47 protein-coding genes, 1 pseudogene and 1 riboswitch are annotated in these 50,146 nt (G+C 66.7%); of the genes and pseudogenes, 26 read left to right on the top strand and 22 right to left on the bottom strand.

Translation table 11 applies throughout. The annotated features are described in order from the left end of the window. Both ACTIMF_RS11795 and typA read right to left on the bottom strand, forming a co-directional pair. On the bottom strand, window positions 1-985 hold a 985-nt coding region (locus ACTIMF_RS11795; RefSeq protein WP_442350484.1), incomplete at its 3' end, for an ABC transporter substrate-binding protein. Between the two features lie 139 nt (window positions 986-1,124). Beyond that, window positions 1,125-3,035 (bottom strand): translational GTPase TypA, encoded by a 1,911-nt coding sequence (typA, locus tag ACTIMF_RS11790; RefSeq protein WP_442350483.1) that lies wholly within the window; start codon window positions 3,033-3,035, stop codon window positions 1,125-1,127. Window positions 3,036-3,149: 114 nt separating this feature from the next. Between typA and ACTIMF_RS11785 the strand changes: the two genes are divergently transcribed. Beyond that, window positions 3,150-3,326: a hypothetical protein gene (locus tag ACTIMF_RS11785; RefSeq protein ID WP_442350477.1), complete on the top strand. Its 177-nt coding sequence runs from the start codon at window positions 3,150-3,152 to the stop codon at window positions 3,324-3,326. A gap of 9 nt (window positions 3,327-3,335) precedes the next feature. Here the strand turns inward: ACTIMF_RS11785 and ACTIMF_RS11780 are convergent, their stop codons facing one another. From ACTIMF_RS11780 to ACTIMF_RS11765, 4 genes are read right to left on the bottom strand one after another with little or no spacing between them, the layout of a single operon-like run. Continuing rightward, window positions 3,336-3,743: a (deoxy)nucleoside triphosphate pyrophosphohydrolase gene (locus ACTIMF_RS11780; RefSeq protein WP_442350476.1), complete on the bottom strand. Its 408-nt coding sequence runs from the start codon at window positions 3,741-3,743 to the stop codon at window positions 3,336-3,338. Beyond that, on the bottom strand, window positions 3,740-4,756 hold the full coding sequence (locus ACTIMF_RS11775; protein WP_442350475.1) for an ABC transporter ATP-binding protein: 1,017 nt from the start codon (window positions 4,754-4,756) through the stop codon (window positions 3,740-3,742). The genes ACTIMF_RS11780 and ACTIMF_RS11775 overlap by 4 nt, the downstream gene beginning before the upstream one ends. Next, window positions 4,740-6,353 carry an ABC transporter permease gene (locus tag ACTIMF_RS11770; protein ID WP_442350474.1) on the bottom strand — a complete coding sequence of 538 codons (1,614 nt, stop codon included), beginning with the start codon at window positions 6,351-6,353 and terminating at the stop codon, window positions 4,740-4,742. The genes ACTIMF_RS11775 and ACTIMF_RS11770 overlap by 17 nt, the downstream gene beginning before the upstream one ends. Before the next feature lie 17 nt (window positions 6,354-6,370). Beyond that, window positions 6,371-7,417, bottom strand: a complete 1,047-nt coding sequence (locus tag ACTIMF_RS11765) for a thiamine ABC transporter substrate-binding protein (protein ID WP_442350473.1) — start codon at window positions 7,415-7,417, stop codon at window positions 6,371-6,373. Between the two features lie 228 nt (window positions 7,418-7,645). On the opposite strand from ACTIMF_RS11765, the gene ACTIMF_RS11760 reads away from it, so the two are divergent. The 3 genes from ACTIMF_RS11760 to ACTIMF_RS11750 all read left to right on the top strand — a co-directional run bounded on the left by ACTIMF_RS11760 (window position 7,646) and on the right by ACTIMF_RS11750 (window position 11,129). Beyond that, window positions 7,646-8,533, top strand: coding sequence for an Rv1157c family protein (locus tag ACTIMF_RS11760; protein WP_442350472.1), 888 nt, complete (start codon window positions 7,646-7,648; stop codon window positions 8,531-8,533). 202 nt (window positions 8,534-8,735) lie between these two features. Beyond that, window positions 8,736-9,872, top strand: coding sequence for a hypothetical protein (locus tag ACTIMF_RS11755; RefSeq protein WP_442350471.1), 1,137 nt, complete (start codon window positions 8,736-8,738; stop codon window positions 9,870-9,872). A 45-nt stretch (window positions 9,873-9,917) separates the two neighbouring features. Beyond that, the gene (locus ACTIMF_RS11750) at window positions 9,918-11,129 is read left to right on the top strand and encodes an alpha/beta hydrolase (RefSeq protein WP_442350470.1); all 1,212 of its coding nucleotides are present in this window, start codon (window positions 9,918-9,920) and stop codon (window positions 11,127-11,129) included. Between the two features lie 42 nt (window positions 11,130-11,171). Here the strand turns inward: ACTIMF_RS11750 and ACTIMF_RS11745 are convergent, their stop codons facing one another. Next, the gene (locus ACTIMF_RS11745; protein ID WP_442350469.1) at window positions 11,172-11,684 is read right to left on the bottom strand and encodes a hypothetical protein; all 513 of its coding nucleotides are present in this window, start codon (window positions 11,682-11,684) and stop codon (window positions 11,172-11,174) included. Between the two features lie 65 nt (window positions 11,685-11,749). Between ACTIMF_RS11745 and ACTIMF_RS11740 the strand changes: the two genes are divergently transcribed. The 3 genes from ACTIMF_RS11740 (at window position 11,750) to ACTIMF_RS11730 (ending at window position 14,299) form a co-directional block, all read left to right on the top strand. Next, entirely contained in the window at window positions 11,750-12,313 is a 564-nt protein-coding gene (locus tag ACTIMF_RS11740) for an HhH-GPD-type base excision DNA repair protein (protein ID WP_442350468.1), read from the top strand. Window positions 12,314-12,347: 34 nt separating this feature from the next. After that, window positions 12,348-13,382, top strand: coding sequence for a hypothetical protein (locus tag ACTIMF_RS11735; RefSeq protein ID WP_442350467.1), 1,035 nt, complete (start codon window positions 12,348-12,350; stop codon window positions 13,380-13,382). 104 nt (window positions 13,383-13,486) lie between these two features. Beyond that, complete coding sequence (locus tag ACTIMF_RS11730) at window positions 13,487-14,299, top strand: mycofactocin-coupled SDR family oxidoreductase (protein WP_442350466.1); 813 nt, start codon at window positions 13,487-13,489, stop codon at window positions 14,297-14,299. Between the two features lie 7 nt (window positions 14,300-14,306). Here the strand turns inward: ACTIMF_RS11730 and ACTIMF_RS11725 are convergent, their stop codons facing one another. Continuing rightward, entirely contained in the window at window positions 14,307-15,608 is a 1,302-nt protein-coding gene (locus ACTIMF_RS11725) for a hypothetical protein (RefSeq protein ID WP_442350465.1), read from the bottom strand. 94 nt (window positions 15,609-15,702) lie between these two features. Between ACTIMF_RS11725 and ACTIMF_RS11720 the strand changes: the two genes are divergently transcribed. From ACTIMF_RS11720 to ACTIMF_RS11700, 5 genes are all read left to right on the top strand, one after another. Next, window positions 15,703-18,084: an acetyl-CoA acetyltransferase gene (locus tag ACTIMF_RS11720; protein WP_442350464.1), complete on the top strand. Its 2,382-nt coding sequence runs from the start codon at window positions 15,703-15,705 to the stop codon at window positions 18,082-18,084. A gap of 69 nt (window positions 18,085-18,153) precedes the next feature. Next, complete coding sequence (locus ACTIMF_RS11715) at window positions 18,154-19,329, top strand: acyl-CoA dehydrogenase family protein (RefSeq protein ID WP_442350463.1); 1,176 nt, start codon at window positions 18,154-18,156, stop codon at window positions 19,327-19,329. Continuing rightward, window positions 19,326-20,192, top strand: a complete 867-nt coding sequence (mmsB, locus tag ACTIMF_RS11710; protein WP_442350462.1) for a 3-hydroxyisobutyrate dehydrogenase — start codon at window positions 19,326-19,328, stop codon at window positions 20,190-20,192. The genes ACTIMF_RS11715 and mmsB overlap by 4 nt, the downstream gene beginning before the upstream one ends. 54 nt (window positions 20,193-20,246) lie before the next feature. Next, window positions 20,247-20,741 (top strand): MarR family winged helix-turn-helix transcriptional regulator, encoded by a 495-nt coding sequence (locus ACTIMF_RS11705; protein ID WP_442350461.1) that lies wholly within the window; start codon window positions 20,247-20,249, stop codon window positions 20,739-20,741. A 150-nt stretch (window positions 20,742-20,891) separates the two neighbouring features. Then, window positions 20,892-21,101, top strand: coding sequence for a CsbD family protein (locus ACTIMF_RS11700; RefSeq protein ID WP_442350460.1), 210 nt, complete (start codon window positions 20,892-20,894; stop codon window positions 21,099-21,101). A 56-nt stretch (window positions 21,102-21,157) separates the two neighbouring features. Here ACTIMF_RS11700 and ACTIMF_RS11695 read toward each other — a convergent pair whose 3' ends face one another. Beyond that, complete coding sequence (locus ACTIMF_RS11695) at window positions 21,158-21,472, bottom strand: DMT family transporter (protein WP_442350459.1); 315 nt, start codon at window positions 21,470-21,472, stop codon at window positions 21,158-21,160. Window positions 21,473-21,483: 11 nt separating this feature from the next. Further along, window positions 21,484-21,547, bottom strand: a riboswitch (guanidine-III (ykkC-III) riboswitch). An 89-nt stretch (window positions 21,548-21,636) separates the two neighbouring features. On the opposite strand from ACTIMF_RS11695, the gene ACTIMF_RS11690 reads away from it, so the two are divergent. Both ACTIMF_RS11690 and ACTIMF_RS11685 read left to right on the top strand, forming a co-directional pair. After that, a complete protein-coding gene (locus ACTIMF_RS11690) occupies window positions 21,637-21,987 on the top strand; it encodes a hypothetical protein (RefSeq protein WP_442350458.1) in 351 nt (116 codons plus the stop codon). 52 nt (window positions 21,988-22,039) lie between these two features. Continuing rightward, window positions 22,040-22,447: a DoxX family protein gene (locus ACTIMF_RS11685; protein ID WP_442350457.1), complete on the top strand. Its 408-nt coding sequence runs from the start codon at window positions 22,040-22,042 to the stop codon at window positions 22,445-22,447. Here the strand turns inward: ACTIMF_RS11685 and ACTIMF_RS11680 are convergent. After that, complete coding sequence (locus tag ACTIMF_RS11680) at window positions 22,429-23,076, bottom strand: response regulator (protein WP_442350456.1); 648 nt, start codon at window positions 23,074-23,076, stop codon at window positions 22,429-22,431. The two genes, ACTIMF_RS11685 and ACTIMF_RS11680, sit on opposite strands and share 19 nt — an antisense overlap. Next, window positions 23,069-24,172: a sensor histidine kinase gene (locus tag ACTIMF_RS11675; protein WP_442350455.1), complete on the bottom strand. Its 1,104-nt coding sequence runs from the start codon at window positions 24,170-24,172 to the stop codon at window positions 23,069-23,071. The genes ACTIMF_RS11680 and ACTIMF_RS11675 overlap by 8 nt, the downstream gene beginning before the upstream one ends. Window positions 24,173-24,309: 137 nt before the next feature. Between ACTIMF_RS11675 and ACTIMF_RS11670 the strand changes: the two genes are divergently transcribed. Beyond that, a complete protein-coding gene (locus tag ACTIMF_RS11670) occupies window positions 24,310-24,855 on the top strand; it encodes a hypothetical protein (protein ID WP_442350454.1) in 546 nt (181 codons plus the stop codon). 76 nt (window positions 24,856-24,931) lie between these two features. Here the strand turns inward: ACTIMF_RS11670 and ACTIMF_RS11665 are convergent, their stop codons facing one another. Further along, on the bottom strand, window positions 24,932-25,912 hold the full coding sequence (locus tag ACTIMF_RS11665) for a TauD/TfdA dioxygenase family protein (RefSeq protein ID WP_442350453.1): 981 nt from the start codon (window positions 25,910-25,912) through the stop codon (window positions 24,932-24,934). Between the two features lie 228 nt (window positions 25,913-26,140). Further along, a complete protein-coding gene (locus ACTIMF_RS11660; RefSeq protein ID WP_442350452.1) occupies window positions 26,141-28,489 on the bottom strand; it encodes a sulfatase-like hydrolase/transferase in 2,349 nt (782 codons plus the stop codon). Window positions 28,490-28,640: 151 nt separating this feature from the next. Here ACTIMF_RS11660 and ACTIMF_RS11655 point away from each other — a divergent pair, with 151 nt between their 5' ends. Genes ACTIMF_RS11655 through ACTIMF_RS11640 form a run of 4 tightly spaced genes read left to right on the top strand, consistent with a single transcriptional unit; the run spans window position 28,641 to window position 33,737 of the window. Beyond that, window positions 28,641-30,230 carry an ABC transporter substrate-binding protein gene (locus ACTIMF_RS11655; RefSeq protein ID WP_442350451.1) on the top strand — a complete coding sequence of 530 codons (1,590 nt, stop codon included), beginning with the start codon at window positions 28,641-28,643 and terminating at the stop codon, window positions 30,228-30,230. Between the two features lie 5 nt (window positions 30,231-30,235). Beyond that, complete coding sequence (locus ACTIMF_RS11650) at window positions 30,236-31,195, top strand: ABC transporter permease (RefSeq protein WP_442350450.1); 960 nt, start codon at window positions 30,236-30,238, stop codon at window positions 31,193-31,195. Beyond that, on the top strand, window positions 31,192-32,106 hold the full coding sequence (locus ACTIMF_RS11645) for an ABC transporter permease (RefSeq protein WP_442350449.1): 915 nt from the start codon (window positions 31,192-31,194) through the stop codon (window positions 32,104-32,106). Before ACTIMF_RS11650 ends, ACTIMF_RS11645 begins: the two co-directional genes overlap by 4 nt. Continuing rightward, a complete protein-coding gene (locus ACTIMF_RS11640; RefSeq protein ID WP_442350448.1) occupies window positions 32,103-33,737 on the top strand; it encodes a dipeptide ABC transporter ATP-binding protein in 1,635 nt (544 codons plus the stop codon). The genes ACTIMF_RS11645 and ACTIMF_RS11640 overlap by 4 nt, the downstream gene beginning before the upstream one ends. Window positions 33,738-33,753: 16 nt before the next feature. Here the strand turns inward: ACTIMF_RS11640 and ACTIMF_RS11635 are convergent, their stop codons facing one another. From ACTIMF_RS11635 to ACTIMF_RS11625, 3 genes are all read right to left on the bottom strand, one after another. Beyond that, window positions 33,754-34,209 carry a peroxiredoxin gene (locus ACTIMF_RS11635; RefSeq protein ID WP_442350447.1) on the bottom strand — a complete coding sequence of 152 codons (456 nt, stop codon included), beginning with the start codon at window positions 34,207-34,209 and terminating at the stop codon, window positions 33,754-33,756. A 67-nt stretch (window positions 34,210-34,276) separates the two neighbouring features. Then, window positions 34,277-34,915: a response regulator gene (locus ACTIMF_RS11630; protein WP_442350482.1), complete on the bottom strand. Its 639-nt coding sequence runs from the start codon at window positions 34,913-34,915 to the stop codon at window positions 34,277-34,279. Window positions 34,916-34,950: 35 nt separating this feature from the next. Further along, complete coding sequence (locus tag ACTIMF_RS11625) at window positions 34,951-36,114, bottom strand: sensor histidine kinase (RefSeq protein ID WP_442350446.1); 1,164 nt, start codon at window positions 36,112-36,114, stop codon at window positions 34,951-34,953. Window positions 36,115-36,246: 132 nt separating this feature from the next. Between ACTIMF_RS11625 and ACTIMF_RS11620 the strand changes: the two genes are divergently transcribed. Both ACTIMF_RS11620 and ACTIMF_RS11615 read left to right on the top strand, forming a co-directional pair. Next, window positions 36,247-37,170 carry an ABC transporter ATP-binding protein gene (locus ACTIMF_RS11620; RefSeq protein WP_442350445.1) on the top strand — a complete coding sequence of 308 codons (924 nt, stop codon included), beginning with the start codon at window positions 36,247-36,249 and terminating at the stop codon, window positions 37,168-37,170. Further along, the gene (locus ACTIMF_RS11615; protein ID WP_442350444.1) at window positions 37,167-37,958 is read left to right on the top strand and encodes an ABC transporter permease; all 792 of its coding nucleotides are present in this window, start codon (window positions 37,167-37,169) and stop codon (window positions 37,956-37,958) included. The genes ACTIMF_RS11620 and ACTIMF_RS11615 overlap by 4 nt, the downstream gene beginning before the upstream one ends. A gap of 121 nt (window positions 37,959-38,079) precedes the next feature. Here the strand turns inward: ACTIMF_RS11615 and ACTIMF_RS11610 are convergent, their stop codons facing one another. The 3 genes from ACTIMF_RS11610 to ACTIMF_RS11600 all read right to left on the bottom strand — a co-directional run bounded on the left by ACTIMF_RS11610 (window position 38,080) and on the right by ACTIMF_RS11600 (window position 42,090). Beyond that, a complete protein-coding gene (locus tag ACTIMF_RS11610) occupies window positions 38,080-39,564 on the bottom strand; it encodes a flavin-containing monooxygenase (protein ID WP_442350443.1) in 1,485 nt (494 codons plus the stop codon). 74 nt (window positions 39,565-39,638) lie between these two features. Continuing rightward, complete coding sequence (locus tag ACTIMF_RS11605) at window positions 39,639-40,655, bottom strand: AraC family transcriptional regulator (RefSeq protein ID WP_442350442.1); 1,017 nt, start codon at window positions 40,653-40,655, stop codon at window positions 39,639-39,641. 10 nt (window positions 40,656-40,665) lie between these two features. Continuing rightward, window positions 40,666-42,090: an amino acid permease gene (locus ACTIMF_RS11600; RefSeq protein ID WP_442350441.1), complete on the bottom strand. Its 1,425-nt coding sequence runs from the start codon at window positions 42,088-42,090 to the stop codon at window positions 40,666-40,668. A 137-nt stretch (window positions 42,091-42,227) separates the two neighbouring features. Between ACTIMF_RS11600 and ACTIMF_RS11595 the strand changes: the two genes are divergently transcribed. After that, window positions 42,228-43,037 carry a hypothetical protein gene (locus ACTIMF_RS11595; protein ID WP_442350440.1) on the top strand — a complete coding sequence of 270 codons (810 nt, stop codon included), beginning with the start codon at window positions 42,228-42,230 and terminating at the stop codon, window positions 43,035-43,037. Here ACTIMF_RS11595 and ACTIMF_RS11590 read toward each other — a convergent pair. Further along, window positions 43,036-44,328 (bottom strand): annotated as a pseudogene (locus tag ACTIMF_RS11590) (condensation domain-containing protein); the annotation flags it as partial. The gene ACTIMF_RS11595 and the pseudogene ACTIMF_RS11590 sit on opposite strands and share 2 nt — an antisense overlap. Before the next feature lie 50 nt (window positions 44,329-44,378). Here ACTIMF_RS11590 and ACTIMF_RS11585 point away from each other — a divergent pair. From ACTIMF_RS11585 to ACTIMF_RS11575, 3 genes are all read left to right on the top strand, one after another. After that, complete coding sequence (locus tag ACTIMF_RS11585) at window positions 44,379-45,161, top strand: alpha/beta fold hydrolase (RefSeq protein ID WP_442350439.1); 783 nt, start codon at window positions 44,379-44,381, stop codon at window positions 45,159-45,161. A gap of 97 nt (window positions 45,162-45,258) precedes the next feature. Then, window positions 45,259-45,888 (top strand): DUF2461 domain-containing protein, encoded by a 630-nt coding sequence (locus tag ACTIMF_RS11580; protein ID WP_442350438.1) that lies wholly within the window; start codon window positions 45,259-45,261, stop codon window positions 45,886-45,888. Further along, the gene (locus ACTIMF_RS11575) at window positions 45,885-46,688 is read left to right on the top strand and encodes an RCC1 domain-containing protein (protein WP_442350437.1); all 804 of its coding nucleotides are present in this window, start codon (window positions 45,885-45,887) and stop codon (window positions 46,686-46,688) included. Before ACTIMF_RS11580 ends, ACTIMF_RS11575 begins: the two co-directional genes overlap by 4 nt. Before the next feature lie 20 nt (window positions 46,689-46,708). Here ACTIMF_RS11575 and ACTIMF_RS11570 read toward each other — a convergent pair whose 3' ends face one another. Beyond that, entirely contained in the window at window positions 46,709-48,022 is a 1,314-nt protein-coding gene (locus ACTIMF_RS11570) for a cytochrome P450 (protein WP_442350436.1), read from the bottom strand. 89 nt (window positions 48,023-48,111) lie between these two features. On the opposite strand from ACTIMF_RS11570, the gene ACTIMF_RS11565 reads away from it, so the two are divergent. Then, window positions 48,112-48,726 (top strand): TetR/AcrR family transcriptional regulator, encoded by a 615-nt coding sequence (locus tag ACTIMF_RS11565; RefSeq protein WP_442350435.1) that lies wholly within the window; start codon window positions 48,112-48,114, stop codon window positions 48,724-48,726. Window positions 48,727-49,224: 498 nt separating this feature from the next. Here ACTIMF_RS11565 and ACTIMF_RS11560 read toward each other — a convergent pair whose 3' ends face one another. Beyond that, window positions 49,225-50,118 (bottom strand): SDR family NAD(P)-dependent oxidoreductase, encoded by an 894-nt coding sequence (locus ACTIMF_RS11560; protein ID WP_442350481.1) that lies wholly within the window; start codon window positions 50,116-50,118, stop codon window positions 49,225-49,227. Window positions 50,119-50,146: the final 28 nt, after the last annotated feature.

Raw genomic sequence — 50,146 nt, 5'->3', positions numbered from 1 at the left:
ATCCGTAGTTGGACGGCGCATAAACGGTGTTGGCGAACGGCGTCACCACGGTGTCACCGGCCGCCGCCGCCCGAATGAGATCCCCGTCGAGCATCCCGAGGATCGCGCGGCGCACGGGAAGTGACGCCATCGTCTGCGACCGCGTATTGGTGTTGACCGTCAGTCCGCGAGTCATCGGACGGCGGATCGTCGCCACTCCGGGGATCGCACCGACCTCGGCGGCCGACGCCGGCCCCGCTGTCAGCGACACCATCGTGGAGTCCCCGTTGCGGATGGTCTGTGCCATCTGCGGCGCGGTACCCGCGCGACGCAGTACCACCTGGTCGATCTCGGGCGGCTTCCGCCAGTAGCGGTCGTTGCGGATCAGGCGGACCTCGTCACGCGAACGGTCGATCGAATAGACGGCGAACGGTCCGGCGGTCACCGGTTTGCCCTTGTCCATGCCCGTTTGGAATCCGGTCGGCTCGGATTTGAGGCTGTGGCTCGGCAGCAGCGAGGTGAACAGTTCTCGCCACGCCGTGTACGGCTGAGCGAAGGTCGCGGTGACGACTTTGCCGCCACTCCCGGTCTCGACCTTCTTGATGGCGCGATAGCCCGCCGCGCCGACGACGTTCGGCTGCCGTGACATCTGCTGCCACAGGTAGGCGAAGTCGTCGCCAGTCACCGGGAGGCCGTCCGACCACTGCGCGTCGTCGACGATCGTGTAAGTCACCTCGAACGGATCGGTCGAGGTGACCTCCGCCGATGCGAGCAGGGCGTCGTTCCGCTGCCACTGGACGCCGTCGGGCGTCTGAATCGGCCGGAACGCGCTCGGGAGGGTGAGCGAGGCGACCGCCGTCGTCACCGAGCCGAGGTCCGATCCGATGTGCGGATTGAACCCCGACCCGATCGAGTCGGTCGCGACGTACACGGTGCGTTCGTCCGGGTACTCGTTCGGCGTCGTCGTCGGCAGCGTCTCCCTGACCGGCGGCGGCGGATCGGCCATGCACGCAGTCGAACCGAATCCGACGACGCCGACCAGGATCAGCGCGGCGACGCGGCGACGCTTCCCACGACCCCCAGAACGCGAACCTGCTGAACGCAGCACCGAACCTGCCGTGCCGGTCATCCACGCACCTTCCGATTTACGAGTTCTGGTCGCGTGACTTCGCGCGCGAACGCTCACGCGCGCGAGTCGATGCATCCAGATGCAGCTTACGCACGCGCACCACCTCGGGCGTCACCTCGACGCACTCGTCAGCCGCACAGAACTCCATCGCACCCTCGAGGTCGAGAACCATCGGCTTGGCGAGGGTCTCCATGACGTCGGCCGACGACTGGCGCATATTGGTCAGCTTCTTTTCGCGCGTGACGTTGATGTCGAGGTCCTCCGCGCGCGGGTTGATCCCGACGACGTGTCCCTCGTAGGTGTCGTCACCCGGGTCGACGAAGAACGTTCCTCGATCGGCGAGCTGGATCATCGCGAACGGGGTGACGCTGCCCGCGCGGTCGGAGACCAGCGAGCCGGTGTGACGGGCACGGATCTCCCCCGCCCACGGCCCGTAGTCGGCGAACACCGCGTTGGCGATGCCGGTGCCGCGCGTCTCGGTCATGAAGTCGGTGCGGAACCCGATGAGTCCACGCGAGGGCACCTCGAACTCCATGCGGACCCAGCCGCTGCCGTGGTTGTTCATCTGATCCATGCGGCCCTTACGCGCGGCCAGCAGCTGGGTGACGGCGCCCAGGTACTCCTCGGGCACGTCGATCGTCAGGTGCTCGAACGGCTCGTGGACCTTGCCATTGACCTGACGGGTGACGACCTGCGGCTTGCCGACGGTCAGCTCGAAGCCCTCACGGCGCATCTGCTCGACGAGGATCGCCAGCGCGAGCTCGCCACGAGCCTGGACCTCCCAGGCGTCCGGTCGTCCGATGTCCTGCACACGCAAGGAGACATTGCCGATGAGCTCGCTGTCGAGGCGGTCCTTGACCATGCGCGCGGTCAGCTTGTGCCCCTTCACGCGACCGGCGAGCGGCGCGGTGTTGGTGCCGACGATCGCTGAGATGGCGGGCTGGTCGACGCTGATGCGCGGCAGGGAGACCGGGTTCTCCGCGTCGGCGAGCGTGTCGCCGATCATGATCTCCGACATGCCTGCGACGGCGACGATGTCACCGGCGACAGCCACCTCGGCAGGCGCACGGTCGACGCCGAGCGTCACCAGGAGTTCGGTGATCTTCGCCTTCTCGATGACCGGCTCACCGTCGACCTCGCGGCACCACGACACCTGCTGGCCCTTGCGGAGCGTTCCGTTGTGGATGCGGACCAGACCGAGTCGGCCGAGGAACGGCGACGCGTCGAGGTTGGTGACGTGTGCCTGCAGCGGAGCCTCGGTGGTGCCCTTCGGCGCCGGGACGCTGTTGATCAGCACGTCGAACAACGGGTCGAGGTTCTCGCCTGCGGGCACTTCACCGTTGGCGGGCTGCTCGGTGCTGGCGACGCCTGCGCGGCCGGAGGCGAACAGCACCGGTAGCTCAAGCGCGAGTTCGGCGGCCTCGGAGGCCTCCTCGTCGTCGAGATCGGACGCGAGGTCGAGGAGAAGGTCCTGCGACTCGGTGACGATGTCGCCGATGCGGGCGTCGGGCCGGTCGGTCTTGTTGACCACCAGGATCACCGGCAGCGACGCGGCGAGAGCCTTGCGGAGCACGAACCGCGTCTGCGGAAGCGGCCCTTCGGAAGCGTCCACGAGGAGTACGACACCGTCGACCATCGACAGCGCACGCTCGACTTCACCGCCGAAATCGGCGTGACCCGGCGTATCGATGACATTGATGACGTACTCGGAGCCGTCTGGCTGACGGCGATGCACTGCGGTGTTCTTCGCGAGAATGGTGATGCCCTTCTCGCGCTCGAGGTCGCCGGAGTCCATGACGCGGTCGACGAGTTCGGCGCGCTCGCCGAACACACCGGACTGACGCAGCATCGCGTCGACCAAGGTGGTCTTGCCGTGGTCGACGTGCGCCACGATCGCGACGTTGCGGAAGTTGGGGACTGCGCTCACTAAGGTCTCTTTCATCGGGCCCGGACTTTTAACCTAGTAAGGATAGCGGCAGGGTCGCCTCTGGCGCGATTTCAGCGGTGGAACCATACGGTTAGGCTGAGCTAAACTCCGGCCATGGGGAAGAATGATCCCGCTCGAGTCGCGCGCATGAAGCCGAAGAAGAAGTGCTGCCGAAAATCGACACGCTGCCTACGGTGTCCGGTCGTCATCCACCGCATGGGCAAGCTCGACTGTGACTCGATGTCGAAGAAGCAGGCGAACAAGGCACTCAAGAAGGCGCGGGCGGCCTGACCGGCAACCTTATTCACGTCCGCGCAGGTCATCGAGTAGTTCGGGAATCCATTCCCGGTCGTTTGGGACGATCGATCCGAGTGAATCGAGCGCGAGGAGCCCGTCGGCGTCCACCCATCGGAGGTCGAGGTGCTCGGCCGCCCTCGGCGTTCCCGCGACGATCTGTGCCCGGATCGCGATCAGTTCCAGCCCCGGTTCGGGGCGCACAGCCGCGACGAGTCGCTCCGCTACACGGACGTGGACGTTTAATTCCTCACACAACTCCCGGACGAGCGCCCCATCGAGCGTTTCGCCCGGTTCGACCTTTCCGCCGGGCAGCTCCCACAGGCCCGCGAGTTCAGGTGGACGCGAGCGTTGCGCCAACAGCAGACGACCCTCCTCGGAGTAGATCGCACCGGCGACGACGACAACGCTCATCCGCGCACCACACCGATCCGTTCGATCATCGGAGTCAGTGACACTCTCTCGGCCACGGCGACGGCGACGTCGGAGACCGCGTCGACCGTCTGGCCGCCGACGTCCACCTGTATCCGCCACGTGCCGATCATCGGGACCGAACGGGTGACGACGGCCGAGCCGGTCGCGTCCGGCTCGGCCCGCAGCGAGTCCGGACGCAGCGCCACCCGGCACGGTCCGTCGGGGACATCGAAATCGGCGTCGAGAGGCACCACCCCGATGCCTGTGGTGAGCACCCGGGAGCGGACGTCGCCGTCGACGATGTCGGTGGCTCCGAGGAACCTCGCCACCCATTCGTCGGCCGGACGACGCCAGAGCCGTTGAGGCGCAGCGGTGTCGACGATCGATCCGGCACGCATCACACTGACCACGTCCGCCATGAGCGCAGCTTCGGTGTGGTCGTGCGTCACCACGACGGTCGGGGTACCCGCAGCCCGCACGATGTCGGCGATAGCGACGGCGAGATCGTCGCGAAGTCGGCGGTCCAGTGCCGCGAGCGGTTCGTCGAGCAGCAGCAGCCGAGGACTCGGCGCGAGTGCACGCGCCAACGCCACGCGCTGAGCCTGCCCGCCCGACAGCTCGGTGACCCGCCAGTTCTGCGCGCCGGGGAGTCGGACGAGTTCAAGAAGTTCGGCGACGCGGGCTTGCGACTGCGCTCGATCGACACCGCGCCGAGCCAGCCCGTAAGCGATGTTCTGCCCGACGGTCCGGCCCGGGAAGAGTTGACCGTCCTGGAATACGACGCCGAAGTCTCTGCGGTGCACTGGGATCCGGGTGAGGTCCTGGCCGTCGTATACGACGGTGCCCGACGCGACCGGTTCGAGGCCTGCGATCGCACGCAGGAGGGTCGACTTCCCACATCCGGACGGACCCAGTAATGCCGTCACCGGCGAGTCGCCGCCGACCTCCCAGTCGACCTCGTGCACCACTTCGCGGGAACCGTATCGGATCGACACGTCATGCAGCGTCAACAACCGTCCGCCTCCTTTTATTCGTTCTCGCGCTCGCTGCGACTTCTACGGCGGCGACGACCACCGCACTCACCGCGATGAGCAGAACGGACGCGGCCATCGCGGCCGCATAGTTGTCCGCGCCGGGTCTTCCCATCAACGAGCCGATGAGCACCGGCAACGTCATCGTGTCCGCTCGGGCGAGGAACGTCGTCGCGCCGAACTCACCGATCGCCATCACGAACGCGAACGCGGCGGCTGCGCTCAACGACCGTGCGGTGAGCCGCAGATCGATCGTGCAGAACACGCGCAGGTCGCGTGCGCCAAGCGTCGCCGCCGCATCCCGCAGACGAGGCGAGACCTGTTCGAGCGCAGGGACCATGACCCCGACCACCACCGGTATCGCGATCAGTGCCTGCACGCACGGCACGATCAGCGGTGACGCGGCCACCTCATACGGAAGATCGGCCAACGCCAGCGTGTATCCGAATCCGAGGGTCACCGCACTGACCCCCAACGGCAGAACCGACAGCACGGCTCCGGTTCGGACGAGGAAACCGCCGCCTCTGGTCAGCGCGGCAGCGGTGAGCAACCCGATGGCGACCGCGATCGCCATTGCCAGCAACGCGCTGGTCACCGAGTAACGAAGTGATGCGACGGCGGACTCTCCGTATGTGTCGTCGAACATCGCGGCGTACCCGGCCGTACCCCAGCGCCCGCCGGGGCGCAGCGACCGGACCACGAGGGTCACAATCGGCAGCACCAACCAGACACCGATCCACACGAGCACAGCACCTGCCGCGACGACGGTTCCGCCGCGCGGCCGCTGCGCATGCGACATCACCCCGCTGTGGGGCACCCGGCCTGACCCGAGCCCCCGCGCCACCGCCAGCGCTGCCAACACCATGACGATCTGCAGGACCGACAACGCGACCGCATCGGGCAGTCGCGCATATCCGATTCCCTGCAGGTAGATCTCCGTCTCCAGGGTCCGTGCGTTTCCCCCGCCCAGGATCACCACGACGCCGTAGCTGGTGGAGCAGAACAGGAAGGTCAGCCCGAAGGCCGCCGCTGCCGCAGGCAGCAGTCGCGGTGCGACGACGTCGACGAACGCCCGGAACGGGGACGCGCCGAGCGAGCGAGCCGCCGCCACTTGACGCGGATCCACCCGCTGCCAGGCGGCGCAGACCACGCGCACGACGACGGCGACGTTGAGAAAGGTGTGCGCGGCGATGACCGACGTCCAGCCCTGGCCGACGCCGAGGAACTCCAGTGGTCCGTCGAACAGCGCGCGGAACGCGACACCGACGACCACGGTCGGCAGCACGAACGGCAGGGTGACGATCACCCGTAGCAGCGCCGTTCCGGGAAGGGTGACCCGCGACAGCAGCCAGACGATCGGCGCAGCAACGACGAGCGCGGCCACCGCTGACACGGCGGCCTGTAACGCGGTGACTCCGAGCAGGCCGAATGCACCGGTCCGCGACCACGACTGGGTGAGAGTCGTCGAATCGCTGTCGTCGAGAGCACGCATCACCAGCACACCGAGCGGCCAGGCGAAGACGACCGCAGTGAAGATCAGGGGGACGAGAAGACCTAGCCTGCGTGCCAGACCTGACACGCCTCGCGGGCGGAAAGTCAGGGCTTCACCGTCTGACGCCACTGCGTGAGCCACTCCTCACGGTTCTTGTTGATGTAGTCGGGCGTCATGCGCACCGTCCACGCCGGTGTGGGCGCTCGTTGACGCCAGTCAGCGGGCAGGCGAACGTCCTTCTGGACCGGGTACACGTACATCGAGGTCGGCAACGCCGCCTGGACTTCCGGACTCAGAAGGAAGTCGACAGCCTTCTTCGCGCCCGCCACATTGCGCGCCCCCTTCAGCACGCCAACGTACTCGATCTGCGCGAAACAGCTGTCGAGGATCGCGTGGGTACCCGGCGTCGCGGCCGGACTCGACGCATACGAGACGACGATCGGCTTGTCACCGTGCCCCTCTCCTGCGCTGAAGCTCTGGTTGTAGGCGATCTCCCAGCCCGAGACGATCTGCGCGCCGTTTCCGCTCAACGCGCGCCAGTAGTCCGGGGCCTTCTTCCCGTACCGCCCGATGGTGGAGAGCAAAAAGCTCATCCCGGGCGAGGACGTCGCCGGGTCCATCAGCACGGTGAGATCGCGGTACTCGGGTTTCGTCAGATCGTCGATGCTGGTGGGCGCCGCGACGTTGTTGCTGTCGAACCAGGCATCGTCGACGTTGACGCACACGTCTCCGCGGTCGACCGCGGTCAACTGATCGGCATGAGAATCGATCGCGTATTCGGCGGCTCCACCTTTCGCCAACGGCGACGTGTAGGGCTCGAGCGCGCCCGCGTCGATCGGCCGTGCTGCGAAAGTGTTGTCGATGCCGAAGACCGCGTCGCCCTTGGGAGAGCCGGGGGTCAAGGAGACGACGGACGACAGTTGCCCCGCGTCGCCGGACCGCACGATGTTGAGCTTGAGTCCGGTCTTGTCCTGGAACGTGTCGACCAGTCGCTGCGGCAACTCGAACGAGTCGTGCGTCAGCAGGTTCACTTCGTTCGCGCTGTCGGCCGAGGCGCAGGCGAACGAGGTCGATGCGACGACGGCGACGATGCCGAAAGCCAACGTCCGGCGCACCGTCTGCGCTCTGACTCTCCCTGCGCGGTACTGCACTCCGTGCCTCCTGTGGACTGATATTTCGGTGCTGCCGCGTAACGACACACGTGTTCCTGACGAATCTAACCAGCAGACGATGGATATCGCCGAAGCCGCCGCGCCCGCCGACATCTACGTCGAATCATGTTTCACACAGGTAACAATATTCACACCAGCCTCAGTAGCTTCACAGTGTTCGCGTTACACTCGCGTCACCACCTGAGCCGTCTACCGATTGGATACGCCGTGCGATTCGCGCGCACCAGCCGCACCGCCACCCTCGTCGCCGCCCTCGCGGTGACCGGCGCTCTCGTCGCTCCGGCCACGGCCCACGCCGAGCCCAGCACCCCATCAAAGCCCAGCAGCACGAAGTCGAGTCCCGCTCCGCAATCCGAGCAGACGATCCCGCTCCCGGAGAAGACGCCCGACGTCGATCCCGAGATCCTCAAGTCGCTCGGCACGTTCGCCCCCGCCCTGATCGGCTCGGTCGCGACGCGCGGAGAGAACGGCAAGGTCGACACCGCCCTCCTCAAGCAGGCGCGATCGCTCGCTGACAACCCGGCAGTCCCCGTCCAGGCCGCTGACACATGGCGCAGCCTCATCGACTTCCTCGGCGAACCGGGCAAACAGGAGGCCGTCGCCGCCGGGGCGATCCCGGTGGCCAAGCGTGATGCCGCCAAGGACGACGACGCTCCGAATATCCCCAACGGCCCGAACAAGCCGCGGATTCAGCAGTTCCTGTACCCGACTCTCGGCTTCGGGTGCATGCCTGGCGGCGGAAACTCGGTCGGCATGGCGCTGGCCACCGCGGGCCCCCAGGACGCCCCGGCACCGGGCCCCAAGCGCGGCCAGGCCGGCTTCGTCTACACGAGCCTGGGCACCGGTCCGGCGAAGACCTCCAACCGCCGCCTCTACGTTTCCTGGCTGAACCTGGAGAACGGGCGCACCGGACAGACCCGACTCAAGCCGAACGCCAAGATCAACGCGGCCAAGGGTCCAGGCACTTTCACCGGTATCGCGAAGACCGGGCGTGGCCGTATCGTCTCGACCGTCTACGGCGAGGTGACCACCAAGACGAAGGGTCGCACCGTCTCGTGCATGATCGCGCCGACGATCGGCACCGCGATCATCTGACAGAGGACGACTGACGACAACTCAGTGCCCTCCGGGTTCTTCCCGGAGGGCACTGTCATGTCGCGGCGATGTCACAAGTCGGACTCACTCCTTGAATTTTCACCCCATTCGCACCACTATTAACTTCGATACCATCTGTCACATCAGTAACATGCCCGGCGGCGTGCTGGTGTGCCGAATCGTCAGTAGTGGGAGGAAGCCAATGGCAGTCGTCAGGAGTTCGGTCCGCGTCGGAATCGTCAGCGCCGCAGCAGCATTGGCCGTGACCTTCGGCGCGCACGGCTACGCGTCGGCCGAGCCGGAGACCACGCCGACGACACCCGGCACGTCGACGACACCCGAATCCTCGACTGCACCGGACTCCTCGACTGCACCCGGCTCGTCGACCACCCCGAGCACGCCCGCGCCCGACGGCGAAGCCCCGACCCTCGAGGGCATCCCCGGAGACGCCGAACTCACCGAACTATTGCGCGCCCTCAAGCAGTCCGGCGGCGCCGAAGAAGCAATCGGCGCACTCTCGTCCATCCTCGGCTCCGAAGGACAGGTCGACCCGTCCGGAATGCTGACCAGCCTCGGCATCAACCCCGATGCACTCGACTCGATCCTCCCGACGTCACCTCCGACGACGGATCAGAACTCGCAGACCCCGGCCGCTCCGGGTAGCAGCTCACCCGAGAGCGCGGCGCCTACCGGCGAACCCAGCACCAGCAATCCGGGCACCACCAATCCGGGCACCACCGACCCGGCAGCACCGAACCCCGTCGCAGGGTCGGCGACGACGCCAGCCGCAGGCGACGTAATCGGGACCCTGGAGAAGCTGACCGGCGCCAAGATGCTCTCCCCCGCGATCGCGCCCTTCTGCGCCGCCCCCACCGACGACAACCCGCTCGGCATCGTCACCGCACCCGCCGTCGCGGTGCCCGGTCCGTGGCCGGCCGGCGAGAGCTCCGCGATCGCGAAGCTGCTCAAAGGCAGCGGAGCCGACAGCCTGCTGAAGCTCACCGATCCGGCCCGATCCAAGTCGCTGAAGGCCGTCGACAACGGTGAGATCGCCTACGCCCTGGTCCCGCCGGCAAAGCCCGACTCGGACAATCTCCAGGTGGCATGGTTCAACACCTCGACGATGCAGGGCGGAATGGAAACACTCAAACCGCTCGAGCAGGACAAGACCGTTGGCCCGCTACTCAAGGCACTCGCCACCCGCGACGGCTTCCACGGGATCCGACTCGCGCGCGCATCCACCGGCGAGGGCACAGTCCTGTCCGCGGTGTTCGGCACCACCACGACCGGTCCGCGCACCTGCTACTTCCTTCCCGCTCTCGGCGCCGTCAACAACTGACGCTGCCGCACAACCACTCTCACATCTGAAGACTCGAGGATCACCATGCCCGCGCAGCCCCGTCGCATCCTGCCCGCACCGGATCACACACCGTCGAGGCTCCACGTGCTCACTTCGCGCCCGGCCAAGGCGGTGGGCACCGTCGTCGTCGCGGCCGGACTCGTCGGCAGCGCGTGTGTCACTCAGGCGTTCGCCGATCCCACTCCGTCCGCACAGGAGGCTCCCCGCGGCGGCCAGACGCCCGGCTCCGTGTTCGCGAACAGGTCCGTCGCCGACAACGACCTTGCAGCCGCCGCCGGCAGCGGCCAGCAGTACAGCTTCTGGACGCAGGGCAGCGATGGCCGAACGCACCTGACGACTGCCGTCGTCCTCACTCCGAAGGGCAAGAAGCCGGCAGGCGGCTGGCCGGTCGTCGCCTACACACACGACGCCGATGGAATTTCCGGCAAGTGCGGACCCACCAAGTCGAAGGTCGCGCGCGACACCGACACGGTTTCCGAACTGCTACGCAACGACTACGCGGTGATCGTCCCCGACTACTCGATGGTCGGCACCACCGGATCACCGCAGTACGTCGACTACTCGGCCGCTGCACAAGGCGTGGTAGACGCGGTGCGGGCCGGGCTAGACGTCGAGCCGGCACTGTCCCCGAAATGGGCCGCAGTCGGCGACGAGCAGGGCGCGGCAGTCGCGGTCGACCTCGCCCGATCGGCGTCGTCGTCCGAGCCGGCGAAGCTCGACTTCCGTGGCGCGACCGCGACCACTCTGCCCGTCGGCTACGCCGATGTCGTGACCGGGCTGAGCCCGCAATCGGCGAAGGTCACGCAGGCGACGGTCACCGATGTGGTCTACACCCTCGCGTCACTGCCGTCCGACGACGTGGCGACGCTGCTTTCCACGCGCGGACGCGAACTGGTCGCTAAGGCGAACGACACGTGCGGCCCCGCTCTGACGAAGGCCATCGGATCGTCGAACGTTGCCGACCTGGTGCGCGCCCCGATCTCGTCGAAGCGGTCGCTCGTCGCCGATCTCCGCAAGCAGCTCGCGCTGCCCTCCAGCGGTTTCAGCCGCCCGATCATGTTGAGCCAGAAGCTTGTCGACGACCATACGGACGTCGGGACCAACCTCCAGTACCTGACCACCGCGCAGCTTGCGAGCAACAAGGTGGCGGCCAAGACCTATCTGACGGGCGATGCGCGCGACGCCGACCGCCAGGAGAAGTCCGCGCTCACCGATTTCCTCAAGAAGCTCTTCTAGCCCCTGCCCGGCGGCTCAGCCCGCTCAATGAGGTTGTGCCACTCAGCCTGCGAAACTCGGTGCTGTGGTCGTGCACGTCCGGTACTGCGGGTTGACCATCGGGTTCCAGGCCATCGCACCGGCCTTCTGCTTGATCGTGAGGCGGACCGGGCCGATGCCCGGGTGCACCACGGTCTCCCACTGGTAGTGGGTGGTACGAGTCGGGACGGTGACGCGCCCACTGCGACCGGTATGGAGGTTCTTCCACTTCACGGTCGTGGAGATCGTGTACTCGGTGACGTTTCCCCACTGCCCACTCGAGCGAATATCGTTGGCGCGTAGTGAGATCGCCGGCCCGGGGAGGCCATCGGACGGATACTTGATCCCGGAGTAGACATCAACGGCGACCGGGATCCGGGGCCCCGGCCATGGATCGGCGATCGAGCATCGGACGGTCTTCACATAGTGTTCGCCCACCCACGGAGCCGCCGCCGCATTCGGCGCAGCGACGCCGAGTCCGACGGTCGCCAGAGCCGACGCTGCAAGCAGCCCGGCGCCTGCCCTGATCTTCGACATCTGTGTACGCCTCGTGAGCCCCAGTTCGCGCATGGCGACAGTCTGCCACCCCTTACGATGGGCTCATGGCGAATCTTCAGATTGCTCAGGACCCGGCCGCCGACGAGCTTCTGTCTACCGATGCGTTCGCTCTGCTAAGCGGGATGTTGTTGGACCAGCAGTTCCCGATGGAGCGGGCGTTCGCCGGTCCGGCGAAGATCGCCGAGCGTTTCGGCTCGCTCGACCCGGCGGCCATCGCCGCCGCCGACCCGGAGTCGTTCGCCGACCTGTGCGCCACTCCCCCGGCGATTCACCGGTACGGACGGTCGATGGCCGGCCGAATCCAAGAGCTGGCACGCATCGTCGTCGACGAGTACGAAGGCGACGCCGAGTCGATCTGGACTACCGCGAAGACTGGTCGGGAATTGTTCGACCGCATCCGCGCGCTGCCCGGTTTCGGCGAGCAGAAATCGAAGATCTTCACCGCGCTCCTCGCCAAACAGCTCGACGTGAAACCGGCGGGGTGGACGACGGTGACCGGCGACTACGGGAAGAAGGGCTTTCGTTCGGTCGCAGACGTCGTGGACGGCGATTCGCTGATCAAGGTCCGCGAGTTCAAGAAGGCAGCGAAAGCTGCTGCGAAGAAGTGATAAGTTTCTGCAACCGCCGGGTACACTTTCGCGCATGAGCAAGTCCCCCATCGACGCGCGCGGGCTCGTCAGCCTGCCGTTCCGCGTCGGCTTTGCGACGACCGGAGTATTGCTCGGCACCGTCGAATCGGTCGTCAACGTCGCACGATTGACAGCGGGAAGCATCGAGACCGAAGTGAACGAGGTCCTCGGAGTCAGCTCGGAAGCGAACACGACGTCGGTCCGGGCACCGCTGGCGATCCTGAGTCAAGTCGCCGACCTCCTGGGCCCGGATCGGCCGTTCGGCCGTCTCCTGGCAAACGGTGGCCCACTGGACCGACTGGTCCAACCAGGCGGCGTGATCGACCGCCTCACCGCACCGAACGGCCTACTCGAGAAGCTGACGGAGAACGGCGGCATCCTCGACCAGATGACGGACGAGAAGGGCATATTGATGCGCCTGGCCGCCAAGGACGGCCCCATCGACCGCCTGACACGTGACGGTGGCGTCGTCGACCAGTTCACCGAGAACGAAGGCGTCCTCGAGCGGCTCACCGCCGACGGCGGATTCCTGGATCTGATGACCGACGAGCACGGCATCCTGATGCGCCTCGCCGCGAAAGACGGCCCCCTCGACCGCCTGACCCGCGAGGGCGGCGTCGTCGACCAGTTCACCGAGAACGAAGGCATCCTTGAGCGACTGACCTCCGAGGGCGGCATCGTCGACAAACTGACCGCGCCGGACGGGGTCCTGGAGAAGCTCGCCAAACAGGACGGTCTGCTCGACCGCGCGGCCAGCGACGACGGGCTACTGGACCAACTGCTCGGCGAGGGCGGCGCACTCGATCGACTCATCGAGGAGAACGGCCCGCTCGACAAGTTCACCGAGTTGTCGGAGACGCTCGCATCGCTGCCGCCGAATCTCGCGGCGATGCAGGAGACCGTCGATCGCCTCAACGACATCGTCGAACTCCTCAACGCGTCGGTCGCCCCTATCGGCGGACTCGCCGAACGCCTCCCCAAGCGCCTCACACGCGGCAACGGCGGCGGCCGCGGATCGTACGACCAGCCGCTCCCCCCGCTGGGCTGAGCTGCACGGATTGCCGAACTGCACCGCGCGGGATCGCGTGTCTGATACCACCGAAGTGCCAGGAGAATCTCCTGGCGCACAGACACGATCGAGAGGCAGTCGACATGAGTAGGCTTTCCGGCCGAGTGGCTTTGGTGACCGGGGTGGCGCGGGGACAGGGACGGGCCCACGCCGTACGGCTGGCGCGCGAGGGCGCCCACATCGCGGGCTTGGACATCGCCGGTCCGATCGACGGAATACCGTACGAGCACGCAACTCCCGAGGATCTGGAAACGACTGCCCGATTGGTCGAGTCACAGGGCCGGGAGTCGATGCTGCGTCAAGGCGACGTGCGGGACCTCGACGCATTGACCGAGCTGGCGAACGATACCGTCGAGCGATGGGGACGCCTGGACGTGGTGGTCGCCAACGCAGGCATCTGCATCCCGGCCGCCTGGGCCGAGGCGACGCCGAAGGTCTTCCAGGACACTCTCGACATCAACGTGACCGGAACGTGGAATACGGTGATGGCGGCGGCTCCGCATCTCATCGCCACAGGCCGCGGATCGATCATTCTCATCAGCTCGTACGCAGGCAAGAAGATGCAGCCCTTCATGGTGCACTACACGACGAGCAAGCATGCGATCACCGGGATGACCCGAGCATTCGCCGCGGAACTCGGTGCTCACAACATCCGGGTCAACAGCGTGCACCCCGGCGCTGTGGACTCCCCGATGGGCTCAGGTCAGATGCAGTCGCGTATCGCCGAGACGAATGAAACCAACCAACGTCTCGCCCCGATGGGCACACCGTTCCTCAACGAGTACGCCGCGTCCACCGATCAGATCGCCGACGCCGTCGCCTTTCTGGCATCCGACGACGCGTCGTTCATCACCGCCGAACACCTGTCCGTCGACGGCGGCGCTCAGTACTTCTGAGCAGAGTTCACTTCTGAGCAGAGTTCAGGGCGTTCACAAGCACTGACAAGTAGTCGTCGACATCGGACGCGATCGGTCCGCCTGCGCATACCGAGATCGTGACGGCGTCGCCTATCCCGTGGACGCCGTGCGTCAACGAGTGCATCCGGGAGAGCGCTGGGAATCCAGCCGTCAACAACACGCGTCCTCCTGCCAGCGACAGGTCGGCCGCACCCCGATTCACCGACGACACGACGGTCCATCCGGAGACGGTCGCGGGCGGTGGAGCGTCGGCGCCGAGACGAACGGCGGCCGACGCGAGCGCCGCAGGTGCCGACGCCGCTGCTCGCCTCGCAGCGAGCCGACCGGGAGAATGGGCCCGACGGCGCGCGGCCGAGAGATCGTCGGCGATCAGACCGGCTCGCCGGGCCCGGTCGGCGACATCCGCGTGGAGCCCGATCCCCGCCGTTTGAAAACGATTGCGCGGCAGCACCTCCGCAGAAGGATCATCGTCGAAGGCAAGAGTCAGCTCGGCGCACGCATCGCCCGGACGGGCTGCGAGGTAGTCCGGAAGCACCTCGGCGAGGATGGCGAGAACGCCCGCGGTCACCGATCGCCCGCCGACCTTCACCGTCGCTGCGGGCACGGTGAGAGTTCTGAGCTCTCGGATGGGGCCGGGCGTAGCGTTGGCTCGCGTCGGGCTAACCGAGACCGGGGCGGGTTCCGTTTCGGCCCTCGACCACGCTATGAGTCCGCGCGCCGTCGCGCGAGCCAGATGCGGACCGATCATCGCCCCGCCGCGCAACGCCGCGATCCGGTCGTCGGCGGCGGCGACCGGCCCGTCGCGCGCTGGTTCGGGCGGCGCGCCGCCGAACAGCGCGCGGGCGATCGACGACACCCGTCTGCCGTCCCCGAGCGCGTGGGAGACCTGAAAGACGGCGACCCGGGCCCCACCGCCGGCACCGTGTACCCCGGCTACTCGATCGAAGACGTGAACACGCCACAGGGATCCGTGGTCGTGCAGTCGGGACATACCGGCGACCTCGGCCAGCACGCCGCTCCATTCGTACGGTCCGGCGCGGACGACGACCGCATCGTCGCGGACCGGCGCGGGTACCCAGCGTGGATAATCGAGGTCGCCCGGGACCGACTCGACGACCAGGTGCAGGTCGGCCAGCGCCGCCGCGCGACGTCGTACCTCACCGACCAGATCCGGCGCCGTCCGCCGCGACGACGTCGGTGCGTCGAATGCGAAGAGCACGAACTGGTCGTTGCCTGCGATCCGAGACGCCCAGTACATAGCCGCGTCAGCGTAGGCCAGCGCGCGCATACCCCTCCTTCGAGGTCGTCGATCTCGACCGGCTCCGCCCTGTCGGGCCGACCGGCGTGACGCTCGATGCAGCGGTGGATGAATAATGCCATTCATGGATGACAACATCGTCGCCGCCGGTGACATCGATCCGGCCACACCGATCATCGTAGGCGTCGGACAGGCGTCCGAACGTCTCGACGACCCCGACTATCACAGGCTCGGCGAGGCCGACCTCGCGGCGAGCTCCGTCCGTGCGGCCTTCGCCGACACCGGCGTCGATCCGGCGACGCTCGCCACGGTGATCGACGTGGCGGTCGCGGTCAGATCATTCGAGAAGTCGAGCCCGGCGTCGTCGTCGCCGCTCGGCCGCCCCGACAACATGCCTCGCGCCGTCGCCCAGCGGACCGGCATGGCGCCGCGCCGAGCCGTCGAAGAGGTGACCGGCGGTCAGAGCCCGCAGCACCTGGTGACCGAGTTCGGCACCGAGATCGCGAGCGGGCGCACCGACGCTGTCGTACTCTTCGGCGCCGAAGTGATGTCGACCGTCCGCGCCGCGTTGAAGTCCGATGACCGGCCGGACTACTCCGAAGAGATCGGCGGTCAACTGGAGGACCGTGGGTTCGGTATCGCGGGACTCACCTCGGCCGACGAGGTCCGGCACGGTGTCATGGCCCCGATCACGCAGTACTCGCTTCTCGAGAACGCGCGTCGCCACCGCCTCGGCCGATCGCGCGCCGAGTACGCGGCCCAGATGGGCGCGCTATTCGCTCCCATGTCACAGATCGCGTCGAAGAATCCGCATTCGTCGACCTCTCGCGCGTACTCGTCGGCCGACCTCGCCGTGCCGAGCGAGGACAACCGCCGCGTCTGCGTTCCCTACACGCGGCGTCTGATCTCCCGCGACCAGGTGAACCAGGCCGCAGCCGTCGTGATGATGTCCGTAGGGGCGGCTCAACGCGCAGGCATCGACCCGTCACGGTGGGTCTTCGTCCACGGACACGCCGATCTGCGCGAGCCACCGATGATGCGACGGCCCGACCTGTCGCGGGCGCCCTCGGCGGTCGCCGCCGTCCACACCGCGCTCGAGATGGCCGGGATCGGCATGGGCGATGTCGCAGTACTCGACCTGTACAGCTGTTTCCCGATCGCCGTGTCGAATGTGGCCGACGCCTTCGGCCTCGAACCGGACGACCCGCGCGGATTGACCGCGACCGGAGGGCTCCCCTACTTCGGCGGACCGGGCAACAACTATTCGATGCACGGCATCGCCGAGATCGTCGGGAGCGCCCGGCGATCGCCGGGATCGTTCGGCCTGGTCGGCGCGAACGGCGGGATCCTCAGCAAGTACTCGGTCGGCGTCTACTCGACGACCCCGACTCCGTGGCGGGCGTCGACGTCCGACGCCGTGCAACACGAACTCGACGCCGCGCCCCTGGTTCCGCTGACGCGGTACGCCGACGGCCGCGCTGTCATCGAATCGTTTACCGTGCTCAACCCCGACCGCGACGATCGAGCCGGCAGCGTGATCGGGCGTCTGTACGACGGCACGCGGTTCATTGCCACCGCAGAGGGCAGCGACCTCCTCGATCTACTCTGCGGGAACGAGGATCCCGTCGGGCGTACCGTGTACGCACGCTCGTCGGCCGACCGGAACGTGGTCGCGACGACTCGTGCCGCACTCGACCGAAGGCATCCGCGTCCGAACCCTGGCTTCGCCGACGAGTACGAGCACCTGATCGTTGAGCGAGACGGTCACGTGCTCGAGGTCACGATCAACCGTCCCGAATCGCGCAATGCGATCAGTCCGCAGACCAACGCCGAACTCGACGCCGTGTTCGACGCCTACTTCGCCGATCCCGACCTGTGGGTGGCGATCCTGACCGGTGCAGGCGAGAAGGCGTTCTCGTCGGGAAACGACCTCGCCGCCAGCGCAGGCGGCGGCGGACTGTCGATGCCGGAGAACGGCTTCGCCGGACTCACCGCGCGCCGTCGTTTGCCGAAGCCGGTGATCGCAGCGGTCAACGGTTTCGCGCTGGGCGGCGGCCTGGAGATCGCCTTGGCGTGCCACGTGATCGTGGCCGATGAGTCGGCGACTTTCGGGCTTCCCGAGGTCAAGGTCGGGCTCGTCGCGGCGGCGGGCGGACTTGTCCGGCTCCCACGGATGCTGCCGCCCGCCCTGGCCCGGGACATGATCCTGACCGGTCGGCGCCTGGATGCGAACGAGGCGCGCTCGCACGGACTCGTCTCGCGAGTGTCCGCTCCCGGCGAGGTGATGGAAGCCGCGCGCGGAGTCGCCCGGGAGATCCTGGCCGCATCACCCGCCGCGGTCCGTGCGTCGATCTCGACGATGGCCTCGACCGACGCGACGGCCGATACGGTGACCGCGGTGCGCGACAGCCTCACGGTGCTCGACGAGATCCTGGTCAGCCAGGACACGGCGGAGGGAATCATGGCCTTCGTACAGAAGCGGCCACCGAGATGGACAGGCCGCTGACACCCTCGTATCTAAACTTGGACGTCCAAGCTATTGATTTAGTTGGACTTCCAAGTTTATTCTTGCGGTATGCCCTATCCCGTTCTGAACGACGACGACCTGCTCGTCGTCGAGACCGCACGCGACTTCGCCCGCAAACGGTTGGCTCCTCATTCCCTCGAATGGGACCGAACCCAGTACTTCCCCGTCGAGGAGATGACCGAGGCCGCCTCGCTCGGAATGGCTGCCATTTACACCAGCGACGACGTGGGCGGTTCCGGTCTGCGCCGCCTCGACGGCGTCCGCATCTTCGAGGAGCTCGCCAAAGCCGATCCGGTGACCGCGGCGTTCCTGTCGATCCACAACATGTGCACGTGGATGGTCGATACGTACGGCACCGACGACCAGCGCAGCACCTGGGTGCCGCGCATGGCGTCGATGGAGGCAGTTGCCAGCTATTGCCTCACTGAGCCGGGCGCCGGGTCGGACGCGGCTGCCCTCTCGACCGCGGCACGACGCGACGGCGACGAGTTCGTCCTGCGCGGCAGCAAGCAATTCATCTCGGGCGGCGGCGTCAGCGACGTCTACATCGTGATGGCTCGGACCGGTGACGCCGGCGCCCGCGGAATCTCGACGTTCATCGTCGAGAAGGGAACATCCGGACTGTCGTTCGGGCCCGCCGAAGCGAAGATGGGCTGGCACAACCAGCCGACCGCACAGGTGATCTTCGACGACGTCCGTGTACCCGCTGATGCGATGCTCGGCGGCCCCGACGGGGAGGGCATCGGCTTCTCGATCGCCATGAACGGACTCAACGGCGGCCGCCTGAACATCGCCGCCTGCTCGCTGGGCGGCGCACAGGCGGCCTACGACATGGCTCTCGCCTATACGGCGGACCGCGAGGCATTCGGCGCACCGCTGATCACCGAGCCGACGATCCAAGCGACCATCGCCGACATGGCGATGAACCTCGAGGCGTCGCGCCTGATGCTCTGGCGCGCAGCACAAGCACTCGACGCGGGCGACTCCGACAAGGTGCAGCTGTGCGCGATGGCAAAGCGGTTCGTCACCGAAACGTGCTACACCGTCGCCGATCAGGCTCTGCAACTGCACGGCGGGTACGGGTACCTCCACGAGACCGGGGTGGAGAAGATCGTCCGCGATCTGCGCGTGAACCGCATTCTGGAAGGAACCAACGAGATCATGCGGATGGTGATCGGCCGTGCCGAAGCCGCCCGTGTCAGCAACGAAAGGAAATCGCGATGAGGATCGCATTCGTCGGACTCGGCAATATGGGCGGACCCATGGCCGCCAACCTGATCTCCGCCGGCCACGAGGTGGTCGGCTTCGACCTGTCGGCCGACGCCGTGTCCGCTGCCGCCACCCACGGCGTGAGCGCCGTCGACTCCGCCGAGGAGGCCGTCGTCGGCGCGGACGCAGTGATCACGATGCTGCCGAGCGGCGCAATCGTGAAGTCGGTCTACGCCTCGGTCCTCGAGCGCGCGACGAAGGGCTCGCTGTTCATCGACTCGTCGACCATCTCGGTCGACGACGCGCGCGAGGTGAACGCGCAGGCCGTCGCGGCGGGGATGCTGCAGGTGGACGCTCCGGTGTCCGGCGGAGTGAAGGGCGCGACGGCGGGCACGCTGGCCTTCATGGTCGGCGGCGACGACGCGTCGGTCGCCGCCGCGCACCCCGTCCTCGACCCGATGGCCGGAAAGATCGTGCCGTGCGGCGGCACCGGCAACGGCCAGGCAGCGAAGCTGTGCAACAACATGATTCTGGCCGTCCAGCAGATCGCCGTTGGCGAGGCATTCGTACTGGCGGACAAGCTCGGCCTGACCGATCAGGCACTGTACGACGTGGTGACCGGCGCGACCGGCAACTGCTGGGCGTTGCACACCAACTGTCCGGTCCCGGGCCCCGTTCCGACCGCACCGTCGGAGAACGACTTCAAGCCGGGGTTCGCCACTGCGTTGATGAACAAGGACCTCGGCCTCGCGATGGACGCGGTGTCGACGGCCGGTTCGTCCGCGCCGCTCGGCACTCACGCCGCCGAGCTGTACTCCGCGTTCGCCACAGAGCACGGACACCTCGACTTCAGTGCCATAATCGACACCTTGAAGTAGATCGACGGCCCCAGAACGTCGATCTACGAGCAGATCTTGTGAAGGAGTTGGCCCGTGCGTGACGAGAACGATCCGATCGCGCGGGCCCGCACCAATTGGGAGGACGCCGGGTGGGGCGGTGCCGTCGCGGACGGCATGGAGGCGGTCACCTCGGTGATGCGCGCCCACCAGATAATGCTCGCGCGCGTGGAGAACGAGCTCAAACCGTTCGGCTTGACCTTCGCACGTTTCGAATTGCTCCGCCTCCTCGCGTTCAGCAGTTCCGGCGCGTTGCCGATCTCGAAGACCAGCGACCTTCTCCAGGTCCACGTATCGTCGGCCACCAGCGCCGTAGCGCGACTCGTCGAGGCAGGCCTCGTGCGACGCCGCCCCCATCCGACCGACGGCCGGACCACTCTGGTCGCGATCACCGGGTCCGGCAACGAGGTCGTGGAGAAAGCGACCATCGCGTTGAACGTCGTGTTCGCCGATCTCGGACTCCCGGCCGATCAGTCGCGCGCACTGGTCGACGCGATACGCACACTACGACAGGCCAACGGCGACTTCTAGTGTCATGTCGGCCCTGCACATCGGCCCGACGTGAACCTAGCCCTGCCGTGTCCTGCGAATACCGGTACCGTGGAGCATGCCGCCCATACGGACGGCCCGGATCCGATTCGCACGATCCGGTCGTATTCGATTCGACGGAGGGGTACTTACATGGGAATCGCAGACGACGCTCAGAACAAGGCCGACGACCTCAAGGGTCGCGCCAAAGAGGCTGCAGGCGCGGCGACCGACAACGACGACCTCAAGCAGGAGGGTCAGGCCGACCAGGGCCTCGCGGGCGCCCGCGAGAAGGTCACCGAGGCAGCCGACAAGGCCAAGGACGGCATCAACTCCCTCAAAGACAAGCTGACGGGTCGCTGAACGAACCCGAGTGAAGGGCCGGAACCACATCGTGGTTACGGCCCTTTCGTCTGCGGTCAGGAGACCAACTTCAAGCCGATCACCCCGCCGACGATCATGAGGATGCACACGATCTTGAGGACGCTCGCGGCCTCCGCCCCCGTCGCCATCGCGTATACGACCGTCGCGGTGGCTCCGATGCCGACCCACACCGCATAGGCGGTGCCTGTCGGCAGATCGCGCATCGCGTAGGCGAGGCCACCCATACTGACGACGAGCGCGACGAAGAACACGATGGTCGGCGAGAGGCGGTGCAGGCCTTCGGACCTGCCGAGGGCCGTCGCCCACACCGCTTCGAAGAGACCCGAGATCACTAGAACGATCCATGCCATGACGATTCCCGTCTCCACCGTCTTGTCGCTGACCGGGTACGGCGGGCTCGTCCGGGGCCGCAGAAGCGACCACGAGGATGACGATACCCAGCATCAGGCGCTGGGTCGATGGCGAGGAATGGTGGATTCGGTCACCATGGAGCCACCGACGAAAGGCGATGATCATGACCGGCCCAGATAACAGCTCCGGCCCCGGTGGACGCGGACGATCCGGTCCCGACGACATGGACTGGTTCACGCGTGAGGCGAGTGACGGACTGCGCCGCGTGGTCGGGCAGTTCGTCGAGAGCCAGTTGCGGGACAAGCCGATTCGGGACAGGGGTCCCGCCCGCGAAGAACCTGTGGCTCCCGTGGACGTCGCGATCGACGGTGTGTGGGCGGTCGTCGTCGACGACGGCACCGTCCGCGTCGACCGTGTGTTCGCGAATGAACTCGATGCGCTCCGCGCCAACAAGGACAACGTCGACCCGCAACGGACCGTGCGGTTCCTGCCGTTCGGCGCGGCGATCGACTGACTCTGGCGTCTCACCCCTTGAACACGGTCACCCCCGGTCCTACTGTCGACGTATGAGCGCTCTGACGACATTGGCCCGCGACCCCCGCGTCTACCAGGCAGCCGCCGCAGGCCAAATCGCCGACGCCGCCGCCTGCATCGGCCCCATCCCCTACATCGCGCGCTGTCTCGACTCGGTTGAGTACCCGGCCGAGCACCGCTGGATCTTCCCGGTGGTCAAGACCGTGTCGGCTCTCGGTCTGGCCGCCGCACCCCGATATCCGGGGCTCGCGCGACTGACCGCGGCCGGTTTGACGTTCTACTTCGTCCTGGCCGTCGGCTCACACCTTCGCGTCCGCGACATCGGCGTGAACTGCGCAGCCGCGACGTCGATGCTCGCCTTCTATTCGACTCTCACCGTGGCCGGGCCGCCGGACGTGGAGTCAGCCTCGACTGCCCCGCCTCAAACCAGGCCCGCCTGAACCGCGACGACGGCGGCCTGGACTCGCGACGGCGCATCCAGTTTCATCAGGACACGTGAGACGTGCGTCTTGACCGTCGACTCCCCTATCCCGAGGCGACGCGCGATCTGGGCATTGGACAGTCCGCCGCCCACACCGGCGAGGACCTCGCGCTCACGATCGGTGAGCTCGGACAGATCTGCGGTGACCGCAGCGGGTCGTCCCCGCATCGCGTTGACGACCACGCGGGTCACCTCGGCGTCGAGGACGGCGTCGCCTGCCGCGACCCGCACCGTCCCGTCCACGAGCTCGGCGCCCGACGCCGTCTTCAGCAGGAAGCCGGACGCGCCCGCGGCGAGGGCCCCGAGCACGTAATCGTCGAGTCCGAACGTCGTCAGCACCAAGACGCGGACGTCGGTCGCCGCCCGGATGGCCTCCGTCGCCGCGATACCGTCCATCGCAGGCATGCGCACGTCCATCAGCACGACGTCCGGCCGCAACCGGGTCGCGGCGCCCACCGCGGCCTCACCGTCGGACGCCTCACCGATCACCGTGATCCGGCCCGACGCCTCCAACACCATGCGGAGTCCCTCGCGGACCGCTGAATGGTCGTCGGCGAGGACCACACGTACTCGTCGTTCGTCAGCCATGCGGCACCTCCGCGATCACGACCCACTCCCTCCCGTCGGGCCCCACATCGGCACGACCGCCGATGCTCTCGGCCCGCACCCGCATGTTCGCGACGCCCCGGCCGGCCACTGAAGGCTGCGAGGACATCTGGTTTCGGACGGTCAACCGCGCCGTCTCACCGAACGTCTCGACGACGACGCTCACCTCGTGTCCGGGCGCGTGCTTCGTCGCGTTCGCAAGCGCTTCCCCGGCGATCCGCGTGAAGACCGCTTCCACCGTGCGCGGCAGTCCGTCCGCGGCGCCGATCGCCGTGACCGTCGATCCGACGGCGTCGGCGGCTGCGATCAGCGGCTCGAGCGAGGTCCATCGGGCGGTGGTCTTCTCGTCGCCGTCGGCGGCGAGGACATCGATCATCGTCCGCAACTCCCGGAGCGCGGCGAGACTGTTCCCGCGTATCGAGTCCACGATCTGCGCCGGGTCGTCCGCGTCGCGGGCCGCCTCGGACAGGATCGCGATTGCTGAGACGTGCCCAGCGACCGTATCGTGCAGCTCGCGCGAGAGGCTGCGCCTCTCATCTGCCAGGGCCTCGGTCCGCTCGGCGTGCGCGCGTGAGACCGCGGCTGTCTTCTCGGCCTCGGATGCTCGCCTGGCCGCAGTCACCGCCTGCGCGTACGTGATCGGCGAGATGAGAAAGGCGATACCGATCAGGCCCGCGAGGACGCCGATCTGCACACCGCCCGCGACCGCTCCGACCACCGCGAGCCCCAGAGTGAACACCGCGCACACTGCGACCACGAAGTGCCGCATCGTCCGCGGGCCCCTCACCGCACACAGGAACACGATGTCCGACATGGCGATCCACAACGGCAGAGACGGTCCCCACACGGCGTCGATAGCCAGCAGCGCACAGATCGCCCCGAACGCGAGAGCCGGGCGAGCACGAGCCGTGAGTTGGATCCCGAACGCGGCCGCGAGCAACAGCAACTTCACATACCAGGGGTAAACGTCGTGGTCGGAGAAGAAGGTGAATGCGCCGCACACCCACAGTAGGAGTCCGACGGCCAACGTGCCGACGGCAAAGAAGTTCGCCGACCGCGACACGTCGGATTCGCTCATCGGAGAATCGCCCAACAGAGACTTCATCGTGCGTCCACTACAACACATGCCCGCCCCGGCCGGGTCCTCCGAAAGTCGGACCCCGGGTTCGCCTCTCGGTGGACGCACACGACGCGGTCGTCGCCGACGATTAGGACATGAACGAACTCCCCGACCCCGTACTCCTCACGATCGTCGCCTGCGAGATCGGCTTCTGGGTGTTCGTCCTCGGCGGGCTGGCCCTGCGGTACATCGCGCGGATGCCGCGGTCCTCGATGATCGTCCTCACGTGCGTCCCGCTCATCGACCTGGTCCTGCTCGTCGCGGTGGGGATCGACCTGTCGCAGGGTGGTGAGGTCGAGTTCGCGCACCGATTGGCGCCGATCTACCTCGGCTGCACCATCATGTTCGGGCACCGGATGATCGCGTGGGCAGACGCACGGTTCGCGCACCGATTCGCGAACGGTCCGAAGCCGCACAAGATCCCAGCGTCCGGCCCCGAACGACGACACTACGAGTGGGCCGATTTCGGACGATGGCTCGGCGCCGTCGCGATCGCCGTCGCGATCACCGGCCTCCTCGGCATCACCGTGGCAGACTCCGCGCAGCGCGACGCCATGTTCGCCGGGCTCGGAGTCCTCGGGACGATCACGGTGATCTGGTTGCTGACCGGCCCCATCTGGTATTCGTTCAGTCGCGATTGAGCCCGGCGAGTGCCCGAACCGAGCCGGCGCCGCTCGTGGCCCGAGGCGCGAGGCCGCCCCGGGGCGGGAGGGTGGTTCAGTCGGCGAACGGCGCCAACCGAGTCGGCTTCTCGATCACCGAGTAGTGGGAGGCGTCGCCGGTCAGGACCTCACCGGTGCGCCCCTGCGCATTCACCGGGACGTCGCCTGCAAGCGTGATGCGATGCAGCTTGCGGTTCTGCGCTCCGAAGTCGGCGACGCCGTAGTGCTGGGTTGCCCGGTTGTCCCAGATCGCCACGTCACCGAGGCTCCAGTTCCATCGGAACGTGTTGTCCAGTTTGATAATCCGGTTCTGCAGAAGCTGGTAGACGGCACTGAACTCTGCGGGCTTGAGCCCGATGAACTCCTTCACGAAGTGACCGAGGAGCAGGGTCTTCTCACCGGTCTCCGGGTGGACTCGGACCACTGGGTGAATGGTCTGGTACTCCTTGCTCGTGAACTCCTCGTAGTGGACGACGCGTCGCTCGACATCGGTGTCGTCAATGTCGACGTCGTTGGTCACGTAGTCGTAGAAGTTGGTGTGTTTGGCCCACAACCCGTCCACGAACGCCTTCAAGCTGTCGGGCAGTTGGTTGTATGCGGCGGTCGTCGACGCCCAGGTGGTGGCTCCGCCCCACGTCGGCAGATTCACGGCCCGCAGGATCGACGCCTTGGGAATCCGGTCGACGAACGATACATCGGTGTGCCAGCTGTTCGCGGCGCCCTCGATGGTCAGCAACTGATCGCCCCGCGAGGTCACGGTGGGGTGTGGAAGCGTCGGGTCGCCCAGCAACTGTGCGAATGCGTACTGACTGTCGTCGTCGAGGTGGTTCTGGCCGGTGAAGACGATCGCCTTGTTGACGGCGAGCGCGAGCCGGATGGCTTCGATCTTCTCGGCGGGTACGTCGCCGCCGAGTGTGACTCCACCGATGCGGGCGCCGATGTGTTCGCCGAGTTTATCGACGGTGATCCCGGCGTCGGCATAGATCGATTGAATTGCGAGATCGCGGTCGGTGGACGTGGATACGGTCGCGGTCATTTCAGATGCCTTTCAGAGAGTTACATCGGGACGATAAACCGAATCAAAGTGCGATCCGATGAAGGGGTGTATAGCTCACAGAATCGCGAAAGGGAGCCATCGCCTGACATTTCCTGTTCGAGATTCACCGATGAATGGACCGGTTTACCGATTCGGTGAATTCAGTGAATCACGCACCGATATAGATCGGCTAGTAATAGATTCATCGTGAATCGAAGTGGCGATCGGTCAGTCGGCCACGTCCTCAGCGAGCTGGTCGATCCACGTCCGTACCGCTGCGGGAACCTTGATCTCCCCGGGACGATACGCGACGGCGACCAGGCTCGACGGTGCGCGGAACACCCCTCGTCTCCCGCGCAGATCTGGGTCGACCGGTCCCCGCGCATCGAGTCCGATCGAGATGCCGGTCCACGGCGCCATGCCGACCAGCTGCACCGCGCGCGGAAGCTCCGCCACGACTGTCCCCTCATCTGCCTCGCCCTCACCCGTCGCGGTCACCACGAAGTTCCACCGCACGTCCGCCGTAGCCTCGGCGCGGACGACGATGGTCCCGGTTCCCGGCGGAAGGGTCCCGGACACCCGACTGATCCGGCCGTACGAGTTGAAGACGAACGTCAGCACTCCGTCTTCGACGGCGAGTAGATACCCGCCCTGCAGGTCGCCGTGTGCGACCAGGACGCCCTCGTCCTCGCGCGACCAGCCGTCGAGTTCGACGATCACCTCGAAGTCCCGGTAGGCGATGAGCCTGCTCGAGCGATAGCGTTCGAGCGTCGGCGCGCCGGCCAGGATCCGGACCGGCGACTCGAAGCGCTCGCGTTCGGCAGGCCGCCTGCGTTGGGCATCGCCCGGTGCGTCGAACAGCGGAAAGACGGTGTTGCGCCAGGCCGCCTCGTCCCACGCCGCCGCGAGTTCGGCGACGACGTCCGGGTTCTCGGCCGCGAGGTCGTGAGTCTCGGCCGGGTCGGTCCGCATGTCGTAGAGCTCCCATGCCGGCTGATCGACGTGCGCCGGATCGCCGTCGTGCAGCGACAACAACTTCCATCCGTCACGGTAGAAGCCGCGATGGCCACCGAACTCCGCGTACTGCTCGGTGTGCGGCGACGCCGCGGTGCTGTCGCGGAAGACGTCGACGACGCTGACACCGTCGCGGTCGGCGGCAGGCAGCCCGTGACGAGTGCTCGGTGTCTGGATCCCGGCGAGGTCGAGGAGCGTCGGTGCGAGATCGGTGACGTACGAGAACTGCCTGCGCACACCGTTGTCACCGGCATCACGCGCCAGCCCGCCCGGCCATGAGAGGAGGAACGGGACGCGGACTCCGCCCGCGAACGTCTGACCTTTGTAGAAGCGGAATGGAGTGTTCGAAGCCTGACCCCAACCGCGCGGATAATGGACGCCCAACTGCGGCGAACCGATCAGCGACTCGTCGTGGGGGACGTCGCGCTCCCAGTCCGGCGGCACGGGACCATGCACGAATTGGCTGAAGTACGACCGGGTCCCGACCGGCCCGCCCTCTGCGGTTCCACCGTTGTCGGAGGTGAACACGACGATGGTGTCGTCGAGTTCCTCCAGGTCCTCCAGCAGATCGAGAAGCCGTCCGACGCTCTGGTCGACGCTGTCGACGAGCGCCGCGTACACCTCCTGGTACCGCTGAAAGCGTTCCTTCTCCTCGCCCGACAGGGTGTCCCACAAGGGGGCGTCGTAGCCGGGCTCGGTGTTGCGTTCGGCGATCGGCGTCCCTGCATCGAACAGGCCCGACGCGACCTGCTCGGCGAACCTGCGTCGTCGGACCTCGTCCCACCCCTGCGCGTAGCGGCCACGATGTCTGGCGAGATCCTCCGCCTTGACCTGATGTGGCCCGTGCATCGCGATGTGAGCGAAGTACAGGAAGAAGGGTTTATCGGCGTCGTGGGCGCGTAGGGCCTTGACCTGTGCGATCGCGCGATCGGTCAGGTCGTCGGTCACGTAGTACCCTTCCGGGTACTCGTCGATGTCGACGACCGAGTTGTCGGCGATCAGTTGATTCGGGTGGAAGAACGAGTTGAGGCCCTCCAACGACCCGTAATAGCTGTCGAAACCGCGCTGCAACGGCCACGATCGCCGGGATCGGCCGGGGCTCATGTCCGCGTCGCGCACGAGATGCCACTTGCCGACCGCAAACGTCGCGTAGCCCGACTCGCGCAGGATCTCCGGAAGGGTCAACACATCGTCGGCCAACTCCAGCCGCAGACCGGGAAAGCCGGGATCCGAGTTGGCCACGCTGCCGTACCCGGCGCGATGCGGGTTGACTCCGGTGAGCAGGGCGGCGCGGGCAGGTGAGCAGACCGGAGTCGTGTGGTAGTTGCTCAATCGGTATCCGGTGTCCGCGATACGATCGATGTTCGGCGTGGGAATCTCCGATCCGAACGGGCCGATATCGGAGTACCCCATGTCGTCGATGAGGACGACGACGATGTTCGGCGACCGCCGTGGGGGCCCTTGTTCATCGGGCCACCACGGCGTGGACTGCGAACTGGTCCGCCCGACGGTTCCACCGAATTCTTCGTATCCGCGGGCGTATTCGGGAATGTGCTGACTCATGGTCAGAGAGTGCGCTTCGTGAAGCATTAGGGGCAAAGATTTAATTCGCGGTGAGCGCAAGTGATTACAAATACTGGTGGGTGACGAATCATTCGATGCCAGTCGTTCACACCCGGCGAACGACTGAATTCGAGAAAGCAGCCCTCTACTCATGTCCCGACATCCACGCCTGCGATCCGTATGCGCCCTCGTTCTGACTGTGGCGACCGTCGTCGGACTGACCGCGTGCCGCAGTGCCGTCGACGCTCAGCAGGCTTCGAGCACAGCGACCGGACCGGTCCGCAACGGCGGCGAGCTCCGCGTCGGCGTACTCGGCGACATCTCTCCGAGCAAGTTCCTACAGATCGGCACCGGCGGCCCGAACGGCCACGTGGTGGCCAACGTGTTCGACACTCTCGTCACGTACCCGCCCGAATCGTCGAAGCCGCGGCCGTCGCTGGCCACGTCGTGGACGACGGCGCCCGACGGGCGCTCGCTCACCCTCGACCTGCGCGAGGGCGTCACCTGTCACAACGGCAAGCCGTTCACCTCGCAGGACGTGAAGGAATCGATCCTCGCCTATCTCGGCGGTCCGTGGACCCCCCAGTTCAAACGGACCGCGGCGGCGATCACCGGGTACGACGTGTCCGACCCACACCGTGTGACGTTGCGATTCGCACATCCACTGAGCAATATCTTCGATCTTCTCGACTCCGCGCCGATCATCGACGGCGACACCCTCGACGAGTTGAAAGCCGGTAGGACGTTCAACGGGACCGGCCCGTTCCGGTTCGCCTCATGGACACCGAACTCGACGGTCCGCCTGGTCCGCAACGATCACTACTGGGCTGGCGCACCTCCACTCGACGCGGTGACCCTCGTCGAGTCCACCGACCCGAAATCGCTATACACACGCCTGCGGACCGGCCAACTCGACGTCGCCGAAGAGTTGACGCCTCAGGACCAGCAGTTGGCGACCGAGCGGTACGGATTCACCGACGTCGAGCTGACCGGAGCCGAGTCGCAGGTGTACGTCGGTGTGAACGTCGCCAATCCGGCGCTCGCCGATCCTCGGGTCCGCAGGGCGATCGCGCTCGCCGTCGACCGGGACCGCATAATCGGCGATGTGTACCGCGGCTCCGGGTACCCGGTGAATCTGCCGTGGCCGAAGACCTCGCCCGCCTACGACGAGTCGGCCAACCACACGTACCGGCGTGACGTCGAGAAAGCCAAGGCACTGCTGCGCGATGTCGGTCCGATCCCACCGATCGACCTCGACTACACCTCGACCGGAACCGCCTTCCGCGTGGTCGCCGAGATCGTGCAGTCCAATCTGCGCGACATCGGGATCACAGTGAACTTGGTGCCGAACGAGGAGACAGTCCAGGCCAAGAAGCTGATCGGCTCGCAGTTTCCCGGACTGTGGGTCCTGCAGCATGCGTTCGCTCAGTTCACGCCGTCGACACTGGCGGTCAGCGCCTACCCGTTCAACGCCGCGAAGAACTCGTCCAACTACGTGAGCGGCGAGTACGCGTCGGCGGCGCAGGCCGCGTGGACCGCGACCGATCCCACGTCACCCGAGGCGGTCGCGGCCTATCGGCGTCTCGACAAGGCGTGGCTCGACGATCTGTTCATCGTCGAGATCGGTGTCGTGCTGACGCGAATCACCGCCGCGCCCGACGTCCGAGACATCGGATGGGACCACCGCGTCCAACTCCATTTCGCCGACACCAGCCTCACCGACCCTGATCGGAGCACGTAGACATCATGACCGGCTATCTCTTGCGCAGGATCCCGACGGCGGTGATCGTCCTGCTCGCCGCATCCCTGCTCATCTTCGCCGTGCTACGGCTCATTCCAGGCGGTCCGGAGACCGCGCTCGCCGGCCCCGACGCCACCCCGGCGGATCTGGAGACGATCCGTCACGACCTCGGTCTGGATCGAGGATTCTTCGCCCAGTACTTCTCATGGCTCGCCAGTGTCCTGACCCTCAACCTCGGAACGAGTTATCAGGTGGGCGGCGACATCGTCGACCTCGTGTCGTCCGGCCTGACGAACACGCTCGTGCTGACGGTGACCGCAGGGCTCTTCGCGGTCGCGTTGGCGTTCGGGTTGGCGCTCGCCGCCACGATCCGCCCGAATCGGGTAGTGAATGCGCTTCTCACCGGCGTCAATGCGGTCGCCATCGCCCTCCCTACGTTCGTGGTCGGCACACTGTTGATCGCCGTGTTCGGCGTCGGCGGTGGCCTCCTTCCCGCAGGCGGGACTCCGCCCGACGGTCTGAGTGCGGACCTGTGGATCACCGCGCAGTACCTGGTGCTTCCGGCCCTCACACTGGGGCTCCCGGCGGGTGCGATGCTGGCGCGGTTCCTGACCGAGGCCCTACAGACCGAACTCGCACAGCCCTATGCGGTCACCGCCACGGCCACCGGCGCATCCCGTCGCGACGTCGTACTCAAACACGCGCTCCGCAACGCGCTGCCGTCGACGATCACCGCCTTCGGGCTGATCGTCGGTGCATTGCTCGGCGGAGCAGTCCTCGTCGAGGCGATCTTCGGCTGGCCGGGTCTGGGAATGCTCACCGAGGAGGGCATCTCGTCGCGCGACTACCCGCTCGTCCAGATCCTCATTCTTCTATCGGTGTCGGTGTTCGTGCTGATCCAGCTCGCCGCCGACGTCGTGCACGCCTGGCTCGACCCCCGAATCCGATTGGCAGGTTCCCGATGACCACCACAGACCTCTCGCACGACGATGTCCGCATCGACGGCATCGGCCCGGGGCTGGTACCCGAGTCGCCCGCCGACCGCGACGAGGCACGGGAGCGGACACCGCTGTACCGGAGCCTGGTCCGGGGCACCGGACTGCTCGGCACCGTCTTAGTTCTCGCCGTCGTCGCCGCCGGACTGATCGGCCCGCTGTTCACCTCATTCGGCGCCGAGCAGCAGATCGACGGTGCGTATCTCCTACCGCCGGGCGTCGATCACTGGTTCGGCACCGACGACGTGAACCGCGACGTCTTGACCCGCGTACTCGTCGGCATCCGCGTCGACCTGCTGATCGTCGCCGTGGCCGTTCCGATCGGCGCCGCGATCGGCACGCTCGTCGGTCTCGTCGCGGTCTCCGTCCGCGGACTGGACGCGCTCGCACAGCGTGTGTTCGACGTGATCCTCGCCTTCCCCGCGCTGATCCTCGGCATCGCGCTGACCGCGATCCTCGGTCCCGGCACCCTGACCGTCGGGATCATCATCGCGATCGCCGAGATCCCCGTCTTCGGCAGACTGGTCCGGACTGCGGTCCTGCGGATCCGCGAGCAGCCGTACGTCGAGGCCGCGTTGGTGAGCGGTGCGAGTACGCCGCGCATCCTGTTCAGACACGTCCTCCCCAACTCCGTCGAAGCGCTCGGTGTGCAATTCGCGCTCTCGCTCTCGCTCGGCGTGTTCATCGAAGGAGCGCTCAGCTACCTCGGTATCGGCGTCGTCCCACCGACCCCTTCGCTCGGCGGCGTCCTCGCCGCAGGAAACGGCTACCTGGAGACCAACCCGTGGTTCTCCATCGGACCGTTGATCGTCATCTCGGCCCTCGTCTTGGGTCTCTATCTGATCGCGCAGTCGATCTCGAACGACCGGAGAAGCCTGTGACACTCGCTCTCGAAGTATCCGACCTGCACGTCGGATTCGACTACCCCAGACCCGCCGTCGCAGGCATCAGCCTGTCGGTCGGACGCGGCGAGATCGTCGCACTCGTCGGCGAATCGGGTTCCGGCAAGACGATGACCGCCCGCGCCGCGATCGGCCTGCTCCCGGTGGGAGCCACCGCAACTGGTTCGGTGAAGGTCGACGGCGTCGAAGTCCTCGGCCGGTCGGAACGCGAGCTCACCGCCGTCCGCGGCGACCGGGTCGCCATGGTGTTCCAAGAACCCCAGACTGCGCTCAACCCGGTGCAGACCATCGGCTGGCAGTTGCGGCAGGCGCTCACCCGGCACCGCAGACTGTCACGCGCCGACGCTCGCCGACGTGCGATCGAGTTGCTGACTCTCGTCGAGATCCCCGATCCGCAGACACGGCTCGGCTACTACCCGCATCAGCTGTCCGGTGGTCAGAAGCAGCGCGTGGTGATCGCTCTCGCCGTCGCGAGCGACCCCGCTCTGCTACTCGCCGACGAGCCGACCACGGCGCTCGATGTGACCGTACAGCGAGAGATCCTCGAACTGCTCGTCCGGCTTCGCGACAAGACCGAGGCAGGCATCTTGCTCATCACCCACAACCTCGGTGTGGTCGCCGAGATCGCCGACCGCGTCGTCGTCGTTCAACTCGGCGAGGTGGTCGAGACCGCCGACGTGCACCAGATCTTCGCCGCCCCGAACCAGCCGTACACGCGTCAGCTGCTGGCTGCGGTTCCACGGCTGGACGTCGGGGGCACCGATACCGCCGCGGGCACCGCGCCGGATGCGCACGACGCGACTCCGGTGGTGTGCGTCGACTCGATCACCGTGACCCACCCCGGCCGATTCGGTGCGGCGGCGCATACCGCTCTGTCGGAGGTGTCACTCCAGGTGGCTCCCGGTGAAGTCCTCGGCATCGTCGGCGAGTCCGGATCCGGAAAGACCACGCTCGGCCGCACCGTCGGCGGAATCCTGCCGACCGCCGCCGGGAGAATCCTGGTGAACGGCGACGACATCGCCAGGCTGTCCGGCAAGCAACTCAAAGCGGTGCGACGGCGAATCGCGTTCGTGCCGCAGGATCCGTCCGCGTCGCTGAACCCGCGTTTCACGGTCGCCGAGTCGATCCGGGAACCATTGGAGATCCAGGGCCTGGGAAACCGACGCTGGCGCGCCCGCCGCGTCGTCCAACTGCTCTCGGAGGTCCAGTTGCCGACATCGTTCGCCTCGAGGCTGCCGCACGAGCTGTCCGGTGGGCAGCGTCAACGCGTGGCACTCGCTCGCGCATTGTCTGCGAACCCGGAACTGCTGATCGCCGACGAGCCGACCAGCGCGCTGGACGTGTCGGTGCAGGCTCGAGTCCTCGAACTGTTCGCCGAACTGCAGAACGAATTGGGGTTCGCCGCCATGTTCATCAGCCACGACCTCGCTGTGGTCCGGCAAGTGTCCGACCGGGTCGCTGTGCTGCGCTCGGGCAGGCTCGTTGAGACCGGCGTCGCCGACGCACTGTTCGCCTCGCCGAGCACCGATTACACGCGCGCCCTCGTCGACGCCGTTCCGGTCCCCGACCCGGATCGCGAACGCGCTGGACGACCGGTGCTCGCGGTCTGACCGATCCGCCTTCGAATCAGGCGCCGAGCGCCTTCAGCGCACGATCGGCATGAACGTCCATGCTGACTTCGGACGCGATCACATCGGCGATCACACCGTCGACGCCGATCGCGAACGTGGTGCGCTTGGTCGGCATGAACGAGGAAAGGAGTCCGCTGCGTCGTACGCCGTAGGCCTCGGCGACCGACCCGTCGACGTCGGCGAGAAGCGGGTAGTCGAGGGCGTGCTTCTGCGTCCAGTCCGACTGCTTGGCCACCTCGTCCCGGCTGATCCCCACACGTTGGACGCCCGCCTCGGTGAACTCGCGGGCCAGATCGCGGAAGTGGCAGGCTTCCTTGGTGCACCCGGGTGTGAACGCCGCCGGGTAGAAGAACAGTGCGACGGGACCGTCGGCGAGAAGTTCGGAGAGTCGGCGCGTGCGCCCGCTCTGGTCGGGCAGTGCGAAGTCGGGTGCGCGGTCGCCGGATCTCATAGGTCCACAGTAGTCAGACCGTTCACGATAGTCAGACGGGGCACGATAGTCACACGGGGCACGAGAGTCAGACGAGGCCCGCATCGTGCACCGCGATCGCGACCTGGACCCGGTTGGACGCACCAAGCTTCACGAAGATGTGTGAGATGTGCGCCTTCACGGTCGCGACGCTCATGTACAGCTCGCTAGCGATCTCAGCATTCGACGCCCCCTGCGCCACACAGGTCGCGACGTCACGCTCGCGGTCGGTGAGATCGGCGATCGCGCGTTCGGCCGACTGCGACCGGTCGTCGCCGTTGGAGTCGACGACCTGTTTGATCAGCGCCGCCGTCACCGACGGACTCAGGGCAGGGTGTCCGCTCAATACATTCTTGATCGCGGCCACGATGTCGGCGGGCGGCGTGTCCTTCAGCAGGAAGCCGTCGGCTCCGACGGCCAGAGCACGCACGACGTAGTCGTCGGCGTCGAACGTCGTCAGCACAATCACCGACGGTGCCTGCGCTAACGCCTTGAACGCCGCCGTCGCTGCGATCCCGTCCATCACCGGCATGCGCAGATCCATCAGGACGAGGTCGACGGGGTCGGCCGCGTGTCGTCCGAGTGCGTCGGCGCCGTGCACCGCTTCGGCGACGACCTCGAGTTCGCGGTCGCCACCGAGGAGCAGACTCAGTCCGGACCGAACGAGTGGATCGTCATCGACCAGCATTATCCGGCTCGCCGCGCCCGGCCCGTCCACGGTGTTCACGACTGCCACGGTAGCCACACCGTCAGGACGAAGGTGTCTCCGCCCGTCGTCTGGTGCTCTTGACGACCTCCGGCGAGCTCGACACGCTCGGCGAGGCCGACAAGCCCGAAGCCGGACTCCGGCGGTGAGTGATCGGCGGCGAGCGACAGCGGATTCTCCACCCGGATGTCCACACCGCGGCCGGGCGCGCCGAGCACCGACACGCGCACACGGCTGGCCGGCGCGTGTTTGCGCGCGTTGGTCAACGCCTCTTGAACGCAGCGATACACGGTCCGCCCCAGCACCGTCGGCAACACCTGCACGTCGACGTCGACGTGCACGTCGATGCGCATGCCCGTCCGACGGTTCTCCTCGATCAGCTCCCCCAGGTCGACGACGGTGGCCTGAGGCAGTTCGGGATCGGCGTCGCCCGGCCCGTCGCGCAGCACCCCGAGCACTTCGCGAAGCTCCGTCAACGCCTGGTGCGACGTCTCCTGGATAGTCTGCGCTGTCTGCTTCGTCTCTGCAGGTGATAGATCGTCCCGGAACGCGAGTGCCCCCGCATACATGCTGACCGCCGAGATTCGGTGCGCGAGAACATCATGCATCTCGCGGGCGATGCGGGCGCGCTCCGCACTCTGCGCTTCGCGGACGCGGGCGGCCTGCTCGGCCTCGGTGAGAAGTGCGCGCGCCCGCCAACTGGCGAGCAATTCGCGTCGCGACCCGATGTACATGCCCCACGCGACCATGAATGCGGCGATCACGACGAACAACGCCCAATCGAGGAGCGTCAGCGGGGCCTCGTCCGGCGCTCTCAGTACGTACTCGCTGGTGAGCATGGTGGCGATCGTCAGCAGCGCCTGGGGAACGATCTCCTTCCACCGGCGCCGCGTGGACAACGACACGAGCGCGAGTGCTGCCGGACCGCCCGCCGTCGTCGAGACGGCGGTCATCAGCGCGGTCACCGTGGCGACGAGCACCGGGTGCGTCCGCCGGTACCGCATCACGAGCACCAACGCGACGAGGCCGAGGGCGAGGTCGAGGCCGAACCACCATGGGTGATCAGTCCACTGATAGTCGATCCGCGGGGCCCACCCGATGCCCGATATCGCGACGACGACGATCACCCGCCAGGTATGCCCCCACCATTTCAGGGTCGGTTGATAGTCCACAGGGCGCACGGACTACACGCTAGTCGGGACTGCTGTCCGCGGACTCAGCCGACGGTCGACGGGCGCCTCATACTTTCGGATGATGCGAGATTGTCCTCGCGTCGGATGACACGGCCTCCCGCGGCGCACAGAATAGTAGCCATGATCGAAGTCAAGAACCTCACGAAGCGCTACGGCGAGTTCGTCGCCGTCGACGACGTCTCGTTCACTTGCAAGCCGGGGCGTGTGACCGGGTTCCTGGGTCCGAACGGCGCCGGAAAATCCACCACCATGCGGATCGTCGCCGGTCTCACCCCTGCGGGATCGGGATCGGCGACCATCAACGGCGTCGACTACCGCGACATCCCGAATCCCGCGACACACGTCGGCGTCCTGCTCGACGCGTCCGCCCAGCACGCCGGACGGACCGGAGCCGAGATCCTCCGGCTGTCGGCGACCACGATGGGAGTGCCGTCCTCGCGCGTCGACGACGCACTCAAGATGGTCAGCCTGACGCCCGAAGAAGCTGGGCGGCGAGTACGAAACTACTCGCTCGGCATGCGGCAACGCCTCGGCATCGCCAACGCCCTGCTCGGCGACCCCAGCGTGTTGATGCTCGATGAGCCCGCGAACGGTCTCGACCCGGCAGGCATCCACTGGATGCGCACGCTCCTGCGCGGCTACGCCGACCGCGGCGGCGCAGTACTCCTCTCCTCGCACCTGTTGCACGAGATCGAGATCATCGCCGACGACCTCGTGGTGATCGGCAACGGCCGGATCGTAGCCGAGGGCACCAAGGAAGAACTGCTCGCCGGCACCGGTTCGGTGGTCCGTTCCGCCGACGACAACCGGTTGGGGGTGGCGCTGCACACCGCAGGCGTCGCAGCTCACCCGTCCGAGGGCGGCGGCTTCCGCGTCGAGGCCACGCCCGACGTCGTCGGCCGAGTCGCACTCGATGCGCAGGTGGCTCTCACCGAACTTCGTGGTGGCGACGGCGCCCGCTTGGAGGAGATGTTCCTCCAACTCACCCAGCAGGACCAGCGTGAACAGCCACAACGCGACCAGGTACAGGGAGTCCAGCGATGACCGCGACCGCACAACCCGCACCGGCCGTCTTCAGCGGCCCCGGTATTCCGATGAGCCGACTGATCAAGGTCGAGCTCCGCAAACTCGTCGACACGCGCGCTAGCTTCTGGCTGGCCGCGTCGATCGCCGCTATCTCGGCGATCATCGGCGTCGTCATCCTGATCGTCGGCCCGGGCGATCCGGGTCCGTCGGCAGCCGACGGGAACATCACATTCCAGAATCTGTTCGATCTGATGACCGCACCGATGGGCTTTCTGCTGCCGGTCATGGCGATTCTCCTCGTGACCAGCGAATGGAGCCAGCGCAACGCGCTCACGACGTTCACGATGGAACCACGCCGTCAGCGGGTCATCGTCGCGAAGCTGGTCGTCTCGATCATCGCCTCGGTCGTCGCGGTCATCATCGCGCTCGCTCTCGGCGCGCTGTGCAACCTCATCGGCGGACTGATCTACTCGGACACCGGCGACTGGTCGATCACCGGCGTCGGTCTCCTGTCCGGGCTGCTCAACATCCTGGTCGGGGTCCTCGTCGGGTTCGCCTTCGCGGCGCTGCTCCTGAACACGCCCGCGGCGATCGTCGCCTACTTCGTCATCCCAACCGTGTTGGAGATCATCGGAGCGGTGGTGCCGTGGATCAACGACCACCTGATCGAGTGGATCCGCATACCGATGCTCGGCGAGTCGCCGAACGGATCGGACTGGGCGCACTTCCTCGTCGGCTTCCTCATCTGGTTCGCGGTCCCGATGTTCTTCGGTGTCAACCGAATCATGCGTTCAGAAGTCAAGTGATCCGGCGGGTCGGGTGATCTGGAGGGGCCGCTCGATCTGAAGGAACTGAACGCGAAAACGCGGTCGGTGTGTCCGAAGTTCTCCCGGACACACCGACCGCGTCCTTATGGGCAGGGTGCGCCTATGCGCGCCCAGACTCCGTCGCGGTGTACGCGCTGGGATCGAATCCACGTGTGGCGGAACGGTATTTGAACGTGAATCCAGGCCAGTTCTGGGTGTTCTTCCCGGACTCGGTCGTGTACCAGCCGTCGCAACCGGTCGCCCAGACTGTCGATCCGAGCTGCTTCTGGAGGTCGTCGTTGTACGCGTCCTCGACATCCTTCCGGACCGTCAGCCACCCGGCGCCACTCCGGTCGAGTTCGGTCACCGCGTCGACGACGTAGGAGAACTGCGACTCGAGCATGTAGACGATCGAATTGTGCGACAGATTCGTGTTGGGGCCGTAGAGCACGAAGAGGTTCGGGAACCCGGCGACGCTCATTCCCAGGTACGCCTGCGCGCCGTCGCGCCATTCATCGTTCAAATCCACACCACCGAGGCCGGTCACGGTCATCGGCGCCAGGAATTCGGTTGCCGCGAAACCGGTGCCGAGGACGATGGCGTCCACCTCGTGGAGCTCGCCGTCGACGGTGACGATGCCCTCGGGAACGATGTGGTCGATTCCATCGGTGACGACGTCGACATGGCTGTGCACCAGCGCCTGGTAGTAGTCGTTGGACATGAGGATCCGTTTGCAGCCCATCGGGTCGGTCGGCGTGACCTTGCGGCGGAGTTCGGGATCGGCGATCTTCTTCTCCAGTCCCCGCAGGTACCGCCTCTCGAAGAGTCCGATAAGCAGTTTGCCGATCGCGGACCCGTTGAACGCGAATCCACGCGGCTCCAGCCACGCGTAGGTGGCCGCCCGTGACAATGCGAGCAACGCAGGGAACCGGGTGAACGCGGCGATCAAGCTACGCCGATACGGGTAGTCGGGCTTGTCGATGACGTGAGGTGCATGCCGTTGGAACAGTTCGAGGCCTGCGGCGCGATCGGCGATGTGCGGGACGAACTGAATGGCCGACGCCCCGGTCCCGATCACCGCGACCTTCTTGCCTTCGAACTCGTAACCGTGATCCCACGTCGAGGAATGGAACATGGTGCCGGCGAAGGTGTCCAGTCCGTCGATGCGCGGGTAGGCGGGGCGGCTCAATTGCCCGGTCGCCGGAATGAACACCGTGGCGCGGTGGGTATCCCCGCCGGGCAGGTCGAGCACCCATTCTCCGGCCGATTCGTCGAACCTCGCACCGAGCACCTCGGTTCCGAACCGGATATGTCTGCGGATGTCGAACCGGTCCACGCAGTCCCGAAGGTAGCCGAGGATCTCGGACTGCCCGGCGAAGCGCCGCGTCCAGTCGGGCTTCAGCGCGAAGGAGAACGAATACAGGTGCGATGGCACGTCGCATTCGGCGCCCGGATACTCGTTGTCACGCCACACTCCCCCGACGTCGTCGGCCTTCTCGAAGATGACGATGTCGTGGTAGCCGGCCGCTTTGAGCCGTGCGGCCATCCCGATGCCGCCGAATCCGGTGCCGATGATGGCGATCGACGGGCCAGTCGTTGCAGTCATGTCCTCACGCTATCGCCGTGAACGCCGCCACGGCAGACCATCGGCGGCGCAAGAGTTACTCGTTTCGGCAACCGTCAGCGGCCCGTGCGGAGTCGCACGTATTCGGCCGGACCACAGCCGTGCCATCGTCGGAACGCCTGCGAGAAGCTCGACACCTCGACGTAACCGAGTCGCTGTGCCGTCTCGGTGACGGTGAGCCGGCCGCCCACCAGCATCTCCTCGGCCAGCCGAGAGCGCATCTCCTGCAGCAGAGCACGGTACGACGCGCCTTCGGCGGCCAGTCGATGCCGCAGGGACCGCGTGCTCATCGCGAGTGCTGCGGCGGCCGCTTCGGCACTCGGCGGATTGGCGGGGTTGGCCGTCAGCAGGTCTTGAACGCGTGCTGCAAGACCCGATCGTGCCGCACGTGTCCGAAGCAGTTCACGGCACTGCGCCTGCGCGAACGCGGCGGCCTGGGCATCGGCTCGCGGCAACGGCACGTCCATCCCGTCGCGCGGCATATGCAGGAGCGTCTCGTCGCAACCGAACTCCGGGCGCACTCCGAACACCTCGGCGTACGGTTCGACGTCATTCGGTTCGTCGAACGCGAAACGCGCCGCGAAGGGCCGGTTCGGATCAGCGACGAGGTCGCGTCCGATGGTCCGCACCGCCGCCAGGTCTCGTTCGACGACGAAGCGCCGCAACACCTCTGGGACGTCGGGTGCAGTGAACACCAACTCGAACCGGTCGTCGACGACACGCGGCTCGATCGTCGAGAACGCATACGTCAGATCGAAGTAGCGCAGCCCGATCTCGACGGCCTCACGCAGCGTCGGACTGCTGATGAGCGCGAACCCGAATACCCCGTAAGTGGTCAGCTGGTAGCGGGCACCCGCTCGAACTCCGAGCCCGGTGCGGTCCCCGAGGGAGTCGACGATGTTGGCGATGACCGCGAGTTCCTGCCGGAGCTGAACCTCCGAATCGGGCGAGGCGACCGCATCGACGTCGAGGCCCGTTCCGGCGAGCGTCTGCTCATCTGACAGTCCGGCGTCGCGAGCGAGCCCCACCATGACGAGCACGCCGGCCGATGAACGCGGGATACTCCAATCCATCACGGCGACGTCAGTGGTTGAAGGCAGATGTTCCCGATCGTCTGACCTGCTTTCGATTGCCGCCCGTCCACGCGAAGTAGCAGACGGTGACGATGGCGAACCAGATGGCGCCGACGATCAGAGCGATCCGACCGTCGTCGTTGGTGAACAGCAGGACGACCACCATGCCGAGGAATGCAAGCGTGAGGAGAGAACTGACCCGCCCTCCCGGTACGGCATAGCCGGAGTCAGGAAGCACGCCCGCTCGGACCTGCGAGCGGTAGCGCATCTGACAGAGCACGATCGTGCCCCACACCACGACGATCCCGACCGTCGACACCGACGTGATGTAGGTGAATGCGTGCTCGGGGTCGATTACGTTGACGATCACTCCGATCACCATGACGACGGCGCTGAGCACGATGCCGGCGACCGGGACCTGGCGACTGGACAGTTTCTGCAACCCGCTCGGAGCGTCGCCGCGCTGCGACAGGGATCGCACCATGCGACCGGTCGAGTAGATGCCCGAGTTACACGACGACAACGCAGCCGTGAGCAGAATGAAGTTGATGATCCCTGCCGCGCCCGGGATGCCGATGTACTGGAAGACGGCGACGAACGGGCTGGTGCCCTCGTGGAAGTCCTTCCAGCTGCGGACCGACAGGATCACCAGGAGGGATCCGACGTAGAAGATGCCGATACGGAACGGCACCGTGTTGATGGCCTTGCGGAGGGTGACGCGCGGGTTCTGCGCCTCGCCAGCGGTGACGCCGACGAGTTCGACGCCCACATAGGCGAACATCACGATCTGAAGGCTGAGGAGTGCATTGGTGAAGCCCGTCGCGAAGAATCCACCCTGGTTCCACAGGTTCGACACGGACGGGCCGACGTCCGGTCCGAGACCGGAGATCGGCAGCAGCACACCGATGCCGATGACGATCATGCCGAGGATCGCAGTCACCTTGATCGCCGAGAACCAGAACTCAGCGTGCCCGAACAGGCCGACCGAGATCAGGTTCGCGGCGAACAACACGACCAGGGCGACGAGTGCCGTCACCCAGACCGGGATCGACGGCCACCAGTAGTTGATGTACTTGCCCGCGACCGTGATCTCAGCCATGCAGGTGGTGACCCACACCGCCCAGTACGTCCAGCCCTGGCTGAATCCCATGAACCGGCCGAGAAACTCGTCGGCGTACTCGCTGATGCCGCCGGAGATCGGCCGGTAGAGCAGAAGGTCGCCGAGAGAACGCATGACGATGAAGATCGCCAGGCCTGCGACGGCGTACGCGAGGATCAGCGCCGGACCCGCCTTCTCGATGGCACCGCCCGCCCCGTAGAACAAGCCGGTGCCGATGGCGCCGCCGATGGCGATCATCTGCACGGTACGAGACGTGAGCCCCCTCTGATAGCCCTCGTCGACCTCTGTGTCGACGCCCTGCGGTGTAGACGTCACCGGCGTTCCTTCCCCTGAAAGTGCGTTGTGCAGCGGGAGTGAATCTACCCGCGCCGCATGTGGCCGGTGTCACCTGGTCGACCTGCGAACCGTTGAGCACCACGCATATCCGACACATCGCCGTTAGGATGACGCGAATGGGCACCGCGGATCCACTCGTCTACGCATCTGTGGCGTTCTGGGAGTACGGATGCTGCGGTGAACTGCCGGTGCCCGGCGCACGTGTGAGCGGAACGTTGTCCGCGGTACCGGCCCGGCCGACGGAGAGATTCGTGGTCACTGCGCCGTTCGCGTTTGTCGCCGATTTCGAACTGCTTCGGTTCGACACCTGGTCGACGCGCTGGGATCGAGCCCATGGCGACCCGACGACACAGCCGATCACCGTCAGGTTCTCCTGGCACGAGGACTCGAGCGCATACCCGCAGCCCGCTGTGACCGGGACGGTGCACGAGATCTACGAGGCATCACTCGATTCGGGCATCGGTGAGCAGAACACCGGCGATGCCCCGCGCGTGTACCGGCGAGTCGAGTCTGTCGAACGGCACCCCGCCGACTTCGACGCCCGATTCCTGGGTCTCGTAGTCGGCTTCACACCCGAGTCGCGGGCGGAGCCGTCGGCGACCGCGATCGCCGACCATGCTGCGCTTATCGAGAAGGCGTCTCGCACGATCAGCATCTCTGGTCCCGCTACCGCCTTCGGCGACACCGCTCCAACGCGTGGAGATCTCCTGCGGATCGACCTCGAACACCCCCGGCTACGGGTCGAGGGAAATCGGGCCGATCTCTCGGGCGTCGTCAGCGGCGTCATAGAACAGGTGAGCCGCATGATCCCCCACCAGAACGGCTTGTTCACGTTGCTCGCGTCGGTCACCGCGGGAACGCCCGCCTCGTCGATCGACGCCGACCTGTACGTCAGGGTCCTCGTCGATCGCTCGTACTTCTCGTGACGTCGCCCCGCGCCGACTCCTGAAGGCGTTCGACCAACGCGTCAAGCCATCCGCCGACATTGTGGCGGCCTTCGGTCGTGTCCGGGTATCGACACCGCAGATGCAGTCCCGACTCGTCGAGGATGAACCACAGCATGACACCGTCGGTCCGGATGACCGCTCCGACGTACTGGGCGTCGATCGAGTGCGAATCGAGTCGGACCGGGAGACGTCTCAAGTCCAGCCACGAGATCGCGAACATGCCTGCCTTCTCCGGCATGTCGCCACCCCACGCGGCCAAAACGTCGCTCAGCGGCCAGGAACCGAGACGCACCGCCTCCCGGACGGCATCGGCACTCGCCGCCGGATCGGGGTCAGCCGACTCGAGGACCGAATTCGTGATGAACCAGCCCACCGACTCGTGCCACTGGTCGTCGTACCTGCTGTGCACGGGGAAGACTGCGCGCAGCGGCGCGTCCGCGGCGTCGCGGGTCACCTTGGTCATCACCGACACCGCGAGTGACAACGTCGAGACCCCTGCGACCCGTGCCTGAGCCGAGAACGCCTCGCTCGCGTCGACGTCGAACACGTCGCGCACCTCGACGCGTTCGGGCTGCGGTTCGGCGGACCCCAGGGGCAGCGGGAAGCACGGCATCACTCCGCCACCCGCAGTCAGGATCTCGCTCCAGCGGCGGTGGATCGCGTCCGGAGCCGTCGGCCGCTCGGCTAGCGAGCGCGTGTGGTCGACGAACGCAGCGGCATCCGGCAGCGACGGCGTATCGCCCGCTTCGACCGCCGCGACCCCGACGAGCAGGTCTCGGGCGATGACGAGCATCGACCACATGTCCACGTGCGCGTGGTCGGCCGCGACGATCACGGTGGTCGACGACGCCGTCTCCAATACGCACAGCCGGTGCGACGGCGACGCATACGGTGAGCACGCGACGTCGAGAACCTCTCGCAGCGCATCGTTGACCGCCTGCCCGGGGCCGATCTGATGCTCGGACCACTCGCCCGGTTCGAGGTCGACGCAGTGCAGTCGCGGACCGTGCTCGCTCGGTATGAAAACGGTACGCAGAGTGTCGTGGCGGTCGATGACGGCGAGCCACGCAGAGCCGAGGACGTCGCGGCCCACCCGCCTGTCGAGTCGGAAGGACAGCGCCATCCATGTGCCGGGCCGATTCTCCGCGCCGACGTGCCGTCGTTGGTCGAAGGAGACAGGCTGCTCGGCGCCGAGACCTCCGACGCGAACGTCGTAGCCCCACAGACTGCCGAAAGGAAGTCGCAGGTGGCCGACATTCGTAAGGCGCATGCCGGTGTACGCTACGCCTCGTCCCGACCTCCGCAACTCCAGGAGAGACCGTGCAAGCGTTCGACGTTCCCGGTGCCCGGATCGCCGCCGAGTTCAGCGACGAAGGTGGCCGACCGGTGGTGCAGCTACATGGGCTGACGTCGAGCCGATCACGCGACCAGGTGCTCGGGCTGGATCTGGGCCGCGGCCTCTCTGGTACGCGCCTTCTGCGCTACGACGCACGCGGCCACGGCGAGTCGACCGGTAGAGCGGAGCCCGACGATTATCGGTGGTCGGCGCTCGCCGACGATCTCCTACGACTTCTCGATCACTGGTTTCCCGGCGAACGAGTGCACGGCGTCGGACCGTCGATGGGCACCGGCACGCTGCTGCACGCCGCCGTGCGCGAACCCGACCGGTTCTCGGGTCTGACGCTGGTGGTTCCCGCAACGGCTTGGGACACGCGTATCGCGAAGGCCGACGAGTACCTCCGGGCAGCGGATCTGATCGAGAGCGAAGGTATCGCGGCGTTCGTCGCCGCGGGCGCGGAAGCTCCTCGTCCACCGGCGTCGGCCACCGCACCCCCGACCGTGCCCGCAGTGTCCGAGACCCTGCTCCCGTCGGTGCTGCGCGGTGCCGCGGTCAGCGACCTTCCCGCGCTCATTGAGATCGGCGCGATCACCGTTCCGACGACCGTCCTCGCCTGGACAGGCGGCCCCGCCCATCCCCTGTCGACGGCGCAGAAGCTCCTCGAGACCCTGCCGAACGCGTCGCTGACCGTCGCGGAGACACCGGCGGATCTGGAATTGTGGCCCTCGTTCCTGCACGACGACGTCGCGCGGGATTCGCGCTGACCCCGGAACTCAACTGCTCCAAGGCATCGCGCCCCACAAGGCCGGCCCGACGGGATCGAACATCGAGCGCCGGCTCGCCTGCCGATAGTCTCGACCCATGAGCTTCACCGGTTTTCCCGAAGCAGCGCTCGACTTCTACGACGACCTCGAGATGGACAACAGCAGAGTCTTCTGGGACGCGAACCGCGACGTGTACCGCGAGGCCGTCGCCGCCCCGATGACCGCCCTCGTCGCCGACCTCGAAAACGAGTTCGGCGAGGCCAAGGTCTTCCGACCGTACCGAGACGTGCGATTCTCGAAAGACAAGACGCCGTACAAGACGCATCAGGGAGCATTCGTCGCCGTCGCACCCGCGACCGGTTATTACGTCCAGATCGGCGCTCCCGGGGTCCGCGTCGGAGCGGGCTTCTATCACGCGGAGCCCGAGCGTCTGGCATTCCTGCGACGCGCCATCGACGATGATCTGCACGGTGCGGAACTGGAAAAGCTCGTCGAGAGCCTCCGCCGACGTGGATGGGAGATCGGCGGCGACAAGCTCAAGACCGCACCGCGCGGCTGGGCGAAAGACCATCCGCGCATCGAACTGCTTCGGCACCGCTCGCTTGTTGTCAGCCGTGACTACGGTTTCGACGCGGTCATCCACACACCTGCGCTCGTCGACGAGGTCCGCAAGCACTGGCGCCAGACGCGCCCGCTTCTCGACTGGTTCGTTCAGCACGGCGAATGAGCACTGTCATCGCCCTCGCTGCGGGCCGTCGGCACCGGGTCGCGCTCCACGCCGACGGCACCGCCTGCGCGACCGGCGACGGCCGCGCAGGCGAATGCGCCGTCGGCGACTGGACCGACATCGTCGCCATCGCCGCGGGCGACGTGCACGCCGCCCAAAACACCCGCCGGTCGCATACGGTCGGACTCCGCTCGGACGGGACAGTCATCGCGACGGGATGGAACGACGACGGCCAGTGCGACGTCGGCGCCTGGACCGGAATCGTCGCGATCGCCGCGGGTTGGCGGTGGACACTCGGAGTCGGTGCGGACGGAGTGCCGGTCGCCACCGGACGGAACCGCGAAGGTCAATGCGATGTGGATTCCTGGCAGGACGTGCTCGACGTCGCGGCAGGCGACTGGCATTCGGTCGGGCTCCGCGCCGACGGGACAGTCGTCGCGACCGGCAACAACACGCGGCGACAGTGCGATGTCGGCGACTGGCGCGACGTGGTCGCCGTGGCCACCGGCTCCGTGCACAGCGTCGGACTGCGCTTCGACGGCACGGTCATGGCGACTGGGCGCCACCGGGCGTCCGACGTATCCGGGTGGTCGGGCGTCATCGCCGTCGCCGCGGGCAGCCACCACACTGTCGCACTACTCAGCGATTACACCGTCGCTGCGAACGGCGACGACGAACACGGTCAGTGCGACGTGACGCTCTGGCGGGACGTCGTGGCCGTCGCCGCGGGATCGACCTTCACGACGGGACTGCTAAAGGACGGTTCGGTCGTCCTGGCAGGCACACAGCTTCACAAGTGATCGCTCGAACCGACGGCACCTCATCGGCGCTGCACGGTGATCCGGCCGCCCAGCCGCGGCGCGAACGCGACCCCGCGAGAATGCAGACCCTCTCCTCTCGCAGTGCTCGGCTCCAGCGTCAACTCGCGCAAGAGAGTCCGTACCACCACATCCATCTCCATGGTCGCGAACGCCGCGCCGATGCATCGGCGCGTGCCTCCGCCGAACGGCAGCCAGGCGACCGACGGCGTGTTCCCGATGAATCGGTTCGGATCGAAACGTGTTGGGTCACTGAACTGTTCGCTGTCGTCATGCAGTAGCGATATCGACACCAACGCATTGTGCCCGCGGGGAATCCGCCACGGTCCGACCTCCAGGTCGTCGGCGACAACGTGCCGTCCCGCGAAGTCGATCACCGGCCGCGACCGTTGCGTCTCGAGGATCACTGCGTGACGGAGTTCGTCGCCGTCACCTTGCGCTTCGGCGGAGAGCTCCTCAAGGATCGCCGGATGGCGCTGGATCCGCTCGAACAGCCACGCCAGCGTGGTCGCCGTGGTCTCGTGCCCCGCCGCGAGCAGGGTGAGGAGCTCGTCGGCGATCTCCTCATCTGTCATCGCGCTGCCGTCGTCATAGGTGCTCTGCAGCATCAGCGCGAGGATGTCGTCGCGGTCGGCCAGGCTCGGGTCGCTCCGCGCCTGGCCGATCACGCGAAGGATCGTCTCCTGGTACTTCGCGCGGCGCCGCCGCAGCCGGACATTCGGGTCGACGCCACTGAGCACACGCGGAAGGTCGGGAATCGTTGCCGACCGCGATCCGGCCGCGACGAGGCCGGGGAGCTGAGCACGAAGCTCGTCGAAATCATCTCCATCGGCGCCGAACACCGCCCGAAGGATCACGTTGAGCGTGATTCGCATCATCGGCTCGAGCGATGCGAACCGTCTGCCCATCGGCCACGTCGCGATCTCGCGGCGAGTCTCGTCTTCGACTATCTGCTCATATGCGCGGATCCGCTTGCCGTGCAACGGCGGGGTCAACAGCTTTCGACGACGACGGTGGTCGGTTCCCTCGATCGCGAAGATCGATCCGGGCCCGAGGATGCGCCCGAGGTTGGGTTGGACGTTGATGGTCTTGGCACCGGAGGTGAACAGTTGCTTCGCCATCGCGGGGTCGGCGATCACCACGATCTTCCCGAAGACCGGAACCTCGAGTTGGAACACGGGGCCGTAGCGAGCGCGGCACGCCCGGAGCACACCGCGTCGAGCCGCGAGGAATCCGATCCCCTGCATCCACGTCGGCAACGGAACCTTCGGAGGCTTCTGCGCAGTCGACGACTTCCCTGGTGCGTGCGTGGTCATCGACTGCTCTCCGATCGAATCGGTACGGCTACGTACCCATCCGACGGTACGCCTCCGTACCACCACGGACAAGGGCCTATCCTGAAGGAGTGAGAACACCGCACCCCACCGCACTCGACTCAGCGGTCGATTCGCAAGCCAGATCGCGACTGACGGACGCTATGCGCGAGTGTGTGGCCGACCTCGGGTACCGCGCGACGACGGTCGCCGACGTCGTGCGGGTCGCCCGAATGTCGCGCCGGTCGTTCTACGAACACTTCACTGACAAGGCCGCGTGTTTCGTCACCGTGCTGCGGGAAGCGAACCAGCAGATCATTGATGCGGTCGCAGCGGCGGTCGATCCCACCGCACCGTGGACCGTCCAGGTGAGGCAGGCCGTGACCGCATACGTCGAGACCAGCGAGACCCACCCCGAATTGACCCTGAGCTGGATTCGCGAACTGCCCGCTCTCGGCGAAGCAGGCCAGGGGCTGAAAGCCGAGGGGATGGACGAGTGGATCGACCTGTTCATCACGATCACATCGACTCCACAGGTGGCCGCGGACGGCATCGCCCCCGTCTCCCGACCGGCCGGCATCATGATCTGGGGTGGCATCCGGGAGCTGACCGCGAACTCGGTCGAGACCCGAACTCCGTTGTCCGACATCATCGAACCCGCGACACAGGCCTGCATCGCGCTGCTCGCTGGCCGTCCCAACTCCTAGCGCACGCCGATCGACGCAAGCCCGGGAGTCGTCGGCGCCTGTGCATCGAGAATGAGCGCGACCCGGCCCCGGCCGGTGTGGAGCACGGCTTCCGGAGGGTGCCCGTTCAATCCGTGCGACGTCCGCCCCGCGCCGGTTCGGCCGCTCGACAGGTTGACCCAGCGGATCCCGGTATCGATCAGGCACCCCCATTGTCGTGTTCGGTCCCGGTGACGGTCACGACACCCGACTTGGTGCGTTCCACACCGCAGTGGGAAGCCGGGACGTCGAGACTTCCGTTCGGATTGCCGCCCAGGGCGGGATTCACTTGAAACGGCACTACCGGCGCGGCGTGCGCCGTACCCGGTGCTATCGCGAGCGCGGCGGCTACCGAGGTTCCGGCGCCGACGGCTCCGGCCGCGACCTTCGACTGAAATTCATCGCTGAGTCCTCCCTGGACGCGATTTGCCGACCCGCGTCCACCCAGACTCGGTCTCCATGAGTTTTCGTCGACTGCGGTCAGCCGGTGACGATCTGCGCCAGTTCGGCCACCGTGTACGGCGGCGCGTCGTCGTGCCCGCGGTAGGCGACGAACTCCGGCTGGAACTGTGGGTACCTGCCAATGAATCCGCCTGAGGCACTGAAGATCTCGCCGGTGACGGCGGATGCGAGATCACTGGCCAGATATGCGTACAGCGGTGCGACGTATTCGGGCGGCGCCGGGTCGAGCGCGAGATCCCTGGTGCCCGCGTCCAGCAGCCCCCGCTCGTGCAGGTCGTAGATGTGGGCCCGGTAGTCGTCGCCGGTCGACAACCGTGTCCGACCACCGGGACAGACGACGTTCACCCGCACTCCGTGCGGACGCAGGTCGGCTGCCAGCGCCATCGCGAGTGAGTTCACGCCGCCTTTCCCCGCCGGATAGCCCGTGCCACCGAACACTCCCGAGGACGCTGCCGAGCCGGTGAGCACCACGGCACCCGCCCCCTGCTCGACCAGCAACGGTGCGGACGCACGAACCAGTTCGAACGAGCTGACGAGATGGGCGTCGAGCTGAGCGAAGAACTCGCGAGTGGTCATCGTCAGGATCGACGACCCGGCAGGCTCGGCTGCGCCCGCGCAGTTGATCACGATGTCCACTCCGCCGTACGCGCGCACGGCGGAGTGGATCATCTCCTGCGCGACCTCCTCGTCTGCGACATCGCCCGACACGGCGACAGCACTGCCGCCCATCGCGGTCAGTTCGTCGGCCGCAGCACGCGCGACGTCGCCGTCCCGCCCGTTGACGACAACCGAGACCCCCTCGGCCATCAGCGATTTCGCGACGGCGAACCCGATTCCACGGCTGGAGCCCGCCACCACGGCCGCGCGCCCGCCGTTCCGCGTCGGGGCCGTCGGACCCACGAGTGGACTCACCACATCGGGACGGGCGTCTGCCCGAGCG

Source organism: Gordonia sp. (in: high G+C Gram-positive bacteria) (assembly GCF_052106715.1).
Taxonomy (GTDB): Bacteria; Actinomycetota; Actinomycetes; order Mycobacteriales; family Mycobacteriaceae; genus Gordonia.
Note: the sequence above shows the minus strand (reverse complement) of the source record. Positions and strands in the feature narration are given on the sequence as shown.

Coding starts and splice junctions, on each gene's coding strand:
- ACTIMF_RS11690 (WP_442350458.1), top strand. CDS start 21,637: ATGACCGGCCCAGATAACAGCTCCGGCCCCGGTGGACGCGGACGATCC.
- ACTIMF_RS11575 (WP_442350437.1), top strand. CDS start 45,885: ATGAGCACTGTCATCGCCCTCGCTGCGGGCCGTCGGCACCGGGTCGCG.
- ACTIMF_RS11700 (WP_442350460.1), top strand. CDS start 20,892: ATGGGAATCGCAGACGACGCTCAGAACAAGGCCGACGACCTCAAGGGT.
- ACTIMF_RS11655 (WP_442350451.1), top strand. CDS start 28,641: ATGTCCCGACATCCACGCCTGCGATCCGTATGCGCCCTCGTTCTGACT.
- ACTIMF_RS11785 (WP_442350477.1), top strand. CDS start 3,150: ATGGGGAAGAATGATCCCGCTCGAGTCGCGCGCATGAAGCCGAAGAAG.
- mmsB (WP_442350462.1), top strand. CDS start 19,326: ATGAGGATCGCATTCGTCGGACTCGGCAATATGGGCGGACCCATGGCC.
- ACTIMF_RS11620 (WP_442350445.1), top strand. CDS start 36,247: ATGATCGAAGTCAAGAACCTCACGAAGCGCTACGGCGAGTTCGTCGCC.
- ACTIMF_RS11610 (WP_442350443.1), bottom strand. CDS start 39,564: ATGACTGCAACGACTGGCCCGTCGATCGCCATCATCGGCACCGGATTC.
- ACTIMF_RS11725 (WP_442350465.1), bottom strand. CDS start 15,608: ATGCGCGCGCTGGCCTACGCTGACGCGGCTATGTACTGGGCGTCTCGG.
- ACTIMF_RS11745 (WP_442350469.1), bottom strand. CDS start 11,684: ATGTCGAAGATCAGGGCAGGCGCCGGGCTGCTTGCAGCGTCGGCTCTG.
- ACTIMF_RS11580 (WP_442350438.1), top strand. CDS start 45,259: ATGAGCTTCACCGGTTTTCCCGAAGCAGCGCTCGACTTCTACGACGAC.
- ACTIMF_RS11615 (WP_442350444.1), top strand. CDS start 37,167: ATGACCGCGACCGCACAACCCGCACCGGCCGTCTTCAGCGGCCCCGGT.
- ACTIMF_RS11740 (WP_442350468.1), top strand. CDS start 11,750: ATGGCGAATCTTCAGATTGCTCAGGACCCGGCCGCCGACGAGCTTCTG.
- ACTIMF_RS11605 (WP_442350442.1), bottom strand. CDS start 40,655: ATGGATTGGAGTATCCCGCGTTCATCGGCCGGCGTGCTCGTCATGGTG.
- ACTIMF_RS11750 (WP_442350470.1), top strand. CDS start 9,918: ATGCCCGCGCAGCCCCGTCGCATCCTGCCCGCACCGGATCACACACCG.
- ACTIMF_RS11595 (WP_442350440.1), top strand. CDS start 42,228: ATGGGCACCGCGGATCCACTCGTCTACGCATCTGTGGCGTTCTGGGAG.
- ACTIMF_RS11755 (WP_442350471.1), top strand. CDS start 8,736: ATGGCAGTCGTCAGGAGTTCGGTCCGCGTCGGAATCGTCAGCGCCGCA.
- ACTIMF_RS11635 (WP_442350447.1), bottom strand. CDS start 34,209: ATGAGATCCGGCGACCGCGCACCCGACTTCGCACTGCCCGACCAGAGC.
- ACTIMF_RS11730 (WP_442350466.1), top strand. CDS start 13,487: ATGAGTAGGCTTTCCGGCCGAGTGGCTTTGGTGACCGGGGTGGCGCGG.
- ACTIMF_RS11665 (WP_442350453.1), bottom strand. CDS start 25,912: ATGACCGCGACCGTATCCACGTCCACCGACCGCGATCTCGCAATTCAA.
- ACTIMF_RS11630 (WP_442350482.1), bottom strand. CDS start 34,915: ATGCTGGTCGATGACGATCCACTCGTTCGGTCCGGACTGAGTCTGCTC.
- ACTIMF_RS11695 (WP_442350459.1), bottom strand. CDS start 21,472: ATGGCATGGATCGTTCTAGTGATCTCGGGTCTCTTCGAAGCGGTGTGG.
- ACTIMF_RS11680 (WP_442350456.1), bottom strand. CDS start 23,076: ATGGCTGACGAACGACGAGTACGTGTGGTCCTCGCCGACGACCATTCA.
- ACTIMF_RS11780 (WP_442350476.1), bottom strand. CDS start 3,743: ATGAGCGTTGTCGTCGTCGCCGGTGCGATCTACTCCGAGGAGGGTCGT.
- ACTIMF_RS11685 (WP_442350457.1), top strand. CDS start 22,040: ATGAGCGCTCTGACGACATTGGCCCGCGACCCCCGCGTCTACCAGGCA.
- ACTIMF_RS11650 (WP_442350450.1), top strand. CDS start 30,236: ATGACCGGCTATCTCTTGCGCAGGATCCCGACGGCGGTGATCGTCCTG.
- ACTIMF_RS11570 (WP_442350436.1), bottom strand. CDS start 48,022: ATGACCACGCACGCACCAGGGAAGTCGTCGACTGCGCAGAAGCCTCCG.
- ACTIMF_RS11715 (WP_442350463.1), top strand. CDS start 18,154: ATGCCCTATCCCGTTCTGAACGACGACGACCTGCTCGTCGTCGAGACC.
- ACTIMF_RS11735 (WP_442350467.1), top strand. CDS start 12,348: ATGAGCAAGTCCCCCATCGACGCGCGCGGGCTCGTCAGCCTGCCGTTC.
- ACTIMF_RS11670 (WP_442350454.1), top strand. CDS start 24,310: ATGAACGAACTCCCCGACCCCGTACTCCTCACGATCGTCGCCTGCGAG.
- ACTIMF_RS11675 (WP_442350455.1), bottom strand. CDS start 24,172: ATGAGCGAATCCGACGTGTCGCGGTCGGCGAACTTCTTTGCCGTCGGC.
- ACTIMF_RS11645 (WP_442350449.1), top strand. CDS start 31,192: ATGACCACCACAGACCTCTCGCACGACGATGTCCGCATCGACGGCATC.
- ACTIMF_RS11660 (WP_442350452.1), bottom strand. CDS start 28,489: ATGAGTCAGCACATTCCCGAATACGCCCGCGGATACGAAGAATTCGGT.
- ACTIMF_RS11720 (WP_442350464.1), top strand. CDS start 15,703: ATGGATGACAACATCGTCGCCGCCGGTGACATCGATCCGGCCACACCG.